A 57347-nucleotide genomic window follows, 5' to 3' on the forward strand; every position below is an offset into this window, starting at 1 on the left:
TCCACGGTGTAGATCCCCAAGCCCTCCTGCATTCGTCGCAGAAGAGAAATAGGTGGCCGGATTTTACTCCGCCCGCAGCCGGACTATTCCGCCGCTACCGTGGCCGACTTTTGCACCGCCGCTCTCACCCGGTTCGAGAGAAGCAGACACCAGAGCCAGACCGACGCCACCATAAAAGTGCCTTGCATCAACCAGTATTGCGCAGGACCCGAGAGAGCAAATTCGTAGCCGAACGGTAGATGCCACAGCCAGTAGATCGTGGTGTGCATCAGAAAGACAGCCTCGGCCGGCACCTTCGTCAGGGCATGCGCTTTTGGACGAACCAGCGCGGCAATGAGCGGTGCGGCGAGGGCTCCGACCAGAATGTGATGGATCGTCCTTGCGGAAAACAGGGCCGTCGACAAGGCGCAGAGTGGTGAGACGAACGCGATCATCAATAGGATCGAAAGGAGCGGCGTTTGCCAGAGGTGCTGGCCTGAGCGGAGTCGATACAAGGTGACCATGAAGCAGGCCCCAGCTGCAATCAGAATGAAATCCAGATTCCATGAGACCAGCAGATTTTCTGCGTTGGGCGCGGGCCCGCAATATGGGTCTAGAACGCTGCTCACGACTACAGTTCCCTCTTACATCCCCTTGCCCAAAATCAGGACACGTAAACCCCGAACAACAACGCAGCGGGAGGGGAAGAGTTCCATGCGTCAACAGATATCGCGCGATGCGTGCGTGAATGGTCCAAAAAGCAGGGAACAAACTGCTGCTGTCTGCATTTGCAAAATCATCAATGCGTCAAGAGCGATGCTTTCGCTGGCCTGTCCTTTATCCGGCCAAGTGTGTGACGCTTTCATGCGACCGGCAATCTGGTGGCAGTCATATCAACTGTCTCGCGCCACCATTTCCGCGTGATCTGGAGCAGCCGCGCGATCAATCCCTACCCCACAACGAGGTGAACCGTTGGACAAGGACAAGGTCAAATACTCCCCATATACCAGCCCCACGGGTGGCTGGGGCTCCGTCAATTCACTGGTGAAGAACTCTATCGGCCAGCGCGCGATTGGGACGGTCCCGGGTTTGATGAAGGACCATAACAAGGCCGGCGGGTATATGTGCACCAGTTGTGCATGGGCAAAACCTGGAAAACCGCATCTCGCGGAATTCTGCGAGAACGGCGCAAAGGCCACGTTTTGGGATCTGACCGCCAAGCGCACGACACCGGAGTTCTTCAAGCAGCATACCCTCACGGAACTTCTCGGTTGGGCAGATTACGACCTCGAAAACGAGGGGAGACTGACGCATCCGATGCGCTATGATGCGGCCAGCGACACCTATGTCGAGGTAAGCTGGTCGGACGCCTTCGCCGATATCGGACGCAAGCTTAGAAGCTATGAACCCGAGACTGTCGTGTTCTACGCATCCGGACGCGCGTCGCTTGAAACCTCCTACATGTATCAGTTGCTGGCCCGCCTCTACGGAAACAACAATCTCCCCGACAGTTCCAACATGTGTCACGAAACAACATCGGTCGCGCTGCCGCAAAGCATCGGCACCCCGGTTGGAACCATCTTGCTGGAGGACTATCAGCACACCGACTGCATTCTCTCCTTCGGGCAGAACGTCGGCACGAACGCGCCGCGCCTGCTTCACAGTCTCCAGGAGGTCCGGGAGCGCGGGGCGCCTGTGATCGTCTTCAATCCATTGAAGGAACGTGGTTGGCAATCCTTTGTCAATCCGCAGCGTCCAGGACAGATGATCACCAACAAGGCCACGGATATTGCCACGCAATATCATCAGGTCAGCGCTGGCGGCGACATCGCGGTAATGATGGGCATGGCCAAATGTCTGTTCTTGTGGGACGACCAAGCCAAGGCCAATGGAGGCACTCGGGTTCTCGACGTTCCTTTCATTGAGGAGCACACCCATGGTTTCGAGGCTTTCGAAGCGCAGGTCCGCGCGGCTCAATGGGAAGAAATTCTTGCCATCTCCGGTCTGGAAAAGACGGCGATTGAGGCGGCCACGCAGACCTATGCACAGGCAAAAGCGGTGATTGCGATCTATGGAATGGGCCTCACGCAACATCGCCTGGGGGTTAGCAATGTCCAGATGCTCGTTAACCTGATGCTGATGCGGGGCAATATCGGCCGTCAGGGCGCAGGTATCTGTCCCGTCCGCGGACATTCCAATGTGCAGGGGCAACGAACCGTCGGGATCGCCGAGAAGACGGCGTTGGTGCCGCTCGACCGGCTTGCTGCGCAATACGGCTTCGAGCCGCCACGCAACGACGGGCTGAACACGGTGGAGGCGTGCGAGGCCATCATCCGCGGTGATGTCAAAGCCTTCGTTAGCCTGGGCGGCAACTTCGTCCGCGCCATTCCCGAACGTGAACTGATGGAGGAGAAATGGCGTGGCCTTGATCTCTCCGTTCAGATCGCCACCAAGCTGAACAGAAGCCACCTGATTGCGGCGAAGACGACCTATCTTTTGCCGACGCTGGTGCGATCGGAAATTGACGAGCAGGCATCCGGCCCCCAGATCGTCTCGATGGAGGATTCCACGACCTGCATCCACGCTTCACGCGGCAAGTACCAGCCGGCAAGCCCTGCTTTGCTTTCCGAGCCGCGCATCGTGGCGGAAATAGCGAAGACTGCACTCGATCACAATCCAAACGTTCCGTGGGAGGCATGGGTCGAAAACTATGCCCGGATCAGAGATGCGATCGAACAGACGTTTCCGGAGCAGTTTTCCGGCTACAACGCCCGGCTGGATACCCCGGGGGGCTTCCCTCGCCCTGTCCCGGCAAGGCACCGTCAGTGGGAAACGGACACCGGCAAGGCGAATTTCAAGCTCGTGAAATCGCTCTGCGCGAGTTTTGCAGCCGGAAGCGGCCCAGATGTCCTGCGTCTCATTACGTTGCGATCCAATGACCAGTTCAACACGACAGTTTACGGTTATGATGACCGTCTGCGCGGTATCCATAATTCCCGGATGATCGTGATGATGAATCCAGGCGATCGGGAGCGAGCCGGCATCAAGAAGAACGGCCTGGCGCGGATCACGACGGCTGTAGACGATGGGATTGTGCGAACCCTCAGCGGCCTCGAAGTCATCGACTATGACATACCGGCAGGCAGTTGTGCTGCCTATTTTCCAGAGTGCAACGGGCTGATACCTCTTTGGCAATACGCCGAGGACAGCAAGACGCCGGCCGCCAAATCCGTTCCCGTCCGGGTGGTTCCCGCATGAGTACATTCCTATCCCATGCAGACCTGCGGCCGATGTGTTCGACAAGATGACGACCAAGGCCACCCGGAGGCCCGGGATCGTTGCTGTCCTTGGAGTAGGGGCAGGAGTGTACATCTTTTGATCACAGGGAAAATGTCTGTGCTGACAAGACAGACAGTCGTCCTGCCGACGTCATGCAGTCACCCCGCTCGCCCAAGAAACCTGACACTATCAAGACGGCTATAGAGAATGCGTTGCGATCATGTGGAGTGACGCGCTGATGGTAGAAACATTCGGTCAGGCGCCATCATCACCGGGCGGCCCCGGAACAATCTCCTGTATTATTTGAAAGGTGGACATCCATGATGTGTGTCGGCAAGGTCCTGGAAGTGTGGCGCTATCCTGTCAGCTCGATCGGTGGCGAGTTAATGGAAAGCATTGAAACGTCGTCGAATGGCGTTGTTGGCGACCGTGAATTCGCGTTGTTCGATCTTGAAACCGGCTTGCCGGCCGCCCCTGAAAAAGCGCCTCGGTGGCGTCCGGCATTGTTTATGGCTTGTGACCGGATTGGAGGAGGTCTACCCAGGCTCGGATTTCCGGATGGGCGCTGGATGCAGCTTGACGACACCCGCCTGCGTGTCACGCTGGAGCAGTACTTCGGGTTTCAAGTCGGCGTCGGCGTATACGCGCAATCGGCGCTCGGTGATGAAAACAGGTTTCCGGTCGTCAGAAAGCGTTACGCTCCAAGCCCTCTTCATGTTCTGACGACCGCCTCGCTAGAGAAATTGTCCCAGTTAAGCAGTGTCAGCGACATCGATCGAAGACGTTTTCGCCCGTCGATACTGATCGAGAGCGAGGAGCAAAACGTTTTCCTGGAAAACAGCTGGATCGGCCAGAAATTGCAGATCGGCGAGCTTCCGTGCAACGTGGTTGAAGGAACGAAACGCTGTGGCATGACACTGATCGCGCAGCCCGGGCTTGAAGAGGAGCCGGAGATTCTTCGAAACATTTTAAGGCACAACAGCAGAAACCTTGGCGTTTACTGCGATGTAAAACGGGCGGGCACGGTTAGCGTCGGTGATCCGGTTTATGCGGACATCTGAAACCGACCAGCATGTGCCTGTTCAATGTTGCTCAGTATTGCCGCGGAAACGACGTTGCCAATATCATGAGCGCTGGTAATCCCTTGCACGAACGGCAGCTTGTGCAGCAGGAACGAGATGGCTGCGCAGTAGAGGTGATTGCACAGGTTGTCCTCGAACTTCGGCCGAAAGGCATGATCAAGATCGATGCCGCCGGTTCGCACGGTACTTTCCGCGATTTCGGCACTTATCACCGGCTGGGCCTGCGGCGTCGTCGCCTTGCGCACGACGCCTTGCTCGATCAGCGTCGGAAATGGAATATCGACGGCAGACATCGCATGCTGGCCTGTCGCGTCGATAAATGCTTCGTATTCGACTGTCTTGCCGTGATGCATCAACACGACGCCGCTCTCTACGCCGTCTGTGCTTACTGTATAGTTCGCGCCCAATGCGATGATGTCCAAAATTCCGGCGCGGTGCAGTGCCAATAGTCTGGCGATCGAAGCGTGGGGAACAGTGGCGTAATCGTCCACAAAAACAGTCTTGAAATGCTTGTGAAACCGATCGAGGTCGGTGTCGTCGAGTTGCGGAATGGCACGGGCAATAACCTCGTGCATTCTCAGGATCGCATAGCGCCATTGCACCGTGTACCGGTTTTTTTTGTTCTGCTCGGCTTCGGCCAGATTTTGGGCTGCCCAGACGAAGGGATCTGTGTGTTCGCGGGCTGCGAAATACGCGGGGGCGACCGTCTCCACTGTCAGCATCGAAAGTCCAATTTTGGCCGCATAGGCCGGATCCGCGGCAATCATTTCCTGTTTGAACAGGTCGAAGATATCGTCGAGAAGGTTGTGTCGGCCGGTTGCCAGGAGGGCGTCGATGGCTTCGTTCGTACAAAACAACGGCTCAATGTAAGGGATTTCGCAATAGAAATCCGCCTCTGGTAGAAGCCCCTTGCGCGACATCATTGTCACATGAAAATTCTCGTTGTCCGCACTGGCTTGAAATTGCAATTGTCCGGCTGGGTCGAGATAAAATGCGCCATGTGCCGTTGCTACTGTGATCAGCGCGTCGATGCCGCTCAGCGATGTCCCGAGAATTCCGACACGGCAGTTGCCGATCTGCTTGAGTGCCTGCGCTGGCCACGGCGACACGAAGTAGCCGGGCTTGACTTCGATGTTTTCAGGCCAGTCATGCCCGGTTGCCATGACGACATGGTCGAAGGCGAATTCGGTGCGCAACCCATCCAGCTGCTGAACAGTCACCCGGACATCGTCAGTCTGCAAAGCTATATCCACGACGCGCTCGCGCGCCCGGACATCAACAACGTGGCCTTTTTGCTGCCCACTGGCAACAAGCCGAAGAAATTGCGCCTGCAGAAACTCGCCAAGAACAACCCGCGGGTAGAATTCCCGCTCATTGATCGCGTCGCGATTGATGAGCAGCCGTTGAAGGTCGGCATCCGTTTGCCGACGAAGCCATTGAACAAGGCTTTCGCAAATGACGGGCAGCTCGATGCTCGCGATGTTGGAGAGCATTGCGCGATCGTTGATGTCGGGGTGGTACGGTGTACCCTTGCCCGGGTCGCTCTCGGCCTCAAAAACGGTGATCGATATCGGGACAGCTGAGCCAACGAGACCTTTCAGAGTATAGATGCCTGTCGGACCTGATCCGATAATTGCAATTCTGATCATACTGAAAACAATTCCTCACGCCGGGACATTCAACGCTACTCGAGGTACATGGAGCGATACGGAACCCTTCTGGGGCTCATTTGTTCCACGGCACGATCACAGCCCACGTGTTCATCGATGCCCGGCACATTGGCGGGACGATAGCGATGCCATTTTGCAACATAGCTATCGTATTTCTAGGATTTGAAGGGAATTGGTGCACGGACCAGATATCAACGTAATGCGTCTAAGTGGTCGGGATCGAAAATAACTTGATTGATCCCGCATGCCCCACAAACATAACGCTTGCCGCCGCCATCACATAGGCGAGATGAAGTTAAAAGTGACAAACTGAACGGAGTATGAGGCGGGCCTTCGCCGCCGTGACAGGTTGGCCCTTTGGATGGCGCCATAAGCGCTGGCGCGATGGGAAGCGCGATAAAAAAACCCATGGATTTCGGCTCGCTCGTGGATGGCAAAAGTCTGCAGAACCGATAAGTTGCCGCCGCACTCGCAGAGCTATTGGCGTTGAAAGGACTGACATGCATGGTACTGGTTCGTCACACCAATATTGCTAAAGTACCCCGCTTTCTGAACGAAAAAGTTCAGCGCCAGGCCATTACGAGAAGCCTTTGAACGGTGCGTCTTCAAGGAAGTACCCTCAAAAAGCTGAGCAGCCACACCACAACAGATCCAAGTGATTCATATGCATAGAAAAAGCTCCGCCACCGGAACAAAGACAGCGCTCGGGCTCGAGCCGACCGTTCTGATAGGACTCGCATTCGCGCTCGTGTTTTTCGTTCTCAGCACGACGGTCGCCGCTTACACCACCCAGCAACTTCGGGCGAGCAATGCGAGCGTCGTTCAGACACATAGGGTCATCGTTGCGATCGATCTTCTATTAATTGACGCCCAAGACGCCGAGACGGGGCAGCGGGGTTATCTGCTCACGGGCGAAGACGACTACCTTGAGCCCTATCACCGGGCATTTTCCCAAGTGCAGAACCGAATGACATCAGTTGAGCGGTTGATTGGTGACGACATCTCGCAACAGGCTCGTTTTGAGGAACTGCGGGGCTACGTCGAATCCAAGTTCCGTGAGATGGATCAGACATTGCGGGTTTACCGCGAGGAAGGACAAAGCGCAGCGCTGGCTCTGGTCGCTTCGGATCGCGGCAAATCCGACATGGATGGCATCCGAAAGCTCGTTTCCGAACTCCGCGATGATGAAACCGCAGAGCGGTCCCAGCGCGTGGCGGAGATGAACACGGCGTATTCGATCGCGTTCGGGACCAGCCTCGCGTCAGGCGTTCTCAGTATTGTTCTGACGTTTGTCATCGGGGCGCTGATGAGAAAGGCTACGCTCGCGCGACGTCGCGAGCAGTGGCTCAAAGATGCGCAGGTCGGTTTGGCGGCTTCCGTTTCTGGAGAACAGTCCATCCAGGAACTGGGCCAGAATATTCTGGGCTTCCTCACAAACTATCTCGGGGCGGTTGCCGGAGCACTCTACACCGAAAGCGCGGGCCGATATGTCCGTTCCTCGGTCCATGGAGTCCCCTCCGACGTTACCCTTCCAGAGGGTTTCGGCGAAAACGACAGTTTGTTCGGCCACGTTTTGCGGGATCATCGACCGATTGCGGTCGGCGAGGTTCCGGACGGATACATCAGTTTCGGCTCCAGTCTAGGGCAGAACAAGCCACGTCACCTCGCCTTGGCGCCAGCCATCGTCGAAGGCGAAGTCAAGGGGCTGTTCGAGCTCGGATTCCTGTCGCCCGTCAGCGACGAGGCGCTTGTCCTTCTGGAGCAGGTCTCCGATACGATCGCAGTTGCCATACGGTCGGCCGAGTTCCGCACGCGCCTTCAGATGCTCCTTGAAGAAACGCAACGTCAGTCCGAAGAGCTGCAGGTCCAGGGTGAAGAGCTGAGGGTATCCAACGAGGAACTGGAGGAGCAAAGCCGCGCGCTGAAGGAATCCCAGGCCCGCCTGGAGCAGCAGCAAGCCGAGCTCGAACAGACCAATTCCCAGCTTGAAGAACAGGCGCAGGAGCTGGAACGGCAGCGGGACGATCTCGAACAAGCAAACGAGGCAACGCAGATCAAAGCGCAGGAAGTGGAGCAGGCAAGCCGTTATAAGTCTGATTTCCTTGCAAACATGTCGCATGAGCTGCGCACGCCGCTTAATTCATCCCTCATTCTTGCCAAACTGCTTGCGGACAACGCAGATGAGAACCTGACACCGGAGCAGGTGAAATTCGCCCAGACGATCGAGTCTTCGGGCAATGATCTTCTGAACCTGATCAACGACATCCTCGATTTGTCCAAAATCGAAGCCGGTCATGTTGAGATTCGCCCCGAGCCGGTGTCTGTCGAACGCATGCTTGGTTCGCTCCGTCATCTCTTCGAACCACTCGCCTTCAACAAGAGCCTGGAGCTCTCTCTTTCGGCAACGGCCGACACGCCGGCCGTCATACAGACTGATCCGCAAAGGCTGGAGCAGGTGTTGAAGAACCTGCTCGCCAACGCGATCAAGTTTACCGAAAAGGGACGTGTCACGCTGACGATCGGTCCTTATGGAGACAGCCAAATTGCACTCTCGGTGAAGGATACCGGGATCGGCATCGCCGAAGATCAGCAGAAGCAGATTTTCGAAGCTTTTCACCAGGCCGATAGCACGATCAGTCGCCGGTTTGGTGGCACTGGTCTTGGGCTTTCGATTTCCCGAGAGTTGGTGAGACTCTTAGGGGGAACGCTCCGGCTTGAGGGGAGTTCGGGTGCGGGAAGCACTTTCACGGTCGTCATTCCTCAGGTTTTCAGCGCCTCGCTTCTCCAGGCTCCGTCTCTCGATGCAAAGGCGCAGCATACGCCGCCTTCAGTGCTCCTCGGTCGCCCCCCGCAACAGGCCCGGCCGTCCGTGCCGATGTCCACTACGGGTATCGTGGAGGACGATCGTTTCCTTATCGACGAACACGCGCGCAAACTTCTCATCGTTGAGGATGACCCGTCCTTCGCCATGATCCTGCGAGATGTGGCACGCCAGTTGAATTTCCGCGCTCTGGTCGCTGGAACTGCGCAGGAAGCGCTTGAACTGGCATCCCAGTTCATTCCGCATGCCATAGTGTTGGACGTCGGGCTGCCGGACCAATCCGGTCTTTCGGTGCTTGATCGCCTGAAGCGCGATGTGCGCACCCGTCATATTCCGATTCATATCCTTTCTGCGGAGGATTATTCTGACCGTGCGCTATCATTGGGAGCCGTTGGCTATGCCCTCAAGCCCGTACAGCGGGACCAGTTGATCAGCATGCTTGAATCGCTGCGGGCAAAGGTTGCGCAGCGCGTTCGACGCGTACTGATCGTCGAGGACAACGCGGTGCAGCGCGAAGCCGTGTCCCGTCTCATTGCTTCGCATGACGTTGAGACAGTCGGCGCCGGGACAGCCAGCGAATGCATTGCCCTGCTGAAGCAACAGACTTTTGACTGCATGGTGCTCGATCTCTCCCTGCCGGACGCATCCGGTTTTGCACTGCTTGAAACCATCAGCCAAGATGGTCCGCATTCCTTTCCACCTGTCATTGTCTACACCGGCCGCGTTCTGTCGAGCGAAGAAGAACAGAAGCTCCGCCGCTACTCAAAGTCGATCATCATCAAGGGTGCAAAGTCTCCGGAACGGCTGTTGGACGAAGTGACTCTGTTCCTACATCAGGTCGTGTCGGAATTGCCCGTCGAGCAGCAACAGATGATCCGCAAGGCGCGAAATCGCGATGCACTCCTGGAAGGACGCCGTATTCTCGTCGTTGAAGACGACGTCCGCAATGTCTATGCGCTGACCAACATCCTCGAGCCGCGCGGAGCGATCGTCGAAATTGCTAGGAACGGGGAGGAGGCACTGGAAAAACTTGAGCAGTCGCTCAGCCGGCCCGAAGGGCGCATCGATCTCGTACTGATGGATGTCATGATGCCGGTGATGGATGGCCTGACCGCCACGCGCCACATCCGGAACAATTCCACCTGGGCGAAGCTACCTATTATTACACTGACGGCAAAGGCCATGCCGGATGATCAGAAGCGGTGTATAGAGGCTGGCGCCAACGACTATATGGCAAAGCCGCTCGATGTTGAGAAACTCCTGTCTCTGGTTCGCGTGTGGATGCCGCAATGACGGAGACATTTGAGAAGATCGAGGATATCGAGATCCGCCTCCTGCTAGAGGCATTGTATCACCGCTACCACTATGATTTCCGCAACTATGCCATGTCGTCCATCCGCAGACGATTGCGCCAGGCGCGCGAGCAACTCGGTTTCTCAACGATTTCGGCCATGCAGGAGGGTGTGCTGCATGACACCGACATGTTGCCCCAGATGTTGCGCTACCTGACAATTCAGGTCAGTGAGATGTTCCGCGATCCATCCTATTTCCTGGCGATCCGAGAGAAGGTGGTGCCGCATCTGCGGACCTATCCCTCCCTGAAGATTTGGATCGCCGGGTGCAGTGCAGGCGAGGAGCTCTATTCTTTCGTCATTCTCTTCCGGGAGGAAGGACTGGAGGAGCGGACTCTGTTCTATGCCACGGACATCAACCCTGATGCTCTCGCCCACGCAGAGACCGGCATTTATGATATCGAACGGATTCGTCTCTTTACGGAAAACCACCGGCAGGCCGGGGGAAAGACCTCCTTGTCCGATTATTATACCAGCGGCTATAATCGCTGCGTTTTAGACAAAAGCCTTCGGCGCAATGTGGTCTTTTCCGACCACAGCCTCGTCACCGACCAAGTGTTCGGTGAAATGCAGTTTGTGTCTTGCCGGAACGTCATGATCTATTTCGACCGACCATTACAGAACCGGGCAGTTGGACTGTTTCGTGATTCCCTTCCGCACAATGCCTTTCTCGGTCTTGGCGCAAAGGAAACGTTACGTTTTTCCACGCATGTGGACAGCTTCCGGGAATTCGTGCGGGAGGAGAAGATCTACCAGAGGAACGGGGAATGAGGGGCACGCCGAAGGGGGCCGTGATCATCGGTGCATCTGCCGGGGCGCTTGAGGCATTGTCTTCGATCCTGCCCGCCCTGCCCGCTGGCTATCCGCTGCCAATCTTCGTCATCGTGCACCTGCCGCCGAACAAACGCAGCGTACTTGCCGAGATCTTCAACATCAAATGCCGTTTGCGGGCGATAGAGGCTGAAGACAAGGAACCGGTCGAGCCGGGTGTTATATATTTCGCTCCGCCCAACTATCATTTGTTGCTGGAGGGCCGTTCCAACATTGCCCTCTCGGGAGAAGAGGCGGTGTTGTTTTCTCGACCGTCCATCGATGTCGCCTTTGAAAGTGCGTCAGAGGCCTGGGGCGATCGTCTGACGGGGATCGTTTTGACCGGCGCCAATCACGATGGCGCACGGGGTCTTCAGGCAATCGGACGTTCCGGGGGCACTATGATCGTGCAGGATCCTGCAAGCGCCTACGCCCAAGCAATGCCGGAAGCCGCAATGCTGGCAAGCCCAAACGCCCATGTTTTTACGCTGCCCGAGATTTCATCCTATTTGTTGAGCAACTTCCAATGACAATGCCGGTTAAATTTCTTCTTGTTGATGATCTATCGGAGAACCTGCTGTCTCTCGAGGCGCTGCTTCGTCGCGCTGATCTGACACTTCTTAAGGCAAGGTCGGGCGATGAAGCACTGGAGTTGTTGTTGGACCATGACATTGCTCTGGCTCTGATTGACGTGCAGATGCCGGGCCTAAACGGTTTTGAACTTGCCGAACTGATGCGCGGAAACGAAAGGACCCGGCGGATCCCGATCATTTTCGTTACCGCCGGAAGCCATAGTGCCGAGCGCCGCTTTCAAGGTTACGAGGCAGGTGCTGTCGACTTCATCCAGAAGCCGATCGAACCGCATGTTCTGCGCAGCAAGGCGGAAGTGTTCGTTGAAATATATCGCCAGCGCCAGATGCTCGCCGAGCAGAGGGACGTTTTGCAGGCGCAGGCCCAGGCGCTGCAATTGGCCGACCGGCGGAAAAATGAATTTCTGGCTGTGCTCGTCCACGAATTGCGCAACCCCCTCGCCGCGCTGCATGGCGGGCTGAAACTTCTCTTTCGGGGGCCAGAACCCGAGAAGGCAGAGCAAATCAATGGGCTGATGCAAGAACAGATGTCGCACATCATCCGACTTGTCGATGACCTTCTTGACGTATCGCGCATTACGCAGGGCAAAATCAATCTTTCAAAAACTTTGTTTGATTTGAAGGATTCCGTATCTGCAGCTGTGGAAATGACAAAGTCGGCCATCGACGAAAAAAACCATGCTGTTGTATTGACTGTGCCGGAGATGTCCTGCGACATTCTCGCGGATCGAGTCCGCATAACCCAGTGCGTTTCAAATCTGCTGAACAACGCTGCCAAGTACACGCCAAGCGGTGGCCGTATTGAAGTCTCTGTCGAGGTTCTCGAGAACAGCTACCGCGTGGCGGTTTCGGACAATGGCCTTGGACTGACACCTGAAGGATCACAAGCGATCTTCCAAATGTTCGGCCAGATCGAAGAGCATCGCGATCACGCCCGCGGCGGTCTTGGAATCGGTCTTGCCTTGGTCAAACAATTCATAGAGCTACACGACGGCGATGTGACCGTCTGGAGTGATGGGCCCGGTAAAGGAAGCGTCTTTGCCCTGCAGATACCCAAAGCATGACGGTGAGCGATTGGGCTTGCCGACCAGGTCCGACTTGCCGTTCCAGGATATCTCAGCACTGATTGAAACATGAAGCCCGCTCCGTCGTCTGCATCCGCAGTGCAAACCGGAGGTCCTAACAACCGGACCAGCTAACTTCGCCACCGAAAAATAGTGGGCAACGGAGCGTCGCTTGCTTGGTGTGTATCACTATGATCTTTTGCCAACTTCCGGCTTCGCTAAAAATTTCCACGAAGAGAGAGCGGTCGGTAGCTTCACGCCCTATGGAACAAGCTGGCTACAGAGGAGTTTAAGCGCCTGAGATCGCGTTGATCCTCAATGATTTTGACCCGGCTATGAGGCCCCATGTACAATCATTCCGCATTCCAGTGGCTCGCGCGCGCAGGCTATGCGGCACGTGGCATCGTCTATGTTCTGGTAGCCGGTCTTGCGCTTCTGTCCTCTTTTGGCGGCAGTAAACCTGATTCCAAATCAGCCCTACAAGTTGTGCTTCAGCAACCGCTCGGCCGAATTTGGCTCGGCGTCATTGCGATCGGCCTTCTCGGCTTCATCGCATGGCGTCTCGCGCAAACGTTCGCAAATGCCGATGGTCATCCCAGCACGCTGAAAGGTTTTGGCATCCGGTTCGGTATGCTGATAAGCGCCGTCGTCCATTGCAGTTTGGCATTATACGCTGCGAATTTGGCGCTGGGCGTGGGGAGCCAAGACGGTACATCTAGTGGAGAAGCTGAACTCAGCGCCTCGCTGATCGCACAACCATTTGGTCGCTACCTTCTCGCAAGCGTCGGCTTTGCGGTGGTAGGTGCGGGTATCGCTCAGATCATAAAGGGCGCCTCGCATGGATACCGTAAATATCTGGATATCCCATCGACGGCCGGGACTGCAATCAATTTTATCTGCGTATACGGCCTGACCGCTCGCGGCCTTGTCTTTGCCATCAGTGGAGTATTCTTCCTCTACGCTTCATATGCTGTCAATCCTGATCAGGCGGGTGGACTATCTGATGCTATGGCCTGGGTGCGTCAACTGCCGTTCGGCGCTTTACTTTATTCAGCAGTGGCAATCGGTCTACTGGCATTCGGTCTCTACGGGTTTGTCGAAGCCGCCTACAGACGTATCAATCCGCCGCCGATCACAGCGGCGCGCCATGCTGTTGGGCTTTAACCCGCACCTGTTGAGTGAACGGCGAATGAAGGGGGTCTGTGTCCACAAGGGAGACTTTGGACACAATAACGTTGGATGTTTTGAAGGCCACGGGGGCTTCGGGCTGTGAAGGTTCTTCCCAACGGGAAGCGGCGTTCGAACCCGTCCAGAAAGGCATTGGTGCAGGGATCAAGTATAGGTTGAATCATCCTGCATGCCTCCCGCTATCACGCCTCCTGCCGCCATCACATCGGGAAAATGAAGTTCCAAGTGACGAACTGGGCGGAATATGAGGCCGGCCTTCGCCGCTGTGGCAGTTTAACCCTTTGGATAACGCCGGAAGCGCTTAGCGGTTGGGTTGCCCCACGGCGCAACACGCGCGGTGGCGAGCCTCTCTGTTCGGGTCTAGCGATCGAAACTACATTAATGCCGCGCATGGTGTTTGGGCTGAGTTTGCGCCAGAGCGTAGGGCTTCTGAGTTCTGTGCTTGACATGATGGGATTGGATTTGCCTGTGCCCGATCATACCAAGCTGAGCCGGAGGGCCAGAACCTGGAAGCCATCGGCCAGAAGCACCGACAGGCAGCATGTGACTGGGCAACGGAGCTGCCGGCGATCGACCCTGCCTGGGGCAAGCCTGAGATTTGGCAGGCGATCGCCTGTGCACGAGGGCCATGGAGCGATTTCTGTCTTCTCTCCGCCTTTGACCTGCCCCGTGACCCCGGCGGTGATCCTGCAGAAGAACGGGCTCATCAATACGCTGCTCATCAACATCGGCCTGATCGGACAGCCGCTGGAGCTGATCTACAATCGGACGGGCGTGCTGATTGCACTCACCCACATTCTCCTACCCTATGCAGTCCTGCCGATCCTCGGGGCGATGCGCAACGTTCCCAGAAACCAGACGCTAGCGGCGAACTCGCTCGGCGCCGGACCGCTCAAAACCTTCTTCTCCGTCTATCTGCCTCAGATTCTGCCCGGCATTTCCGCCGGTGGACTTCTCGTCTTCATTCTCTCGCTCGGCTATTACATCACTCCGCTGCTTCTCGGCGGCGAGGGCGATCAGTTGCTGCCCTACTACATCGCGTTCTACACCACCCAGACCGTCAACTGGGGCCTTGCTGCCGCGCTTGGCTCGGTGCTGCTGACAGCGACATTCCCACTCTACGCGTCCTATATCCGCCTAGTCGGCGTCCCGCCCATCGGATTGGGATAGGAGCCCGTCATGACTGACAGCACATATTGGTGGAAACTGGCGGGGAGGACATTCGGCGTCGTCGTCCTGCTTTTCCTGATCGCACCGATCATTGTGATCATCCCGCTCTCCCTCAACACATCGAGCATTCTTGCCTATCCGCTGGAGGGCTTCTCGCTCAAATGATACGCCAAGTTCTTCGCCGACACGCGCTGGTGGATCGCCATTAAAAACAGCTTGATTGTCTGGACCGCGACGGTCTGCCTCGCCACGCCACTCGGTACGTTGGCAGCGCTCGGGCTGTCCGTCACCACCTTTCGCGGCAAATCCTTCCTCGTCGCGAGTTTCATGTCGCCGATGGTCGTTCCCACTGTGATCACCGCCGTTGGTATCTATTTCCTGCTTTCGCGGCTTGGCCTTGCAAACAGCCTCGGCGGACCGGTGCTCGCCCCTACAGCTCTTGCCGTACCTTTTGTGGCAATCACCACCAACGCCTCGCTAAGCCAGCTTGACCGAGTCTTGTTGCGGGCATCCGCCAGTCTCGGCGCGGGTCGATTGACGACCTTCCGGCGCGCGACCATGCCGCTGATCATGCCGGGCATCGTTTCAGGCGCGATCTTCGCCTTCACGACATCATTCGACGAGGTGGTGGTGGCCATGATGCTCACCGGCCCCGAACAGCGCACTCTGCCGCGGTCATCCTTCTTCTGGTCTTCACCGCCCTCCAGCAACGCAGCAGCAGGCTGATCGACAACAACCAATAGATGATCCACCGCCTGACTGTTCATCTTGGCGATTTTTATTTATCCCGGAGGGCTTCCGGTGTTTTCCGGGTCCGTTTTCGTTCGGCCAAAACGAGCATGTCGAGGAAAGCCCTGACCTTTGCCGGCCGAAACCGGGCGGGTGGAAACACGGCATGGATGCCACCTTGCGGCAGCGTCCAGTCCGGAAAGAGCCGGGTGATCGTTCCAGCCCGGATGTCAGCGTCGACCATGTAGTCGGGGAAGACGGAAATACCGACGCCGGCCAGCATGCAGGCATAGCTGGCCGGCGTCTTGTCCGTGGTCATGATCGGTCTCGTTTCGACGGTCACCGTTTCCGTCTGGCCGCGAGAAAAGGTCCAGCGAAGCGGATTCTTCAAAGCTCCGTTCGCGATCCATGGAAGGTCTGCAGATGTCGCCGGAACAGTGCCGGCTGGAACGCGCGCGGCAACCGACGGCGTTGCGACGAGAACCTGCTCGAACGTGCCAAGCCGGCGGGCCCTTTGGCTGGAATCCGCCAGCCATCCGACACGGATGGACAGGTCGATCCGCTCAGCGATCAGATCGCTGACACTATCGTCAAAGATTACATCGACGCGCATTTGGGGATAGGCCAGCAGGTAGGCCGCGATCGTGGGGGCGACGACAGCCGCCCCGTAGTCGAGCGGAGCGGTCAACGTCAATGTTCCGGAAGGCTCCGCATTGCGCTGCGACATCTCTCCATAGGCGGTTTCCGCCTGTCGTAGAATGATGACGCAACGCTCGTAGAACAGATTTCCTTCCTCGGTTGCGTGCAGACGGCGGGTCGTGCGCATCAGAAGCGTCACGCCCAGTTCCTCCTCCAGCCGCGCAATCTGATGACTGACCACCGCCTTGGCGACACCCAGGCGATCCGCCGCCGCAGTGAACGAGCCGGCCTCGACGACGGCGGTGAAAAAGATCAGTCGGTTGAGATTAAGAAAGTCGCTCACATTTGTCTCATTCAATCATACAGTCGGTATGATTGAATGATATTTATTACGACTTCAAGACCTGACATACACAATGAATAGCAATTCAACCATCAGGAGACACGCCATGATCACGCGCCGCGAAACTTTCAAACTGGCCGCAGCCGCCAGCCTTGCGACAGCCCTGCCCCTAACGTTTGCGCATGCGAACGGCAGCAAGATCGCGTGGACGTTCTTTCAGGCCGATGAGGCCGGCTTTCGCCGCACACCGGTGCTGCTCAGCGGCGAAAAAGATGCCATCCTGATCGACGGCGGCTTCACCCTCTCCGATGGCAAAGCCGTCGCCGACGCCATCAAGGCGACGGGCAAGCGGCTGACGACGATCTATGTGAGCTGCAACGATCCCGACTACTATTTTGGCCTGCGTCCAATTGTCGATGCATTTCCGGAGGCGAAAGTCATTGCAAACCCGGCTACCGTCGAAGCGATCAAGGCCAATGTCGCGGCCAAGCTGGAGGTCTGGGGACCGCAGCTGAAGGAAAACGGTCCGCAGACTCTGGCCGACGTGGTGATGCCGCAAGCATCCGATGTGACATCGCTCGATCTGGAAGGCACCGCGATCGAGATCGCCGACGTCCCCACGATGCACGACCGCCGCTATCTCTGGGTTCCGTCACTGGAAGCCGCTTTCGGTGGCGTTCTCGTTTATTCCGGCATTCATGTCTGGGTTGCCGACGAAGCCACGCCTGAAAAGCGGGCCGCCTGGATTAAGGCTCTGGACGATCTGATCGCCCGCAATCCGAAGATCGTCGTTCCGGGCCATCAAATCGAGGGCGCGCCGCAGGGCATCGCGGCCGTCACGTTCACCCGCGATTATCTCGTCGCCTTCGACAAGGAGGCCGCCCGTGCAAAGGACAGCGCGGAACTGATCGCAGCCATGACGAAGCTCTACCCCAACCTCGCCGACGCCTCGTCGCTGGACCTCGGCGCAAAGGTCGCCAAGGGCGAGATGAAGTGGGGCTGAAGGCTTTCTGAGCGTCGAAATATCTTGAAGGGACATATGTCATGGCAAAAATTGCTCTTATCGGATCCTCCGGCAATGCCGGATCCCGCATTCTGAAAGAGCTGGTCGATCGGGGTCACCTGGTGACCGCGATCGCGCGTAATCCGGAAAAAATCGCGACCCTGTCTGGCGTCGTTGCCGTCAGGGGCGATGTGGCGGACAGGGATGCCCTCACAAATCTTTTGAAGGGGCACGATGCGGTCATCAGCTCAGTCCATTTCACTGACAGCGATCCGGATACTCTGATCGAAGCCGTTCGGACCTCGGGCGTGAAGCGCTATCTGGTCGTTGGCGGCGCCGGCAGCCTCGAGATCGCGCCTGGCGTCACACTGGTGAGCACACCGGACTTTCCCGCGATCTACAAGACGGAAGCAACGAAGGGCGGTGTTTTTCTCGGCAAGCTCCGGAGTGTGATCGATCTGGATTGGACCTTCCTGTCCCCATCCGCAATGTTTGTTCCAGGTAAGCGAACCGGAACGTTCAGGCTCGGGAAAGATGCTCTTCTGACAGCAGGCGATGGCAGCAGCACAATTTCATTTGAGGACTACGCCGTCGCGCTCGTCGATGAAATCGAACCCCCGAAACATGTGAAGCAACGCTTCACCGTCGGCTATTGAAAGAGGAAAGATCCACATGATCATCACTCGAAGAGGAACGATCGGCCTTGCCCTCGGCTCGGTCCTTCTCGCCAGCCCGATCGTACCTGTGCATCAGGCCTATGCGAAGGACGTGAAGGTGGAAACGCGCACGCTTGACGAACTGCACAAGGTTGCCCTGAAAGAGGGCGGCCGGCTGATCGTCTATGCCGGCGGCGATACGCCGGGCCAGCAGGACGGGATGAAAAAAGCGTTCGAAGAACGGTTCCCCGGAATGACCCTCGACATCGTCGTCGATTATTCCAAGTTTCACGGTGCCCGTATCGACAACCAGCTGGCGACAGGCACGCTAGTGCCCGATGTTGCACAATTGCAAACCCTGCAGGATTTCCCGCGCTGGAAGAAGGATGGCGTGCTCATGGACTACAAGCCGGCCGGGTGGGACGCGATCTACAAGGATTTCCGCGACAAGGACGGCGCCTATACCGGCATTTTCGTCGATGCCTTCAGCAACCTGGTTAACAGCAAGCTTTTGCCGAACGGCCAGTGGCCGACGGAAGCGAAAGATTACCTGCGCCCAGAATTCAAGGGAAAACTCGTCGTCACCTATCCCACGGACGACGACGCCGTGCTGTTCTGGTTCAAGCAGGTTGTCGACAAATACGGCTGGGGTTTTGTGGCTGACTTCGCCAAGCAGGAGCCGATGTACGTCCGTGGCACGCAGGCGCCGACCGATGACGTCGAAGCCGGCAAGGCGGTGGCGACCTTCAGCACTGACGGCGGCCTGATCCCGTTTGACGGAACAGTCGCACGCTTCGTGCTGCCGAAGGAGGACCCCTTCGTTGCCTGGGCGCAGCAGGCGGCGATCTTCAAGGATGCAAAACGTCCTGAAGCGGCCAAGCTGTATCTGAACTGGCTCCTCGACAAGAATACTCAGGCGAATATCTGGTACATGTGGTCCGTCCGCACCGATGTGCCGCCGCCCAAGGGCTACAAACCGATCTGGGAATACAAGAACGGCAATCCAACAGCCTTTGGAAAGTTCATGGCGGACCGGGCTGGCGTCGAACGCTTTCGGACACAGATCGGGTTGTATCTTGGTGAAGCCAAGGGCGAGCCTTCACCCGGCTATCCCGGGCTGCATCCCGAAAAAGCGCTGCCGCACTGATCGGCAGCCAAGTTCCACCGATGAGAGCCTGTCAGGTGGCACTGTAAACTTAACGGGCTCTGGTCAAGAGTCACTCCCGCGACTTTCGCTTATGCGGCCCGCAGGCGTGCCATCCCATCCCACACTTGCATGGCGACGTTTCTCAGTTCGCGGTGATGGTCGGATGGAATATCGTGGCGTGGTATGTGAAAGAGATTAGCGACCGAGTCATGAATGGAGACGAAACGCTGGAGATGTCGGGCTGACTTGAAGCCCTTCATGATCCGCTCTCGCCGTCGCGTCGGTTGATGGGAGACCATAATTCCACGCGCCGCCAACAGATCTTCAACCATTCGAAGACTGAGCGGAAACCGGAAGGATAGCCAGACAGCGTGGGCAGTCACTTCAGCCGGAAACCGGTGGCGGCGATAAGGGTGATCACGACCGGCTTGGGTCATGCCGGAAAATTGCACATTTTCCTCGACGCTTGGTTGAAGCTACAGTGCCCCATAGAGTGAAAATCGCACGGATCATCACATGCCCCTTTGATGATCGTGACGGCATCAAATCACATTTTCTATGAAAGCCAGTCGAATTCCACTTTGGTTGCTATTTTGACTTCGCCTGCTGCCAGCGCGGCCTGCGGAAGAGAAAACTGGCACTTCGCCGGGTCCGATCACGGCCCAGAACGGGCTGGCATCATGCTGATCCTTATTACCACGGCTCGTCTCAACGATTCGACCCGAAGGCCTGGCTGGCGGACGTGCTGGCTCGCATCGCCGATCTGCCCGTATCCCGCCTGCACGAATTGTTGCCTTGGGAATGGAAGAGGATCACGGCGGAGGCGATTGCCGTTGCTGCGTAAAGAATTGCCGGAAAACCTCTTCCGATCAGCGTAGACCCTCATCCTCTCGACCACCAGCGGCTTTTCGCACTGCACATTCTTCGGCAGGCTTGCATCAGCGAATGGAGGCTGCCGTGATCTATCCGAATTTCCGGTTCGCTTCGGCTTTATCCTCGAGGAATGTCTGTCGATTGCGACCGCCTGCATGGCGGATCTGGACAGACCCAAGGCGATCGCGGCGCCAGGTTTTTGGCGACGACGTCATCTGCCTGATCGGCGCGCGCTGATGCCGGAGCCGAACCTGGTTGAGGCCTGCCGCGTCGTCGCCGCCGTCAGCGAATTGGCTGAAGACTCGCGTTTTGCCGTCAGCCTTCGTCTGAGAAGGGGCTTCGACCGTCAGTGACGCATTGTCACAGGTCAAGCTCCCGGCGCAGCGTCTCCAGCCTGTCCATGGCCACAACACCGTCGGCAATGGTCGGCGCGGCGGTCTGCTCGCCCCGCAGTGCCGGAATCACGTCCTGCAGCAGGGAGTAGTAGCCCTTCGGATCCTCGTTGGCGGCCGCAGTGAAATTCGGCTTCCAAGTCAGGCTGTCGATCCCGTCGGCGAGCGTCGCACCGGGATCGTCGATCTTGAAGGGCGGATTGCGGTTCCATCTGATGTCGATGACATTGTCCACCTCGATTCGCTGGTGGTCGCCCATCAGTTCGATGCGCTCCACCGGAGCGCCGCGCGACTGGATCGTGCCCATTGCGATGGTGCCGATGGCACCGCATTCAAAGTCCAGGCTGATGTGGAAGAGAACCTTGCCGGGCTCCTTTTCCACCTTGCGGGCGGTAAGCTTCTTCACCGGCGATACCATGAAGGAGACGAGGTCCATGTAATGCACGCAGTGATGCAGGAAGAAGCCGGTATAGTCGACATTGCCGACGAAATAGCCCGGCGCGGTCATGTAATAGCCCGTGAGACCAAGGACCTGACCGAAACGGCCGGAATGCACTATATTGGCGGCGATCTTGTTGCCCGCCGAATAGCGCTTCATGAAGCCAACGAGCAGGGGCTTGGCAGCTTTTTCCGAGGCTGCCAAGAGTTCGCGGGCGCCAGCAGCACTGCCCGATGGCGGCTTTTCCATGAAGACGGGTAGGCCACGCGCCAGCGCCGCCTTGCCGAACACAAGGTGCTGGTCTGGGCCAACGGCCATGCCGATGGCGTCGAGGCCCGGCGTGGCAATCAGCTCGGCGGCATCGCTCGTCAGTATCGACACGCCGAACTGGCGGCCGGCGGAGGCCAGGCGCTTGCCGTCGATATCGCATAGTGCCACAATCTGGACGTCGTGGCGTACAACCTGGGGAAGAAGCATCTGGGTTGCGTGGATGCCGCAACCGATCCAGCCGATTTTTAATGTCATCTGCGATATTCCGTGAGCGTGATTTGGGACTTTACGAAAGCGGCACTCGCAGCCAGCCGTTCGCTTTCGTCCTCGTGCGGAGGGCGCCACTGGGCGAAGGGAACGCCGAAGCGGTCATCATTGCGGCGGAAGGGTTCGAGCGAAACCGCACCCTTGTAACCGACCTGGTGGAGGGCGCGGAATACCTTCACCCAGTCGGTGGCGCCTGTTCCGGGAAAGCCGCGATGGTTCTCGTTGGCCTGGAAATGCACGAGGCGGTCACCAGCCAGCAGGATCGCCTCGGCGATGTCGGCTTCCTCCATATGCATGTGGAAGGTATCCAGCATCATCTTCACGGCGGGATGGGATACAGCATCCAGCAGTTCCATCGCCTGTTGGGTCGTGCAAAGCACGTCGCTTTCGAACCGGTTCAGCGGCTCGACGGCCAGCGTGATGCCGATCTTCTCGGCATGATCGCCGGCATCGCGCAGGCCGGCGACGCAGCGCGCCTTGCGCGCCTGCCGCTCGCTGTCCTCGACCGGCTTTGGTGCCCGTCCGGCAAAGACCAGCGGATTTCCGGTCAGCGGGCCGCCGACGATGGTGGCGCCGAGCGCCACGGCTGTATCAGCGGCATATTTCAGATAGTCGATCCCGGCGCGGTGGGCTGCCTGGTTCTCCGAGGAGAGGTTTCGTTCCAGATTGACGCGGGCAGCGAGCACAACGCCGAGGTCGGCATCCTTCAGCGCGTTGCGGGTGTCAGAAAGGCTAAGTTCGCCGGGTTCAGGCACCAGCAGTTCGACGAAATCGTAACCGAGCTCGCGCATCCTTGCGAATAGCGGGAAATGCTCGGCCGTGAAGGGCCTCGCATATTGCATTGAAATCAACCCGACGGGGTTCATGGTCATTCCTCTTTCAAAAAACTCAGCCTTTGACGGCGCCTTGGGTGAGGCCACCGATCAGGCGACGCTGGACAATGAGAAACAGCAAGGTGGCAGGCATGGCGCCGACGACGGCGCCGGCCGACAGCAGGCCCCATTCGATCTGGTATTCGCCGATCAGCGTCTGGATCGCGACCGTGACCGGACGGACGTTTCGTCCGCCCAGCGTCAGCGCGTAGAGATATTCGTTCCATGCGGTGATGAAGATGTAGATGCCGGTCGAGATAATGCCCGGCATGGCGAGCGGCAGCACGACGCGACGCAGTGCCGTCAGCCGCGAGCAGCCGTCGATCATGGCGGCCTCGTCGAGGCTTTTTGGGATGGCGCCGATATAGCTGGTCAACATCCACACCGCGAAGGGAATGGCGACGGTGGCATTGGCCAGGATCAGACCGAAATGGGTGTCGAGAATGCCGGCCTTGCGCATGAGCATGAACAGCGGCAGGATCAAGAGCACGATCGGGAACATGTTGATCAGCAGGAACTGCAGCATGACCAGCTTGCGGCCGGGAAAGCGAAAGCGCGAGAAGGCATAGGCGGCCGTAACTGAGACCAGCAGGCCGATAACGACGGTGCCGACGGCAATGATCAGGCTGTCCAGCATGTTACCGAGGAAGCTCGTCTGCCGGAACAGCCTGACATAGTTGTCGAGGCTCCAGCCTGATGGCCCGAGCGACACGCCGGTGGCGTTCAGCGCCTCGGTCGGCGTCAGCGAGGTCAGGACGATCCAGGCAAACGGCCCCATGGCGAACAGCACGATGATGGCAACCGGCAGGTCGGTGATCAGGATGCGCCTGAGAGTGGAGGGATTGTTCATCTTTCCACCTCACGCATGGTGCGCATCAGATAGACGGCAACGACGACACCGAGCAACAGGGTGAAGGTGACGGCAATGGCGGTGCCATAACCGAAATCGAGGTTCTGACGGGCACGGACGAAGGCGTAGAGCGGCAGCGTATGGGTGGCATAACCGGGTCCGCCGCCGGTCATGACAAAGATCACGTCCATGGAGTTGGCAACCCATATGACGCGCAGAAGGCCGGCCGTACCGAGCACCGGGGCGATACCGGGCAGAGTGATATGGCGAAACTGCCGCCAGGCGCTGGCGCCATCTATTGAAGCGGCCTCATACTGGCTTCTGGGAATACCTTGCAGGCCGGCGAGGATCATGACCGCAAAGAATGGGAAGCCCTGCCAGGTGAGCGTCGCGATGATCGCATAGAGCGCGAGATCGGGGTCGGCGAGCCACGGCACGGCGGTCTGGATGATCGACAGATGCAGCAGGATGTCGTTGAGCACGCCTGTGTTGGGGTCGTAGATCCAACGCCACATCAGCGCGATAACGACCGACGGCAGCGCCCAGGGAATGATGATCAGAGCGCGCGCCAGTCCGCGCCAGGGGAACTCCCGGTTCAGCAGCAACGCAGTGATCAGGCCGAGACCCATCTGCAGCGGCACGGTGAGGCCGATCCACACAGCGGTATGGCCAAGCGCCGTCCAGAAGACGGGGTCGTTGAACAGCTTGATATAATTGCCGAAGCCGACGAAGCGCGAGGCATTGGGCTTCCACAGGATCAGGTCGAAGAAGCTGGTATAGATCGCCTGCGCCATGGGGAAGAAGACGATGAATAGGGTGACCAGGAAGGCCGGCGCCAGCAGCGCATAGGGCATAAGCCGGGTCGACAACGCGGGCGCGATGACGACGGAGGGCTGACGTGGGGTTACGACGGTCGACATGATCTTGATCCTTGCCTTGCGGCCGATGGGAAGACCGTCCGGTAGGGCCGGGCGGGTATGAAGCTAGGAAAAGGGACCCTCTCTGGTTCGGCAAAAAGATTCCTTCTCGGCGGGACCGAGGGGCAGCACTTCGCCAAGTGCCGGCCCCTCGCCACCACCGCGCTCCAGCCCTCCGGTGCCGGCCCCAACGGAGCATGAGATCGGCAACGGACGGCGGCGCGAACCCGGCTACTGCGCGAACAGGCCTTCCAGCTGTTCCATCATCTGCTTGGAGGTGATCTGGCCGGTCAGCGCCTGCTGCATGTTGATCTGCCATGCCGTGTTGACGAACTCCGATGTCGCGGTGTTCTGCGGCAGCACCTTGGCGAACGGTAAGGAGTTGACGGTGGCGTCGACGAATCGGCGCTCGTGCAGCTTCCAGTTCGCCGCGCCGCTTTGGGTCACGGTCATTTGGCCGGTCGCCTTGTTGAAGGCGACGTTGTTTTCGCCTTCCGCTAGGAAGGAGATCCATTTCCAGGCTGCGTCCTTGGCTTCGGATGCCGAGAAGACTGCCAGCGATTCATCGCCGTAGGAAGTCCAGTGACCGCCGCCGCATTCCGGCACCGGGACGGCCGAAACCTTGTCGCCGAGCGCCTTGACCATGTCGTTGGACGAGCCGATGTGGTGGATCGTCATCGCTGTCTTCCCACTCTTGAAGGCTCCGGTAATTTCCTGGAACCCGTCATTGGGGGCGGATGGCGGGATGACCTTGTCCTTCTGGAACAGGTCGATCAGCCACTGGTTGGCGGCGACAGCCTTATCACTGGTCAGGCCGCCGGGCTTCAGTTCGGCACCCTGAGACAGAACGAAGGCGCCCCACTGATCCCAGCCGCCCTTGCCGCCACGCAGGCCGAAACCATAAGTGTCGGGCGCCTTGGTCAGCTTGATCGCGGCGTCGCGGAATTCGTCGCAGGTAGCTGGGGGCTTCAAGCCCGCCTGCTCGAACAGATCGGCGCGGTAATAGAGATAGAGCGCAACATACTGGATTGGCAGGTAATAGTGCTGGCCGTCCTGCGCCTTGTTGAGTTCCAGAAGGTTGTCCAGCAGGTCGGCCTTGGCGGGCCAAGCATCAATACGCTCCCCGATCGGCTCGAGCGCGCCCATTTCAACGAGGCGCGGCTGGGCAAACAGCTTAACCATGGCTGCGTCAGGGGCATTGCCACCGACCAGCGAGGTATACAGCGTGTCGTAATAGCTGTTCCACGGCACGTTTTCCGCCTCGATGGTGATGCCCGGATTGGCGGTCTCGAACTTGGCGACGAGATCGGCCATCGGGTTTTCCGGATTGTCGAAGTGATACCAGAACCGCACGGTTTCGGCCTGTGCCGCACCTGCGGCCAGCATAGCGCCAATGGCGACGCCCATGGTCAGTTTCTTGAAGTAGCTCATGTTTTCCTCCTCCTTGAATTATCGGGGCTACGCTGCCGCAGCCATCCGTCTTGCCTCCCCGCCCGCGATTTTGAGCGCCTCCCGCGCCGTCTCGAGGTCGATGGAATTCTGTAGAAACCCGTGCGTGACCCCGGGATAGACGGTGGTGGTTTCGCTGCGTTCGAGCGCCTTCAGCCGGGCCTCTAGCCGCAGCGTGTCGGACAGAAGCGGGTCAACTCCGGCCGCCATCAGATGTAGCGGCGGTAGGCGCGAGAGCGCCTCATCCGATGCCTTGAGTGGCGAGGCGAGCACGGTCGCGGCCAGCGTGGTCTCGTTGCCGCCCCCTGAATAGGCGGCCCAATAGCGTTGCATCTTGGCCCGCGTCAGCCCGAATCCCTCGGCGAACTCGAGATAGGACGGCGTGTTGAAATCGCAGTCATAGGTGCCGTAGAACAGCAGCGCCCCGGCGAGATCGGGTTGGCCGGCCTGTTGCTCATGCAGCATGGCTGCGAGCGCCAGGTTGGCCCCGGCGGAATCGCCCGAAATTAATAGCGGCCCGCGCGTCACGCCCAGATGGTCCGTGGCGGAAAAGGCGTTGCGCATGGCCGCCACCACATCGTTCAGCCCCGCCGGAAAGGGATCTTCCGGTGCCAGCCGGTAGTCGGGCATCAGCACCGGCAGACCGCTACCGACCGCCAGCAGCCGGGCGCAGCGCTCATGGGTTGTTGTGCTGCAGAAGCAGAAGCCGCCGCCATGAACGAAGATCAGCGCGCCGGGCAGCGCATTGTCCGGCACCAGCACTTCCAGCTTGCGCCGCGCCGAACCGATGCTCTCATCGGCGTCGAGAGTGACCGTTTCGCGGCGGGCCAGCGCGGGCAGCTCCCGGTTCCACCTCAAATTGTTGCGCTCCACCATGGCGCGGCCCTCGGCGGACGGCATCAGCGTAGCGTCGGGCTGCGGCCCGTCCTCGGCCAGCACGCGGGCATTCAGCGTTACCATTTCGGCCGAGAAGTCACGGGGGAAGTTTCGGGGCTCTGAAGTCATTGCGTCGCATCCGGAAACACATCGGGACCGAGATCGACGATGGTGGCGATGTGATGGTTGAGCGCCGAGCAAGCGGCGACCACATCTCCATCGGCGATCGCGTCGATGATCGTGGCATGGCGGCAGGCGGTGGCCACGAGATCGCGCGGCGTGGACGAGCGCGAAATCTTGAAACGGTGATTGTGGATCAGGCAGCGATGCAGGATCGGATCCAGCGCCGGCAGCTCAGCATCGCGCAGGATGCGGCGATGGAAATCGCGGTCGTGGGACGCAAGCTCCAACTCGTCGCCGGCTTCCGCCGCCTCCAGCATGTCGGCCAGCAGGCCGCGCAGGTCCGAGACGAGCGAGGTGCTGCGCGCGCCCATCACCCGGATGATGCCGTTGCATTCGATCTGCTGGCGCACCCGGAACATCTCGACCGCCTCGGCCTCGGTGCATTGTGACACCTGGGTGCCGCGATGGCCGTTGCGCAGCACGAGGCCTTCTTCCTGCAGCTGCAGCAACGCCTCGCGCACCGTGCCCTGGCTGCAGCCGAAATGGGCGGCAAGCTCAAGCTCTGTCAGCGCAGCGCCGGCGGGCAGAAGACCCAGCATAATCTCGCGCTTCAGCCCATCGAAGGCCGCAGCCGATTTCGGCGGTTTTCGCTGTGCTGTCTTGCCTGGGACCATGCGACCGAGGCTGCGATCTGAAAAATACGACATCCCAATTCACCCGAATGAGTTGCTTGACGTCTCGTCATCATTATCGATAATGATATTGATAGATGACGTCAAGGCCTGAAACTGGCCATGGGAGGAGAGACGGCGGTGAGTGCAATATCGTTGAGGCAGGTTCGCAAGTCCTATGGCGCACTGCAGGTCATCCACGATGTCGATATCGAAATCGACAGCGGCGAATTCCTGGTTCTGGTCGGCCCCTCCGGCTGTGGGAAGTCGACGCTGCTGCGGATGATTGCAGGGCTGGAGGACATCTCGGGTGGCGAGCTTTCCATCGGCGGCAAGGTGGTGAACGCATTGCCGCCATCCGATCGCGACATCGCCATGGTGTTCCAGGATTACGCACTCTATCCGCATATGAGCGTGCGGGAAAACATGGCTTTCGGCCTGAAGATGCGTGGCACGGAGGAGAAAATCGTCGAATCCAGTGTGGCCAAGGCTGCCGATATCTTGAAGATCCAGTCCCTACTTGATCGCCTGCCGGCGCAATTGTCTGGCGGCCAGCGCCAGCGCGTGGCCATGGGGCGCGCCATTGTGCGCGAACCCTCGGCCTTTCTGTTCGACGAACCGCTCTCGAACCTTGATGCGGCGTTGCGCATCGAGATGCGTCTGGAAATCGCTAAACTGCACAAGCGCATGAAGGCGACCACGGTCTATGTTACCCACGACCAGGTGGAGGCCATGACCCTGGCCGACCGAATTGTTGTCATGAACCGCGGAGTGATCGAGCAGATCGGTGCGCCACTAGATCTCTATCACAAGCCCGAAAGCCTGTTCGTCGCCCGCTTCATCGGCAGCCCGACGATGAATACGGTCGACGCCACTCTCAGCCATCGCGACGATGGCGGCATGACGCTTAGCGTCCTGGGGCGCGCCCCAGTGCTGCCGCATCTTCCCTTCGCAGGGCCAGTCACGCTCGGTCTACGCGCGCACGACCTTGTGCCATGCGAACCGCTGGAGGCGTGGTTCAGCGGCGAAATCGTGGTCACCGAGCGGCTCGGCAGCCAGACCTTCGGCTATGTCGAGGTTGGCGGCGACCAGATGTTCTCGGTCGAATTCGATCGCGATGCCGTTATCGCCAGCGGCACCCAGATAAACCTGCGCTGCGATCCGCAGGCGGTTCATGTCTTCGACCGCGAGACCGGGCGGCGGCTCAACTGAGCCTGATAGTATCATCGCTCAAGCGCGACCAATTCTGAAAAATTTATCGAACAGGAATGTCTTTCGGAATTGCCTGTCCATCATCGACATCGCTGGCAGTTTTTTGGCGAATCCTCCAGTACGCCTAGCCAAGTCAGCGGGCGAAACAGATTGTGTGCGGAAACAGTCCCACCGGGAGTGCCCAGTCAATAAAGTTGCCAAGCGTCACCCAATCGCCCAACCGGTTCGAAACGATGCCGAGCAGATGCCGCAGATCCCAGAACAGGGCCGCAGCTTCGGGGTAAAAACTGTCCAGCATCGGAGCGGCCAGCATCCATTCTGCGAGAACGGCCTGAAGCTCCCCATGATTGCCGAGGATCGACCGGCTACGCTTCGTAAGCAGGGCCCTGCCCTTGCAATGGCGGATGACACGGAGGTCCTCCAGCGCCCAATGCAGGATGGAGATCGGAGAAAAATCCGGCTCGTTGAGAACCTTGTTCACCGAATAGAGAATTTCCCGTTCAAACCCTGGGCACTGGAACTCGTGCGCGGCCCATTCGACACATTTCCTGTGAATAGCACCCAGCGACTGCATTAGCAGAATGCCGTCGTTTTGCTCGACATAGGTGAGAAGCTCATGCCGTTGATGGCAAGTGGGCTTCCTATCACGTCGTGCTGCGACAGAGCCGGGACAAAAATACAAAGGGCAAGACACAGGAGCGAGAATGCCCAGATTACTCAGCCCCGTCATATGCCCCGACACGATTTGATTTCGAAGCACTGGCCCCCGCCCATCATACCCAGGAGCCTTGAAGGGATGTGAACCGGCGTCCCGGCAGTAGATGCCTGCGGAGAGACGTCATCCTGGGTTATCGATGGCTACGGTGAGCGAACGTTGGAAACTAACCCGTCCAGTCTTCCACCCGCAAGCCGGGAACGCGATCAAATTCCCTTCGATTATTCGTAACCATAATCAGCCCACGCGAGCGAGCATGTCCTGCAATGAGTTGATCATATGGACCGATTGGCGTTCCACTACGTGCCAGTTCAGCCCGCAATTGACCCGTATGGCTTGCTGCCGGCTCATCGTACGGTAACACTTCAAGGCGCGCCGCGAAGCCCTCCACAACGCGAAGGTTCTTTTCAGGACTGGCTGACTTTTCCGCTCCGTAAATCAGTTCCATCAAACTCACCGAGCTGATGCACAATTGATCATGGAAACGATTGAACGCCTCACGCACCTGCTGTGGTCGGTTTTTGATCGTAAAAATGCAAATGTTGGTGTCCAGCATGAACTTCAGCATTAAAATGCCTCGCGCTCCTGGGAGGCCGGCTGATCACGCTCACTCATGAAGTCGGATGTGGCCGCCGCTCCTTCGAACCAACTGTCCCAGACCTCGCCAGCAGGTGCGATAATGCGAGTGCGTCCGACGACGACAATATCGACGCGCTTTACATCATCGGGTAAAGCGACTGCCTTTGGAAGACGGATAGCTTGGCTTCGATTGCTCTGGAATACTGCACCCTGCTCCACCCTACTTCCCTCCGGATTGCATCAATGACCCTATGATGTACATAAAGCCCTGAATGGGATATGTCAATGGGATATACATTAGGCCGCGCCGCGAATTTGCGATACGCGACATATCCCGGTGCCTTCGCACTGATGGGAGACGAACCGCCGCTACGGAGAAAATCCATATATTCCAAATTTTAAGCCGGTTTTTGGCATAAGCATGTTTATGGAATTGCCTTTAAGGGACACGATGTCACTTCGGTGCATTGGTCAGGATGCGCTTGCCAGACTGATCGACTGGATGCTGGTCATTAGTCCCTTGCTGTGATTTCCTGCACTGCGAAGGGCGAGCCTGCCTGGCCGCCAATGGCTTTGTTCAAGACGATTCTGCTATCGATCTGGTACGACTTGTCCAACGTCGAGCTCGCCGAGGCGCTGGACGACAGAGCATCATTCTGACGGTTTTGCAGGTTCTCGGTATCTGAGGCAACGCCGGACCAAACGGCTTTCGTGCGGCGTTGGTGCACGGATCCGAAGCATCGCGGATCTCGGTCTTTGATGACGCGGGCTATGCTACGTTTGACGAGCGGCGAACGGATTTCGGGGTTGCGGATGCAAGCATGCGGTTGAGGACAGCACAGCCGATGGCGACTTCCGTCTGCTGAGCTTGAAATGACCGAGCCCGCAGACGGCGCCCGATGATGGACTTGTATCGTCCGATGGCAGTCTCGACCAACGCGCGCCTTCCGCAGCCGGTGGGGGCTTGCCACTTCATCCGGCCGTCTTTGATTATTACAGCGACATGCTCATCCCTTTGCCCGGGCGGTTGTTCGCCGTTAGGTTCGACCGCGTTGGCGCGCGGCGGAATGACGATGGCAGCATCGGCGCTGTGGCCGATGATCGCGTCGTAGGTGGGCTTTCCATCATAGGCGCCATCGGCGGTGAACCGCCCGATTGGACCGTCGATCTGATCGAGAAGTAGGCCCACCTGCGAGGCATCACCCGTGTCCTGCTCGGTCATTGTGTGGGCGATGATCTCGCCGCTATCGGCATCCAGCGCCAGATGCAACTTGCGCCAACCGCGACGAGATTTGGCGCCATGTTTCTCCTCCAGCCACTGGCCCGCGCCATAGATTTGAAGGCCAGTGCTGTCGACAAGAACATGCACCGGCCCGTCCGGTGGTCCTTGCCGATCAGGCCGTCTGTTGGGCGATCGACACGTCCGCGCCCGTCGACTGAGCGTGGTATGATCAGGGACGGCGAGCGCCAGCCCCATCATTTGCAGCAGCGATGCCAGAAATCCTTCGGCCTGGCGCAGTCGTAGACCGAATACCAGGCCCAGCGTCAAGGCGGACTCAATCGCGAGATCGGAATAGCGCGGCTGACCGCCGCGGTTCTTGCGTCGTGGGGCAGCCCAACCAACAAGCGCTTCCGGCGTCAGCCACAGGGTCAGACTGCAGCGACGACGAAGGCCCGTCTCATATTCCGACCAGTTCGTCACCTTGACTTTCATCTTGCCTATTCGGTGGCGGCGGGAAGAATTATGTTTGAAAGGCATCGCTGCGGCACCGGCTACTGAGTTTGCAGCCCGCCTACACCTTGATAGCTAAATGATCCGTGCACCAACGCTAAGCTGGTGGGGATCTCAGCCGAATAAGCAAAAATCGTTGAAATTGTTATTCGTGCACCAACGCTCTCCGCTGTGTGACCTCTAAAGATCACAACTCTGGCACACTGCGATGCCGTCTGGGGAGGGCGGCAACCACCCCATCTTGTTCCGACCCGAGGTATGCTCAAGACCGCTAGGGACCCGTCCGACGAAAATCATAGCGGGTGACGCTCAGACAATTGGCAATGCCCGCCATTTCAAGCACCTTGCTCGCCCCTGAACCGCCCTTGCTCTTGAGCCGCAACCGGATGACACCGCGGATGGATTTCAGCGACACCAGTGTCGCCTGAAAATCGACTGAGATTTTCGCCGCGGCAGAAGCTGCAGGCAAATTTGCCACTTCGCCTTTGAACGAGCGCGGCGTGACCTTTGACCAGCGCACTGCCTGCTCACTGGACTGATCGCGCATCTTGTCTGGATTGAATGAACCACCCCAGGCCATCTGACGCGGAATGATAATGCCCTTGAGAATCGGGGTGAGCAACGCGTCCAATCCGGGCGGGCAGCCCTGACTGGAGATCGGCGTGGCTGTCCCGACCCAGCTACCGTCGAGCGGAACCACAACCTTGTCGGGAAGCAGGCGCAGGGGACATTCGTCATTGCCCCCCGCCAGAATATTGATGTCCCGAAGCGGCAGGCGTGACCACATCACCTGGCCGTTATACTCGACAAGCTTGACCTCACCCTCTCCCGGCGGCGGCGGGTCAATGCCCAGAACGACGGTGGCCTCATCGACGGTGATCGAGGACAACGCGCACACGCATCCCTTTTCGCCACAGGTGGCGAGCACAAGTTTTTCCTCCGCCAGCACAGGCATGGCAAGGAGACACAAAATCAATGCAAGGAGTGCGCGCATGGTCTACTCCGTAATGGTCTGTGGCACGAGCAGCGCCCTGATATCGGATGCCTCCAGCCCGCCAGGGTCGATCGCGGTCCCGTTGAAGCGGTTCAGCGTTTCCGCTGAGGCGACGACAGGCTTTTGAGCTTCCGCACCCGCCGCCGTGCCGCCGCCTAGCAACGCGCCCATCATGTCGAGCGCCTGCTGCTTGCCCGGATCTGTGCCCGCCATCTTCTTCATCATCTCGCCGACCATCTCCCCGACGGAGCCTGCCCGCAGCGGGCTATCCGCTGTGGGCGCGAGTTCCGCCTTGCGCTCGGGCTTGGTGAAGGCAAGCGTCGCCCGAATGATTTCGAAAGCCGAGAGTGTTTCGGTGCTCTGGCTCTCAAAACGGCACAGCTTGCCCATCGAGACGTCGACACAGGGGCCATTCGAAGCGACCCACTGACGGGGATTGAGGACGATTGTGGGGATTTCGTCTCCATTCGCCGGACCGAAGAACGTTACCGAGGGAAGCTCCGATTGCGCCCCGCCCGCTGTCTCGTAGAACAGCGGGAAATCGGTATGCCAACCGGTAGGAAGCAGGAAAGACAGGCCGGTTTCGACATCCTGATGGGCGCATGGAACGGCCTGTTCGCAGAGATAGCCAGTATCCTCGCCCATGCCTTCACTTTCGAATGGTTCTTTTTGTTCAGGCTGAGGTTCGTCTTTCAGGCCAATGATGAACTCGTTCTTGGCGCCGGCATAGACGGTCACCGTGCCGGCAAAAATCATGCCCTCGGCAGTGCCTTCCACATCATAGACCCCTGGCTCGAACCGTGCCGACACAGGGCCTGTGCTGGTCTCGTTCATCGCCCAGGCTTCAGGAGATACCGGCTGACCGGGCTGAGGCACTGCTGACCACTGAACTTGTTTACCTGCAAATTCGGGCGGAACATCGAAGGTGACGTCAGCCATCACCACAGCTTCATCCACGGAGGCTTCGTTGACGATGGTGATTGGCCGCACCGCCAGTTCCCGCTCGTTTGCAAAGCGATAAGCCAGCTCGTAGGCGCCTGGCTCGGACGGTGTGGGCAATGTCACAGGGTTATTGCCGCGCACATTTGCGTAGCTGATATAGCTCGTGTCACCCGGCACCCGCAGCAGGATGTAATCACCATTGGAGCCCGGACCTGACCAGCCAACCTGAACGTCGCTGTCAGCTTCCGTCTCGTCGGGGGCGGAAAGGCTGGCGGAAAGCGGAGGAATGCTGGTCCCTTCCACCACCACGGTGATCGACCGGGTGGCAATCGTTTCGCGGTCATTCAGGATGTAGGCAAGCTCGTAGCTTCCCGGCTCGTCCGGCATCCGGAGTGTGACGGGGTTGTTGTCCTTGACATAATCATAGGAGGAGTAGCTGTCTTCGCCGGGACGGCGGATGCGGATATTGTCATAGGCTGCGTCGGGCCCGACCCATTTGACAGGCACCAGCTGGCCGACGAGTGCCTGCTCCGGTGCGGAAAGCGAAACCGGCGCTTCAATCACTATGATAGGCCTGCGGGCGACAATATCTTGATCGCTGCTGACATAACGCAGCTCGTAGGATCCAGTCTGGCCCGGCATCTGGATTGTGGCGGGGTTGCCGGAAGAGGCATAAACAAAAGCCGCATGATCGCTGTCACCGACGGTTCCGATTTCGATCGTGTCCAGTGCCTTGGCCTCAGTCACGGACCAGCCTACCTGAATTTCCGAGCCCATCGGCGCTTCGTCCGGCGCCGTCAGGCCAGCCTGTGGCAGTGCTGCGGGTTCCAGTTCCGGTTTTGCCGCGACTTCGTTGACCGTCGCGTTCAGGGCGTCAGTCAAATCCTTGGCGTTGCTGGCCTGAATGTAACGTCCACCAGTGTTTTCGGCGAGACAGGCAACCTGTGCGCCTTCTTCCCTGGTCAGGCCGAAGCCGACGACATGGGCGGTGAACTTCAGCCCGCCAGCTTCCAGTTCCCTTCCAAGCGCACAGGGGTCGGCTTCGCAGGTTTCAAGCCCGTCAGTGACCAGCACGACGGTCGCCTCTTCCTCCGTGTAGCGCAGGGAAATGGCGGCGCGGCGAACTGCTTCGGTGAGCGGCGTCTTGCCGAGAAAGCGCATTTTGTTGACCGCATCAAGAATGCCGGCGGATGTCCCTTTTGCAGCCGGGACCATCAGTTCGATGTCTTCGCAGCTGCCCTTGCGCCGATGGCCATAGGCCATAAGCCCCAGTTCGCGGTCCGGAGAAATCGTTCCCAGAACCGTCGCAACCGTCTCCTGGGCAATCTCCAGTTTGGCGCGCCCGTCGATCTGTCCCCACATCGAGCCGGAGCCATCCATGACGATGATCGTGCGGCCTTCGGCCATGGCAGTCGAGGCAGAGGTGAGAAGGACGAGGCCTCCCAATGCAGATTTCACGAATGTCGATTTCATGCCTGTGCTCCTTCAGTGCCAAATCCGGTCTTAGGGGGTGTTTTGACACTTACCCATTTCGCAGCCCGGCGGCCAATCTCCTGAAACTTGGTCGAGGCACCATCAATCCGGTCTTCCCAGGCGGGGTTCGGCTGCTGCCCGTCGGTGATCTTGAAGAAAGCCTGCAGCAGGCAGGCGATGGCAAACGGCTCGATGACGGCTGCCTTGACCGCCCAGGCAAACAGCAGCGCAAATACGACACCGCCCGCCGACCAGGCGCCGGGGATCAGGTAGACGATGGCCGCGGCTGGCGCGAGCATCACCAGGAACACCAGGAAGGAAAGGCCGTAGACAATCAGCGTCAGCCAGGCTGCATTGATCAGCATCGGCTTGGCGTTCTGACCATAGAGCACCAGGGCCTCTCGGGCGCTGGCATAGGGATTGTCCGAGCGTGTGCGGATGGCATGCGCCAGGATCACTTCGTCGACCAGCCCGACAGCGAGCTTCAGATAGGCGCGCAGCACGGACATCAATCGGTCGAGGCCCGGTATCGGCAGGATCGAGAACAAGCCTTCGAGCAGGCCGGTGACGGCGCCAATGACGCCCTTGATCAGCTGATCCAGACCAAACAGTACCGATGTCTGTCCGAATCGCTCAGTCACCACGCTCCTGGCGTAGGCAATCTGGCCCATGTCATCAGGCAGCGCGCGCCCGTCGATCAGCTCGACCATGACAGCGATATGCCCGGCCTTGACCGTGTAGAGAATGTACTCGCGCAGGAAATAGAGAACGCCTGCCGTCAGGGCAAAGCCGATGCCGCCGCCCCAGAAGGTGGAGCTGAACTGAAAATCCTCGTCTCCAAATCCGCCAATACCGTAGCCGATGCCTGATCCTGCGCCAGTCACCACAACATAGGCAGCTGCGATGGCGAAGTAGACGACCGCACGAAACAGAAGAAATGGCGCGGTTCTGGCCATCAGGCCGATGCCGCGCGCTATGCTGAAATCCCACATTCGAAAACATCCTCGTCCGAAGGACAATCTCGCGCCGGCTCGTGAAGACCGCGCTCATTGGCGCCACACTAAGAAGGTTCGCGTGATTGTTCTTGGGGTGGAGGGAGCTCGATATGGGGGTGGACGGCACAATGCGTCGGCACCAGTCCGCGTTCGCAGGTGTCGTGCTCTATTCTTGGGCGACGCTCTTGTCGGCCTGGATGCTTTGCACTCTCGTCTCCGATGGGGTCATTCCATAGAGCTGCCGGTAGCTGGCGTTGAACCAGGAGAGGTCGCCAAAACCAGTCGCCATTGCAATATCGCTGATTGTTCTGTGGCCGTAGCGGAGATCACCAAGCATGCGGTGGGCGAGCGTCATGCGTCGCTGCCTGACATAGTCCCTGAATGTCGTCCGGTCCGCCGCAAACAGCGCGCGGGCATAGCGGGGGCTGATCCGGTGACGCGCGGCGACTGCGTTCAGGCTCAACTCCGGATTTGTCAGCTGTTCTTCGATGTCCGCTTTCAATCGGGTCAGCCAGGCTGCCTGCACACCGCGACCCTGATGGGTTTCCTCGACACGCCTGCCATTGGTGAAGGCCATGCGTGCCAGATCATGCAGGTGCTGCGTGCAGAACCTGACCTCTTCCGGGCTCATGCTGGAATAGCATTCGTGCAGGTTTTTCGCGTAGCCGATCAACATGCGCCAGTGCGGCGTCATCTCGATGCTCCGGCGCAACTGCGCGTCCGCAGAGCTTATGGCGTCCGCGAGGGCATGGCGCGGTATGGAAATATAGAAGATGTGGGCGCTATCCTTGGTGAACTGCGCGGCGCCGGGGATTTCGTTGGGGTCGACATAGATCGAGCCGACACCGCAATCCACGTCGAAACCGCCTTGCTGGGTAATGGAGAACCCCTCCTGAAAAGGCACGTGGATGAGGATATTGTCGGTCTCGTTTGCGGCGAGCGCCGAGGTGCGCAGCGCTGTGCATTGGGAATGGGTTGTCGAGGCAAGTACGGCATCGGTCAGCACCGCAATATCGGTGGTGGATTGGAAGCCGAGGGGATCCGTCGGGCATATTTCCAGCTTGCAGATCGACGCAGCAGCGTCCTGAAAGGCCAGAATACGGTGCTTGGGGTCAAAATCACTCGCGGATAACGAGATAATTGGCATCAACTGATCTCCTGCTTCACGCTTCACATGAGCCTCGGGAATTACGAGACCACATCGATCGAGGTCTTTCAACGGTATTGGCAAGTTGTTTGACCCCGGCGTTTCGTCTATCGAGGCGACATGAATTTACCGAGCACTTTCCCTCGTTTGAAGGGGTTTCGTTTTCCACGTGAAATTGTTGCCTACGCGGTGTGGGCCAATCATCGGTTTGCCCTAAGCACCGCCGATGGAGAGGATCTTCTGGCCGAGCGCGGCGTCATTGTCAGTCGGGAAACGGTTCGTCTTTGGATCAACCGCTTTGGTCGACATTTTGCCGAGTGGCATCGTAAACTTAACGGATGAAAGGCCAGCGAAAGACGCTATCCGCAGATCGCTCTTATGCTCGGGCGATTTTCGCCCACAGGCTCATCGCCTCCGCGCGTAGTTCGCGATGATGGCGGGAGGAAATTTCTTGGTGCGGGATGTGAAATAGGTTGGCGATCGGGTCATGGATGGAGACGAAGCATTGTAGATGTCGCCGTGATTTGAAGCGCTTCATGATCCGCTCTCGCCGCCGGACTGGCTGGTGAGAATTGTCCGCCCGATTATTCAAAGCCTTATGGGAGCGATGCTCGACACCCGGCATGATCTCTCGCTTGGCTGCGCCGTAGGATCGCAGCTTGTCTGTGATCATCACACGCGGCGACCGTCCCTGCCCCTTCAAGAGCTTGCGCATGAGGCGCTTTGCAGCCTTTGCATTTCGGCGGCTTTGCACGAGAACGTCCAACACGAAACCGTCCTGGTCAACGGCGCGCCACAGCCAATGCTTCTTGTCGCGGATTGAAACAACGGCTTCATCGAGATGCCACTTGTCCCCAAATCGAACGGATGATCGACGACGGATCTCGTTGGCAAAGGTGCGGCCGAATTTCTCCGTCCACAGCCGGACGGTCTGATGCGAGACAATGATCCCACGCGCAGCCAGCAAGTCCTCGACCATTCGCAGGCTCAGAGGGAAACGGAAATAAAGCCACACGGCGCGGGTGATGACGTCAGCGGGAAAGCGATGTCGATGATAGATTCGATCACGGTCTGTCATGGCCCGTCATTCGCACATCAAATTCCACATTCCGTTAAGTTGACAATGCCGATACTATACGTGCTGCGGTATCGCTTCAGCATGAACATTCATTACAAACCCAGCGACGACGCCCATTTAAGGTCCAAGCTTGCGGCGCGCCTGCGGCCGATTATTTCCCCAGACAGCACACCCAGCCGGCATGCGAATGGCAATCGGCTGTTTCCTATTGCTTCATAGATTGGAAGCGGATCAGGGCAATTTAACTCCCGCGCCCTATTGTCGGCATAATGTTGAAGCGCCGCAAGGAAGTATGTCTCGGCGATACGGCGCACGGGCGCGCGTGGTTCGCCCGATGGAGCCGCCTCTGACTGTTTGCCTCAGCTTTTATAGTCCCGCTGTTGAAACGGTATTTCCTCGATCCGCTGCATGATCATCGCAATCAGATGCTGCTCAGCCCTGTTGACCCGGGTGCTCGGATTGGTGACCACATAGATGTCGATTGCCGGCGGGGTGTCATAGGGCGGAAGGCGCCAGAGAAGGCCCGCGTCGACGTCCTTTCTGGCCACATGGACTGGAAGCGGGCCGATGCCAAGGCCCGCCAGGATCATGCGGCGGACTTCCTCTAGGCTGGACGAGACGCCGACCACCCGGTCCTCCAGCTCGGCCTCTGCCCGCACCAGCGCAACCGGCCGCAAGGCGTCGGTGAGCCGATCCGTGCGGAAGGATACCGATGTTTCCCCGCGCAAATCAGACATATCAAGGCCCTCGCGGCCAAAAAGATGGTGCTCCGGACCGCAGAAAAAGCCGAAATATTCACGGAAAAGCCGCGCATAGTCGAGCCTCGGCTGTTTCTCGTGCACGAGACAGATGCCAATGCTGGCCTGACGCTGTCGCACAGCGCGCACGACGTCCTGGCTGGTCAGGACATCGATGCCGAGCGTCGCGCCCGGATAGCTGCGGTGAAAGGTTGAGAGGACCTCGTCGAGGACGGGCGATACCACATGGCTCGCCATCGCTAGAGTGACATGGCCCGAGACCTCCTCGCCCATGTCACGGATGAGGATGCTCAGCCGGGAAATACTGCCGAAAATCTCGAGCGCTTCCTCGTAGAGCAGTTGGCCAGCCGGCGTGACATCAAACTTTCCAGGCGCGCGCGTAATCAGCCGCTTTGAAAGGCGCTGCTCCAGGCGACGAAGCGCGTTTGAAACGGTCGGTTGCTTGAGACCGAGGCTGTTGGCCGCCGCCGTGATCCCCTTTTCCTCGACGATCACCAAGAAGGTGCGGATCAGGTTCCAGTCGAGGTCCCAGACCATGCGGCCTTCCTTGGTCGGGACGGCGCTGAGGCGGCTAGGCAAGGGCATTCTCCAAAACTATATCAACAATTCTCATTATCTATTTTGAGAATGTCACCTCTTCGGGCCAAACTCCAGACAATAAGAACAAATGGGAACAGTGACCGATCCTGCGCGGTCATGCAAAATCAGACGGATCAAAGGATGAGCGATCAGGCGTACACTGCACGCCCTTGGATATTGCTGTCTCCTGCATTGGGGGCGGTGACGTTCCTGCTGGCTGTACCGGTACTCTTCATCATTATCTATTCCTTCTGGCTGCGCTCAGCAGCCGGCGCGGAAATTCCCGGCTTCTTCCTTGACAACTGGAAGGAAGTCTTCAGCGATGCGTTCTATCGCGACATCCTGTTCAGCACGCTGCGCATCGCCGTAATCACGACGGTGTTTTGCGCGTTGCTGGGCTACGTGCCCGCCTATTTCGTCGCCATGTCGCAGACGCAGTTCAAGGCCCTGCTGTTGCTGCTCCTGATCCTGCCCTTCTGGATCAGCTACATCATCCGCACCATGTCCTGGATCAACATTCTCGGGGCCAGTGGTGCGCTGAACCGGACGCTGATCTATTTCGGCCTGATCGCTGAGCCCGTGCAATTCCTCTATAACGAAGGGGCCGTCATCCTTGGGCTCGTGCATTTTCTGCTGCCCTTTATGGTGCTCAACGTTTTTGTCAGCATCGACGGCATAGACCGCAACCTGCTCGACGCCTCCCGTTCTCTGGGCGCTTCCGGGTTCCAGTCTTTCCGCGAAGTCACCCTGCCCTTGTCGCTTCCGGGCCTAGCCGCCGGCGGATTGCTCTGCTTCGTGCTTTCGGCGGGCACCTATATCACGCCGCTCATTTTGGGCGGGCCGCGCGATGCGATGTTCGCCAATCTGGTGTTCGAGGCCATCATCACCCAACTCAACTGGCCGCTCGGCTCGGCGCTGTCGATCGTACTTCTGGTGGTGCTAGGCGCGATCGTCACGGTCTACAACCGACTGGCCGGTCTCGGCCAAATCGCGAAGTCGTTCGGATGAGGGCAAGCATCATGTCAGGCTGGTCCCTCATCAGGCTCTATACGATTGCCGTCTATCTCTTCCTGTTCCTGCCGGTCGCAGCCGTCGTGCTGCTGTCGTTCAATTCCAGCCAGTTCGGGTCCTTCCCGATGGAAGGCTTGAGCTTGCGCTGGTTTGTCCGGCTGTGGGAAAACGACGCGATCGTTCGTGCTTTCCGCGTTTCCATCCTTCTGGGAGCACTAACGGCGGTCATATCGACCGTTACCGGTATTCTGGCTGCAATCGCCCTGGTGCGCTACCGCTTCCCCGGCAAGGGCGCAGTGACGACGCTGCTGATCGCGCCGCTTCTGATCCCCGAAGTCGTTCTGGCCGTGGCGCTGCTGCTGTTCCTGCGCTGGCTGCATTTGCCCAAGAGTTTCGCGCTTCTGGTGCTGGGCCACGTGATCTTCACCCTGCCGTTTGTCGTGCTTGTGGTGCAGGCAAGACTGGTCGCGATCAAGCCGGAATATGAGGAGGCGGCGCTGAGCCTGGGCGCCAATCCGGTGCAGACGTTCTTTGCGGTGACACTTCCGCTGCTACTGCCCGCGGTGCTGGCCGGAATGCTATTCGCCTTCACCATGTCGTTCGACGACATCACCGGAACGATGTTCTGGAAGCCCGGCGGGGTAGAAACCGTGCCGACGCAGATCTTCGCCATGCTGCGCAATTCCATATCGCCCGAGATCAACGCGCTGGGCACCGTGATGATCGCCTTCACGATCCTCTTGCCACTCCTTGGCATGGCCATCGCCCGAAAAATGGCAGTCCACCGCAGATGATAATCGCATGGAGCCATGGTCCGCAGCTCATCTATCGAAGAGCGGACATATCTTGCAAACTGGAGCCTTGAATATGGATGATACCAACCGTTACGAACGACTTCTGGACCGCTACCGCGACGGCAGCGTCAACCGCCGCAGTTTCCTGAGCCTGATCGGCGCCTCGGCTGCCGCCTATGGTGTGATGGGGAGCCCCTTCACTAAGTTCGCACAGGCAGCGACACCGGACCAAATCCGCTTCGACGGCTGGGGTGGCGTCGTGTCGGAGGCTTTCCGCAAATTTGCTTTTGATCCCTACGCGGCAAAAACAGGCATCAAGGTGGTCGATGGCACATTCGGCGGTGCCGACGAATACATTGCCCGCATCCGCTCAGGCCAGCCTGGCGAGTTCAACCTGGCCCACCTGTCCGGTGTGTTCGATTACTCCCGCTATCACGAACTCGGCCTGACATCAGAGCTGAACGAAGCCAATATTCCCAACCTTTCCAACGTCATCCCGGCGCTGCAGGACGTTTTCCGCAAGATCACCGACGGCAAGCTTTCTGCGGTTCCCTACGACTACGGCACAACCAGCATTGCCTATAATCGTAAGTTCATCACCGATGAAGAGGTCAAGGAGAAGGGCGCTAAAATCCTTCTCGACCCGAAATACAAGGGCAAGATCGGCGGCTGGAGCGATTGGAAAACCCGCATCTGGTACGGCGCGCTGCAGACCGACCAGAACCCCAACGACATCAAGGACATTGAAGCCGTATGGGATGCGATCCGCACAAACCGCGATCTCGTTCTGAAATACTGGACGTCGGGTGCCGAACTGATGAGCCTTCTGACCGAGGATGAAATCTACGTCACCGAGGGCTGGTCGGGCCGCATCAAGGCGCTGCAGGACCAGGGCCATGACATCGGCTATTTCGACCCCAAGGGCGGACTTGGTTGGCAGGAATGCATCTTCGTCATCAAGGGCAGCCCAATGGAGGCCTGCGAGGAACTGGTTAACTTCATGCTGGAGCCGGAAGTCGCGATCGCGGTTGCCGAAGGCCAGCTCTATCCGCCGTCCCTCGACCCGCAGAAGGTCAAACTAACCGACAAGATCAAAAACCTTCCGGCCTTTGATCCGGCTGGAACGTTGTCCGGTCTCAACTTCTTCAATGCCGATTACTGGAACGGCAATGAGGCCGATTGGTCGAAGACCTATTCGCGCGTTGAACGCGGCTACTGATCAACGGTTTCGGAACGCCCGTCTCTCGGGCGTTCCGGAGCACAAAACATTCTATGGAGTGGGCGACATGACGGAAATTGCAGGCAAGGCCGTGGAACTCGGCGGCATTGTCAAGCGCTTCGGCGCAGTGACGGCAGTGCACCGGATGGACCTGTCGATCGAGGAGGGCAGCTTCGTCACCTTGCTTGGCCCATCCGGCTGCGGCAAGACAACGACCTTGCGCATGATTGCCGGACTGCTCGATCCCAGCGAAGGTGACATCACCATCAAGGGCAAAAGCGTCACGCGCACCCCGATCCACAAGCGCAATCTCGGCATCGTCTTTCAAAACTACGCCCTGTTTCCACACAAGACCATCTACGACAACGTCGCCTTCGGCCTGAAATACCGCAAGCAGAGCCAAAGCGAGATCGATGCGAAGGTCCGCCAGGCGCTGGATCTCGTGCAATTGCCCGACCTGTCCCATCGCTATCCCCGAGAATTGTCCGGCGGCCAGCAACAGCGCATCGCGCTGGCCCGCGCCATCGTTATCGAGCCGGACGTGTTGCTGCTCGACGAGCCGTTGTCGGCGCTCGACGCCAATCTCCGCGAAGACATGCGGGTGGAATTAAAGCGCATCCAGGCCCAGGTCGGCATCACCACCATCTTCGTCACCCACGACCAGTCCGAAGCGCTGGCCATGTCCGACAGGATCGTGGTCATGAGCAAAGGCCATATCGAGCAGATCGGCGCGCCGGAGGACGTCTATGTCAACCCGGCTTCAGCCTTCGTCGCGCGCTTCCTCGGCAATTCCAATCTGGTCGCGGGCGACATCGTATCCCGCTCCGCCAGCGACGTGAACGTAACGATCGGCGGACTGGGCGGGCTGAAGGTTCCCCTGGGCCGCTCCCGCGACATGGCGGACGGCGAGCGCGCGATGGTGGTCGTGCGCGCCGAGCGGCTCTATCTCGATCAGTCCGAAGCGGAAACACCGGCGGATGCGGTATCACTCCCCGCTGAAATCACCGCCGTCGATTATCAGGGACAGGCCGCCCGCTATTTCGTGTCTGTCTGCGGCCATCAGATGCAGGCCATCAACCCGATCGAAACCCATCCTTACCGCCAGGGCGACAAGGTCCGCGCCGTCATTCGCGGTCGCGACTGCGCCCTCGTTCCTTTCGAGGCCAGTGCATGATGACCAGACAGCATCCGCCGTCCAATCTGTTCTACCAGAACCGCCAGCGGCGTCCGATGATTGGCGAGGCCCGTGGTATCTACATCTGGGATGCCGACGGCAAGCGCTATATCGACGGCTCGAGCGGCGCGATGGTCGCCAATCTCGGCCATGGCAACGAGCGGGTTCTGGCGGCCATGCGTGCGCAGATGGAAAAGGCGACGTTTGCCTACCGGCTGCATTTCGAGAACGAACCGGCCGAAAAACTCGCGCAAATGACGGCGGCGCGCATGCCGCCCGGCGTGAACAAGGTGTTCTTCGTGTCCGGCGGCTCGGAGGCCGTGGAAAGCGCAATCAAGCTGGCGCGTCAATATGCGATTGCCGTCGGCGAGAGCAGCCGCTGGAAGATCATATCCCGTTATCCGTCCTATCACGGGTCGACGCTCGGCGCTCTGGCGCTGACCGGAATGGACAATATGAGCGCGCCGTTTGCACAGATGCTGCGTGAAATGCCCAAGGTGCCGGCGCCAACCTGCTATCTCGATCATGATGATCTTTCGATGGACGAACGCGGGCTGCGTTACGCCGAAATGCTGCGCGCCGAAATCCTCGCCCAAGGCCCGGAAACGGTGTTGGCCTTCATCATGGAACCCGTCGGCGGCGCATCCACCGGCGCACTGGTGGCACCCGACAGCTATTACAAACGGGTGTCCGAAATCTGCCGCGAATTCGGCATCCTGCTGATCCTCGACGAGGTGATGACTGGCGCAGGGCGAACGGGGCGTTTTCTAGCAGCCGAACATTGGGGCCTGCAGCCCGACATCATCGCTCTGTCGAAAGGCTTTGCCGCCGGCTATGCACCGCTTGGCGCAATGGTCGCCCATGAACGGCTGGTCGAACCGGTTCTGGCGCACGGCGGCTTCATTCATGGCTACACCTATGCCGGCAACCCGCTGGCCTGCGCGGCGGGCGTCGCCGTACTCGACGAAATCGACCGGCTGGCGCTGAGCCAGAAAGCGCAGGACATGGGCGCGCTACTCAAGGCCGAACTGATAGGGCTCAAGGCACGCTACCCCTTTATCGGCGATGTCCGCGGAAAGGGGTTGCTGCTGGCCTTTGAATTGGTGTCGGATGTCGAGACCATGACGCCGCTGCCGAAGGCGATGGACACGCATATCCACCTTGTCGAGGAGGCCTTTTCGCGCGGATTGATCCTCTATTCCCGGCGCACGCGCGGCGGTGTCGAAGGCGACCACTTCATGGTCTGCCCGCCGCTCATCCTGACGGAAACGCAGATCGGCGAGATCATGGAAATCCTGACGGACAGTCTCGATGCCTTTGCCGATAAATTCGATCTCCCGCGTGGAAACCGATCCGCATGACAGGCAAGATCATTATCACCTGCGCGCTGACGGGATCGATCCACACGCCGACGATGAGCCCCCATTTGCCGGTTACGCCAGACGACATCACGACGCAGGCCCTGACCGCAGCCAGTGCCGGAGCCGCTATTCTGCACCTTCATGCGCGCGATCCCGAAACCGGCATGCCCAGCGCCCGCGCGGAACATTTCATGGGGTTTCTGCCCCGCATAAAGCAGGCGAGCGATGCCGTGATCAACATCTCCACCGGCGGATCCTCCCAAATGGCGCTGGAGGAGCGGCTGGCCCCTGCGTTGGCGGCGCAGCCGGAAATGTGCTCGCTCAATATGGGCTCGATGAATTTCGGCATCTTTCCGCTGGCCGACCGCTACGACGATTGGAAACACCCGTGGGAGGAACCCTTTTTGCGGGCAACCAAGGACGTGGTGTTCAAAAACACCTTCTCCGACATCGAGCATATCCTGACGACGCTTGGAAAGGGCTACGGCACGCGCTTTGAATTCGAATGCTACGATGCCGGCCACATCCAGACCGTGGCCTATTATCTGAAGCAGGGGCTGATCAAGCCGCCGATCTTCATCCAGTTCGTGCTGGGGATTCTCGGCGGCATCGATGCCAGTCCCGAAAGCCTGACCTTTCTGAAAGCGACCGCCGACCGGCTGCTGGGCGATACGTTCCGGTTCTCGGTGCTGGCAGCCGGCCGGCACCAGATGCGGCTTGCCACCATGGGTGCAGTCATGGGCGGACATGTGCGCGTCGGTCTGGAGGACAACCTCACGACTGGAGCCGGTCGCGCGCTTGCGCCCGACAATGCCCACCAGGTCTCCCGCATCCGCCGCATTATCGAAGAGATGGGCCTGGAAATCGCAACGCCGCAGGAGGCCCGCGAGATGCTCGCCCTCAAGGGAGGCGACCGCGTCGCGTTCTGATGCCCGGCAGCATCCCACGGCCCAGGCCGCAAAACCATAGGCAGATACGATCATGAAATTCGTCTTCAACGAAGAGCAACGTTACCACGATCCGAAACACTTCCTCTCCTCGGGCGCGCCGAAACCGAACCCGGAGGTCCCCGAACGGATCGAGCGCCTGATCGCCGGCGCTAGAACTGCTGGGCTTACGGCGGTCGCGCCCGCCGACAGCGGTCTTGCGCCGATTGCAGCAGTCCATTCGCCGGAATATCTGCAATTTCTTCAAAACATCCATGCGCGCTGGATGCGGATTGAAAACGCATCGGCCGAGGTCATTCCCAATATCCATCCCGACCGCCGCGACGTCGGCTATCCGGCATCGGCGGCAGGCCAGGCCGGTTATCACATGACCGACACGTCCTGCCCGATCTCAGCCGAGACATGGAACTCGGCCTATTGGAGCGCGCAGACCGCCGCGCACGCAGCGCAGATGCTGCTGTCGCGCGAGGAAGACGCCGTCTATGCGCTGTCTCGTCCCCCGGGCCATCATGCCTTTTCCGATCTTGCCGGCGGCTTCTGCTTTCTCAACAATTCGGCGATTGCGGCGCAGGTTCTCAGAAAGAGCCACGACCGTGTCGCCATCCTCGATGTCGACCTGCATCACGGCAACGGAACTCAAGGCATCTTCTATTCCCGGCCCGACGTGCTGACAGTGTCGATCCATGCCGATCCGATCCGGTTCTACCCGTTCTTCTGGGGCCATGCGGCCGAGCGCGGCGCGGCCGCGGGCCTTGGCTACAATCTCAACCTTCCCCTGCCCCGGCACGCCGAGGACGCGGCATTCCTCGCAGCCCTCGACAGTGCCCTCATCCGCATCCGCGCCTTTGCCCCGAGCGCACTGGTCATTGCCCTCGGACTTGATGCATTCGAAGGCGACCCCTTCGGCGGACTGTCGGTGTCCACAGGCGGATTCGCCAAAATCGGGGGAAGCTGCGCATCCCTTGGCCTGCCGACCGTGATCGTGCAGGAAGGCGGCTATCTCTGCGATGCCTTGGGCCAAAACCTGACAGCCTTTCTGGACGGGTTTCAGGATGAAAAGTTGGCGCGCTAACTGAAGACGCCACCGGGAGAGCAAATGCAGGCCGGAGTAAGGCATGGTAAAACTAACCAGTGGGCGATCGACCTGTGGGGGTGCCCAAGAGGGCTGCGTGCAAAAATCAGCGATACCGGCATTGATGAGATTTGAACCGACCACCCTCTATTTCAATCACGCGGGATACCGCATATTTTTTTGAACTTAAACGAGAAGCTGTATACTACTCCTGTACCTTCTTAAAAATATTGAGCATGGACGCGCTTGATCTCCTCGACCTTGGCAAGCGTGCCTGAAAGATGAAATCTCACCGCCTCCTGCGCACGCGCGACGTCGCAGCGCTTCATGCAATCGATAATCTCCCTATGAGCAGAAAGAATGGTCACTGCCTTCCCCGGGTCCATGAGGTTTAGCTTTCGAAGTCGGTCGATATGCCCCGAGCGCGATTGAATGAGCTGCCAGAGATCCGATACGCCGGCAGCTTCGAACATGGACTGATGGAACTGTCGATCCAACTGACCAAAGCGTTCCATGTCCCCATCAACCTCCAAAGCTGTTTGCTGCAAGTGCACAATACGCTCAGTGCGCACTACTGCCTCCTGTGAGGCTTTATTGGAAAGGGAGCGAACCACCTCCAATTCAAGCGACATCCGTAGGAATTGTGTCTCGCGGGCCTGCGCCAGATCGATACGCGTCACCTCTGTGCGGGATTGAGGGTAGACCACGACCAACCCCTCGTTTTCGAGCATCTGCAGCGCATCGCGCACCGGCGTCTGGCTGACCCGATAAAACGCAGCCAGATCTATACGGGACAATTGCATTCCAGGAACAAGCTCCAGAGCCACGATGCGACCGCGCAGCAAATCATAAAGCTGGTGCGACGTGGAGGTGCGCTTGATGCCTACGCCCCGGGACGAGGCTGTTACGAGAACGGAAGCGGCGTTTGGCGTCATCAGTGAATCCCTTTTTGCGATTCACTATAGCGCAGCCATTGACAGCTTGAAACTAATATATTAGTGCATATGAGATGGAGATGGAGGTCTCCGACTGTTTCAAAGGGAGGACATCATGATTTTTAAACAGGCATTGCTTGCCGGTTGCGCCGCGCTCACGATTGCATCGACCGCGCAGGCCGACACCTATTCTGTCCAGTCGTCGTTCAACGCTGGCGACTTTTCCATGCAGTATCTGACTGAGAACTGGCTCCCCAAGGTTAAGGAGGCGACAGGTGGACGTGTGGAAATCACGCTGACGCCGAATGCCTCCGTGGTCCCAGCCAAGGATACGATAGAAGCGGTGTCGGCCGGCGTGATTGATGGCGACTTCACATCGGTCAACTATTTTTCAGGTATCGAGCCGGCCTTCGCCATCATGGCAGACCTGATCTCAGGCTACGATACCCCGGCACAGATGCTGTGCTTCTGCAAGGACGGCCAGGGGGAAGTCATGCAACAGAAGATTCTCGACAGCGTCACGGGCGGCGAGGTCAAGCTCATTGCCTGTGGTCCGTACAGCCGGGAATCTTTGCCGGCCCGAACACCAATCCGGACATTCGAAGACCTTCAGGGCAAGAAGATCCGTGCACCGGAAGGCTTGGCATCTGCCGTTTTTGCCGCGGCCGGAGCCAGCCCGGTTTCGATCCCTTTCTCCGAAGTCTATGGCGCTCTGGAGAAGGGTATCGTCGATGCAGCCGACGCTTCCGCTTACGTCAACAATGTAGCGACTGGTCTGCATGACGTCGCGCCTTACCCGCTCTATCCCGGCATTCACTCCATGCCGCTGATGCAGTTCACCATGACCACTCAGAAGTGGGAAGCGCTATCGGTTGAAGACCAGAAGGCGCTTCGCGACTGGTGGTATGCGGCCATGGAAGATCTGACCATTGTCGTCGATCAGCAGGATCAGGAAAAAGCCAAGGCTGATGCTGCCGGCGGTAAGATCGAGGTTGTGAACTGGGCGCAGGAAGACCGCGATCAGTTGCGCGAGATCGCTCGCGCGGAATGGATCAAGTTCGCTGAGAAGAGCGATCTGGCCAGGGAGGCTCTTGATGCCAATCTTGCCTACATGAAAACCATCGGCCTTCTCAAGAACTAAACCATTGCCCGGCCGTCAGGCGGCCGGGCCTTTCCGAACTCCTGCGACCGGAGGGGTCATGCGAGACCTTCTTTCGCGCTATGCGACGGCGATGGACCGCTTCAGCGTCTTCGTCGGGCATGGCTGCTCAATTCTTTTCTTTGCCTGCATTATCGCTTCTGCGCTCGAAGTGGTGATGCGCTACGGCTTTGACAGCCCGACCAGTTGGTCCACCGAACTGTCCATGACGCTTTGCGCCACCGCATGGGTGCTGGCTGTCGGATATGTGACGGAGCGCAATCGGCACATTTCCATCACGATGCTCGAAATCATCGTGGGCGCAAAAGTCTGGCACATATTCCGGCTCGTGCAGCTCTCCGCTGCGGTGGTCGCGGTCGGCCTGCTCGCACTCGCAACGTCCGGGCCTGCCATGAAAGTGCTTGCAAGAACGGAATACTCCGGCACCGCGATGAATTCGCTGCAGCCAAGCTACCTCAAGGTCCTGCTGTTTGTCGGCTGCCTCTTCTACCTGTTTCAGCTTGCGGCCAACATCATTCGCTGGTTCCAGGGAACCGAGAAGGAGACGGCCGGTGGGCATTGAATATATCACACTTCTGATCGTCGGCTCGCTCCTGGCCCTGATGGCCCTCGGCATACCGCTTGGCATAACGACACTGCTGGTCTCGCTCGGGACGGCTATCCTGTATTTTGGCGAACGCGCCGGTTTCTTCATTGTCTCGGCCAATGTCACCGAGGTGCTTCATAAATATGAACTGATTTCTGTGCCGTTCTTCGTCTTCATGGCAAACATCCTTGAGCGGTCGGGAATCGCCCATTCCCTGTTTGAGTCCATGGCCATCATGGGCGGACGCTTCCGTGGTTCCGTCGGTGTGCAAACCTGCGTCGTCGCTGTCGTATTGGCTGCCATGTCCGGTATTATGGGCGGTGAAATCGTTATGCTGGGGCTCATTGCTCTGCCCCAGATGCTGCGGCTCGGTTATGACAAGAAGCTCGCAATCGGCATCATCTGCGCAGCGGGCGCTCTGGCAACACTCATTCCGCCATCCGTCGTACTGATCGTCTACGGCCTCGCCGCCCAGGTTTCTATTACCGGATTGTTCGCCGCATCGATCGGCCCCGGCCTGCTGCTTGCGTCTCTCTACATCATCTACATTCTGGTGCGCGTGCGCCTGAACCCCGCACTTGCGCCGATCTATGATATTCCCGAGACCGGACTGCCTTTCGTAAAGCGGCTGCCCTTTCTCAAAGGTGTCATCCTGCCCGGCATCCTGATCGGCGCTGTGCTCGGCGTGATCTATTCAGGCGTTGCCACGGTGACGGAAGCCGCTGCCATCGGTGCGGTTGGCGCCGTCATAATCGCTCTCGCGCGCCAGGAACTTACCTGGATCAAGATGCGCGACGCTATGCGCCAGACTGTACTGACGGTCGGGTCGATTATCTGGCTTGTGCTGGGTGCCGTTGCCCTCATCGGCATCTACAACCGGATCGGCGGCGGGGAGTTTCTTCGTGGCATCCTGACTTCGCTCGATATCCCGCCAATCGCGGTCATTGTGGTGATGATGCTTATCGTCATGGTGCTTGGCACGTTCCTGGAATGGATCGCAATCCTCTTCATCACCGTGCCCATTTTCGCGCCGGTCGTTGTCGACCTGGGATTCGACCCGATCTGGTTCGGCGTTCTCTTCGCCATGAACATCCAGATCTATTACCTGTCGCCCCCCTTCGGCCCGGCCTGCTTCTTCCTGAAGTCGGTAGCACCCAAGGAGGTAAGTCTGCAGGATATCTTCGCCGCGGTCCTCCCGTTCATCGCCCTGCAGTTTGTGGGACTGATGCTGGTGCTGTTCTTCCCGCAGATCGCGCTCTTCATTCCGTCACTCATGAACTGAGGAGTTGCCATGACCGAAGAAAACGACGTCAACCGCGACCTGATGAGGGGCGACGAAGACATAGCGCCGGGGGAATTCTCCGCCGACGAGGCCGCCGAACGGGATTTCGGCAACTGGCCTGAAATCATCGGGGTCATCGCAACGACCCTGCTGATCTGGTTCACCTTCACATTCACGGGATAACGCCATGAAGCCCCGCAAGACCTACGAAGAATTGCGTTCCGCACGCTGGATGGTTCCCGACGATCAGCGATCGTTCGGGCACCGCTCACGCACCATGCAGATGGGATATGACCCCGCCGACTGGGAAGGCCGGCCGATCATCGCGATCATCAACACCTGGTCCGATGCCCAGCCCTGCCACATGCATTTCAAAGACCGCGTCGAGTGGGTGAAACGCGGTGTGCTGCAAGCTGGTGGTTTTCCGATGGAACTTCCGGCACTGTCACTATCGGAAAACTTCGTCAAGCCGACGACCATGCTCTACCGCAACATGCTTGCGATGGAGACGGAGGAACTCTTGCGCTCGCACCCCGTTGACGGCGCAGTGCTGATGGGAGGCTGTGACAAGACCACCCCCGGTCTTGTCATGGGCGCAGTCAGCATGGGCATTCCGTTCGTCTTCCTGCCAGCCGGTCCAATGCTGCGCGGAAACTATGCCGGCAAATATCTGGGTTCCGGCACCGATGGCTTCAAATACTGGGATGAACGTCGCGCCGGGACGATCTCGAAAGAAGAATGGCAAGGCATCGAGGGCGGCATCGCCCGCTCCTATGGCCATTGCATGACCATGGGCACGGCATCCACCATGACGGCGATCGCGGAGGCCATGGGTTTGACGCTGCCGGGCGCTTCGTCCATTCCGGCGGCCGACGCCAATCACCAACGTATGTCGACCCAGTGTGGCCGCCGCATCGTCGATATGGTCTGGGAAGACCTGACACCGGACCAGATCCTGACACCCGCCGCGATCGAAAATGCCGTGACGGTCGCCATGGCCACGGGCTGTTCGACCAATGCCATCATCCACCTGATCGCCATGGCGCGGCGAGCCGGCGTGCCGCTCGAACTCGATGACCTGGATCGCATCGGCCGCACCACACCCGTCATTGCCAACATCCGTCCGTCCGGCTCTTCATACCTGATGGAGGACTTCTACTACGCCGGCGGACTCCGAGCGCTGATGAAGCAGCTTGGCGACAAACTGGACGCTTCCGCCATCACCGTCGACGGCAAGCCGCTGACTGATGGACTGCAGGACGTGAAAATCTGGAACGAGGATGTTATCAGGCCGCTTTCCAATCCCGTCTATCATGAAGGGTCACTCGCGGTGCTCAAGGGCAATCTCTGCCCTGATGGAGCCGTGATCAAGCCTGCAGCTTGCGATCCGAAGTTTCACCACCATGTCGGACCGGCATTGGTCGCAGACAGCTACGCGCAACTCAAGACGATCATCGACGATCCTGATTATCCGCTGACGCCGGACACCGTTCTGGTCTTGCGCAATGCCGGCCCGCAGGGTGGTCCCGGAATGCCGGAATGGGGCATGATCCCCATGCCAAAGGCGCTGCTTAAACTGGGTCTGCGGGACATGGTGCGGATCTCAGATGCGCGCATGTCGGGCACGTCGTTCGGCGCCTGCGTGTTGCATGTCGCGCCAGAAGCCTATGTTGGAGGTCCGCTGGCAATGCTGAAGACCGGCGACATGGTCGAGCTCGACATCCCGAACCGCAAGCTCGACATGCTGGTCGAGAAGACGGAACTTGCCGCCCGAAGGGCCGACTGGACACCGCCTGAGCCTCGTTATGGCCGCGGCTACGGAGTGATGTTCACCAAACACATCGAGCAGGCCGATAAGGGCTGTGACTTCGACTTCCTCAAGACCGATTTTGGCCGTCCGGTGGACGAGCCGGCTATCAATTGAACACCTGAAGAACCGAGGCAAACCATGACAGATTACGTTCTTTCCGCAGAGACCCGTGCCAAGCTGATGAAGGTCTCTACCGCCTCCGTGGCAACGGCGCTCTACAAGCGTGGCTTGCGCAACCAGTTCATCCAGAATGTTCGGCCCGTCGCCTGGAAGGGAACCAACATGGTCGGCCAGGCCTTCACTCTGCGCTATATTCCTGCCCGCGAGGACCGCAATCCGATAACGGTCTTCCGCAATGCCGACCATCCGCAGCGCGTCGCCATCGAGACCTGCCCTGAAGGACAGGTGCTCGTCATGGACAGCCGCAAGGATGCACGCGCGGCATCGGCAGGTTCCATCCTCGTTACCCGGCTTGCGGTCCGGGGAGGCGCCGGCATTGTGTCGGACGGTGGCTTCCGGGACTGCGAAGGTATCGGCAAGCTCGACATGCCGGCCTATTGCCAGAACCCGTCCGCGCCGACCAACCTGACGCTGCACGAGGCGCTCGACATCAACGTGCCGATCGCCTGCGGCGATGTCGCCGTGTTCCCGGGCGACGTGATGCTGGGAGATGCAGATGGCGTCATGGTAATACCCGCGCATCTCGCAGACGAAATCGCAGACGAATGCAAGGGTATGGAGAGTTTTGAGGAGTTTGTGCTTGACCAGGTTCTGGGTGGCGCAGCTGTCATTGGGCTTTATCCCCCCACTACCGACAAGGCTCAGGCCGACTATGCAGCGTGGTGTGAGAGAGCAGCGAAACGTTGATGTACGGCTGTTATCTCGCTTGATCATCTGTGATGCTGAAATGAGCGGCTGCGTGAGCCGCACTGATCCACTTGAACCATCAGACGGTGGGAGATGGCTATAATGCAAGAGAAAACAAGGTGAAAACGATACGGTCACAGAGCTTTTGCGTCCGCCACCGCTGTCGCTCCTCGCCTTGATGGGAAACAATCCCACCCCCCCCAAAAAACTCATAGCGCGCGCGCTCACGCCAACGTGTAGGCAGTCTTCACGGAAGGTACCGGTACAGCGTAAAAAATGCCATGCCTGACAATCGTCGATGCGACGCGGATGCTCGGCCGCATCGACGGGATATACTGTGCTGTACAAGGCCTATGTCGAAAGAGAGGGTTTCCGGATTTCACGCCTGCCAAGGTTGGCGATAAGGTCGCCGAAGCGGTCGCCTTGAACCGCAACATGGCCACGCAACAGCGCGCGGGCGGCGTCCGCATCCCCCGAAACGATGGCTGCAACGATATCTCCGTGCTCCCGCAGGGAGACCTTCATCCGATTGCGAACACGCAATTGAAGACGCCGATACGGGCGGAGACGCTTGTGCAACACCATGCACTGTTCTTCCAGGAACGTGCTATGGCTCGCCGCATAGATCGCGCTGTGGAACAGTTCGTTGTCGTAGTAGTAGCGGTCCGTGTCCTCGCTTGCCTCCGCTGCCTCGCACTTCTCGTGGGCAGACAGGAGTGCAAGACGGTCTTCTTCCGTATGCCGCCGTGCGGCTAGCGCGCCTGCCATTCCCTCCAATTCAGCCATGACTTCGAACATTTCATAGATCCGGTCCGGCGCCGGATCGACAACGACGGCTCCACGGCGCGGGCGGGTTTCAATGAGGCCGATTGCGCTCAACTGCATCAGTGCTTCCCGGATCGGGGTCCGCGACACGCCGAAACGGGTCGCCAGTTGCAACTCGTCCAGCCGCTCCCCCGGTGCGAACTCACCCGTGACGATGCCGTTTTCGATCTCGTCGCGTAGTTTGTGAAAGGTATTCGCGCTCATTCCAACCCCATTTCGCCACTGATTATGCAATCAAGACATTCTTGTATACATAATAGTTGACTTAGTGCGCAACATTGCTGCATCTTTATACCAAGCCGACGGGAGGGTCGGAATACCAAGGAGGAAAAAATGATACGTTTCGCACACATGGTTAAGCTGGCTGCCTTTGCAGCCTTGGGCGGACTCATTGCCTCGACGGCAGGCGCCCAGACGGTGTTGAAGGCTTCGCACCAGTTCCCCGGCGGCAAGGGCGACATTCGCGACGAGATGGTCCAGATGATTGCCCGCGATGTCGCGGCCGCCAATGTCGACCTGGAAATCCAGGTTTTCCCAGGCTCATCACTCTACAAGCCGAACGACCAGTGGAACGCGGTGACGCGTGGTCTTCTCGACATGACATCCTTTCCGCTCGATTATGCGTCCGGCCGCCACCCGATTTTCTCGGCGACGTTGATGCCGGGTCTGGTCGGCAGTTTCGACCGCGCCACGCGCCTCAACGACTCCGAATTCATGATGGAGATCAAGAAGGTGATCGACGATGCCGGGGCAATCGTGATCTCAGACGCTTGGCTTTCGGGCGCATTTGCGTCGAAAAAAAGCTGCATCACATCTCCGGATACGATCAAGGGGCAGGTCATCCGCGCAGCCGGTCCGGCCTTCGAGGAAATGCTGGTCGCGGCCGGTGCCTCGATCTCCTCAATGCCATCGTCGGAAATCTACACCGGCATGCAGACAGGCGTCCTCGACGCAGCCAATACGTCTTCGGCAAGCTTTGTCTCCTACCGTCTGTTCGAGCATGCCAAATGCCTGACGGCTCCGGGAGAAAACGCACTCTGGTTCATGTATGAGCCGGTTCTTTTTTCCAAGAAAGTTTTCGATGGCCTGACGCCAGAACAGCAGAAAGCGATCATGGCGGCTGGCGAAAAGGCCGAAGCCTATTTCAACGAGGAGGTCCGCAAGGGCGACCAGTTGATGGTCGATGCCTACAAAAAGGCGGGTGTCGAGGTGGTGGAGATGTCAAAGGCGGATTATGATGCCTGGCTCGCAGTGGCCAAGGACTCGTCCTACAAGAACTTCGCCGCGAATGTGCCCGACGGCGACAAATTGATCGAGAAAGCCCTGGCCGTGGAATAGGCTTGAAGTGACGACAGCGCACCTTTGTGCGCCGTTCACTTCTTCTCTCCCAACCAAGGATGTCCGAAATGGTCCAGGCCTATATTCGGGTTGTCGGCAACCTCTCTCGCGCACTCGCGGTTCTGTCGACAACCATGACTATCGCGGCGATGCTCGTCGTTTGCCAGATGATCCTGATGCGCTACGTCTTCCGCCTGCCAACAATCTGGCAGACTGACTTTGTCGTTTTTTCAGCAACGGCCGCCATGTTTTTGGGCGCGCCCTATGTGCTGCTCAAGGGCGGACATGTTGGCGTCGATGTTATCGAACTGCTGCTTGCAGACCGGGCCCGCGCCCGCCTGCGCTTGCTTGGCAGCTTTCTCGGACTTGTGTTCTGCGCGCTTATGTTTGTCGCGACATGGATTCAGTTCCATGAAGCCTGGCTCGGTAACTGGAAACATTCGAGCGTCTGGGCGCCGCCGCTTTGGATCCCGCTGCTGAGCCTGCCGCTCGGCTTCGGCGTGCTCTGCCTCCAATATGTGGCGCAGATTCTTCTCCTGCTGTCCGGCCCACAGTTGGAAACCGGAAGCCATGCCCCTTCGACGCCGGAGCTTCCCACCGGACTTCTCAAGGACGACAACCGTATGATGAAGGGATCGACCCGATGAGCCCGACTGTCTCCGGCCTCTTGATCATCGCGGCCCTGTTCATATTGCTTGGCACGGGCATGCCGATTGCCTTCGCGCTCGGCCTCGCCGCTTTTGCCGCTTTGTACCTGCAGAGCGGCGTGGATATTTTCTACATCCTCGGCGATACTATGTTTTCAGGCATTGCCAACCTCGCCTATGTCTCCATTCCTATGTTCGTGCTGATGGGCTCGGCAGTCGCCTCGTCCCCGGCCGGCGCAGACCTCTACACCTCGCTCGACCGGTGGCTGAACCGCGTGCCCGGCGGCCTCGTCCTCTCGAATATCGGGGCATGCGCCATCTTTTCGGGCATGACCGGCTCGTCGCCTGCGACCTGCGCGGCGATCGGCAAGATGGGCATTCCGGAAATGTTGCGGCGGGGCTATCCGACGTCCGTCGCCACGGGCTCGATCGCGGCCGGAGGAACGCTTGGCATCTTGATCCCGCCGTCGGTGACACTCATCGTGTACGGCATTGCGACCGAGACCTCGATCGGCCGGCTGTTCATGGCGGGCGTCATACCTGGCCTCATGCTGACAGTCATGTTCATGACCTGGGCGATTATCGACTGCAAGCG

At 58.8% G+C, this 57347-nt stretch carries 54 protein-coding genes and 4 pseudogenes (1 of these 58 running past the window's edge); 35 read left to right on the plus strand and 23 right to left on the minus strand.

The annotated features are described in order from the left end of the window. Nucleotides 1-83: 83 nt before the first annotated feature. Nucleotides 84-608, minus strand: coding sequence for a cytochrome c oxidase assembly protein (locus AX760_RS06515; RefSeq protein WP_071832190.1), 525 nt, complete (start codon nucleotides 606-608; stop codon nucleotides 84-86). 343 nt (nucleotides 609-951) lie between these two features. Here AX760_RS06515 and AX760_RS06520 point away from each other — a divergent pair, with 343 nt between their 5' ends. Together AX760_RS06520 and AX760_RS06525 are read left to right on the plus strand one after the other, a co-directional pair. Then, the gene (locus AX760_RS06520; protein ID WP_071832191.1) at nucleotides 952-3237 is read left to right on the plus strand and encodes an FdhF/YdeP family oxidoreductase; all 2286 of its coding nucleotides are present in this window, start codon (nucleotides 952-954) and stop codon (nucleotides 3235-3237) included. A gap of 341 nt (nucleotides 3238-3578) precedes the next feature. Further along, nucleotides 3579-4319, plus strand: coding sequence for an MOSC domain-containing protein (locus tag AX760_RS06525; RefSeq protein ID WP_071832192.1), 741 nt, complete (start codon nucleotides 3579-3581; stop codon nucleotides 4317-4319). Here AX760_RS06525 and AX760_RS06530 read toward each other — a convergent pair. Beyond that, the gene (locus tag AX760_RS06530; protein WP_071832193.1) at nucleotides 4304-5989 is read right to left on the minus strand and encodes an FAD/NAD(P)-binding protein; all 1686 of its coding nucleotides are present in this window, start codon (nucleotides 5987-5989) and stop codon (nucleotides 4304-4306) included. The two genes, AX760_RS06525 and AX760_RS06530, sit on opposite strands and share 16 nt — an antisense overlap. A gap of 685 nt (nucleotides 5990-6674) precedes the next feature. Here AX760_RS06530 and AX760_RS06535 point away from each other — a divergent pair. The 9 genes and pseudogenes from AX760_RS06535 (at nucleotide 6675) to AX760_RS06570 (ending at nucleotide 15731) form a co-directional block, all read left to right on the plus strand. Then, nucleotides 6675-10124, plus strand: coding sequence for a response regulator (locus tag AX760_RS06535; protein WP_071832194.1), 3450 nt, complete (start codon nucleotides 6675-6677; stop codon nucleotides 10122-10124). After that, nucleotides 10121-10954, plus strand: coding sequence for a CheR family methyltransferase (locus tag AX760_RS06540; RefSeq protein WP_071832195.1), 834 nt, complete (start codon nucleotides 10121-10123; stop codon nucleotides 10952-10954). Before AX760_RS06535 ends, AX760_RS06540 begins: the two co-directional genes overlap by 4 nt. Before the next feature lie 20 nt (nucleotides 10955-10974). Continuing rightward, complete coding sequence (locus AX760_RS06545; RefSeq protein ID WP_245294953.1) at nucleotides 10975-11523, plus strand: chemotaxis protein CheB; 549 nt, start codon at nucleotides 10975-10977, stop codon at nucleotides 11521-11523. Further along, nucleotides 11520-12647: a hybrid sensor histidine kinase/response regulator gene (locus tag AX760_RS06550; protein ID WP_071832197.1), complete on the plus strand. Its 1128-nt coding sequence runs from the start codon at nucleotides 11520-11522 to the stop codon at nucleotides 12645-12647. Before AX760_RS06545 ends, AX760_RS06550 begins: the two co-directional genes overlap by 4 nt. 345 nt (nucleotides 12648-12992) lie before the next feature. Then, the gene (locus tag AX760_RS06555) at nucleotides 12993-13811 is read left to right on the plus strand and encodes a DUF1206 domain-containing protein (RefSeq protein ID WP_071832198.1); all 819 of its coding nucleotides are present in this window, start codon (nucleotides 12993-12995) and stop codon (nucleotides 13809-13811) included. Nucleotides 13812-14048: 237 nt separating this feature from the next. Continuing rightward, a pseudogene (locus tag AX760_RS06560) lies at nucleotides 14049-14381 on the plus strand (transposase); the annotation flags it as partial. A 123-nt stretch (nucleotides 14382-14504) separates the two neighbouring features. Next, nucleotides 14505-15005 carry an ABC transporter permease gene (locus AX760_RS26215; RefSeq protein WP_245294958.1) on the plus strand — a complete coding sequence of 167 codons (501 nt, stop codon included), beginning with the start codon at nucleotides 14505-14507 and terminating at the stop codon, nucleotides 15003-15005. A 9-nt stretch (nucleotides 15006-15014) separates the two neighbouring features. Then, nucleotides 15015-15170 carry a hypothetical protein gene (locus tag AX760_RS27630; protein WP_245294954.1) on the plus strand — a complete coding sequence of 52 codons (156 nt, stop codon included), beginning with the start codon at nucleotides 15015-15017 and terminating at the stop codon, nucleotides 15168-15170. A gap of 51 nt (nucleotides 15171-15221) precedes the next feature. Then, the gene (locus AX760_RS06570; RefSeq protein WP_245294955.1) at nucleotides 15222-15731 is read left to right on the plus strand and encodes an ABC transporter permease; all 510 of its coding nucleotides are present in this window, start codon (nucleotides 15222-15224) and stop codon (nucleotides 15729-15731) included. A gap of 52 nt (nucleotides 15732-15783) precedes the next feature. Here AX760_RS06570 and AX760_RS06575 read toward each other — a convergent pair whose 3' ends face one another. Then, nucleotides 15784-16716 carry a LysR family transcriptional regulator gene (locus AX760_RS06575; RefSeq protein WP_071832199.1) on the minus strand — a complete coding sequence of 311 codons (933 nt, stop codon included), beginning with the start codon at nucleotides 16714-16716 and terminating at the stop codon, nucleotides 15784-15786. Between the two features lie 106 nt (nucleotides 16717-16822). Here AX760_RS06575 and AX760_RS06580 point away from each other — a divergent pair, with 106 nt between their 5' ends. From AX760_RS06580 to AX760_RS06590, 3 genes are read left to right on the plus strand one after another with little or no spacing between them, the layout of a single operon-like run. Then, complete coding sequence (locus tag AX760_RS06580) at nucleotides 16823-17719, plus strand: MBL fold metallo-hydrolase (protein ID WP_071832200.1); 897 nt, start codon at nucleotides 16823-16825, stop codon at nucleotides 17717-17719. Between the two features lie 41 nt (nucleotides 17720-17760). Continuing rightward, entirely contained in the window at nucleotides 17761-18375 is a 615-nt protein-coding gene (locus AX760_RS06585) for an NAD(P)-dependent oxidoreductase (RefSeq protein WP_071832201.1), read from the plus strand. Between the two features lie 16 nt (nucleotides 18376-18391). Beyond that, entirely contained in the window at nucleotides 18392-19522 is a 1131-nt protein-coding gene (locus AX760_RS06590; protein WP_083531097.1) for an ABC transporter substrate-binding protein, read from the plus strand. A gap of 272 nt (nucleotides 19523-19794) precedes the next feature. On the opposite strand, the pseudogene AX760_RS28135 reads toward AX760_RS06590, so the two are convergent. Beyond that, nucleotides 19795-19959 (minus strand): annotated as a pseudogene (locus AX760_RS28135) (IS6 family transposase); the annotation flags it as partial. 180 nt (nucleotides 19960-20139) lie between these two features. On the opposite strand from AX760_RS28135, the pseudogene AX760_RS06600 reads away from it, so the two are divergent. Together AX760_RS06600 and AX760_RS26650 are read left to right on the plus strand one after the other, a co-directional pair. Continuing rightward, nucleotides 20140-20366: pseudogene (locus AX760_RS06600) on the plus strand (transposase domain-containing protein); the annotation flags it as partial. A gap of 184 nt (nucleotides 20367-20550) precedes the next feature. Beyond that, nucleotides 20551-20748: a hypothetical protein gene (locus tag AX760_RS26650; protein ID WP_139276046.1), complete on the plus strand. Its 198-nt coding sequence runs from the start codon at nucleotides 20551-20553 to the stop codon at nucleotides 20746-20748. A gap of 7 nt (nucleotides 20749-20755) precedes the next feature. On the opposite strand, the gene AX760_RS06610 is transcribed toward AX760_RS26650, so the two are convergent. The 7 genes from AX760_RS06610 to AX760_RS06640 all read right to left on the minus strand — a co-directional run bounded on the left by AX760_RS06610 (nucleotide 20756) and on the right by AX760_RS06640 (nucleotide 27557). Continuing rightward, nucleotides 20756-21751 (minus strand): Gfo/Idh/MocA family protein, encoded by a 996-nt coding sequence (locus AX760_RS06610; protein WP_071832204.1) that lies wholly within the window; start codon nucleotides 21749-21751, stop codon nucleotides 20756-20758. Then, nucleotides 21748-22629: a sugar phosphate isomerase/epimerase family protein gene (locus tag AX760_RS06615; protein ID WP_071832266.1), complete on the minus strand. Its 882-nt coding sequence runs from the start codon at nucleotides 22627-22629 to the stop codon at nucleotides 21748-21750. Before AX760_RS06615 ends, AX760_RS06610 begins: the two co-directional genes overlap by 4 nt. Nucleotides 22630-22651: 22 nt before the next feature. Then, complete coding sequence (locus AX760_RS06620; protein WP_071832205.1) at nucleotides 22652-23485, minus strand: carbohydrate ABC transporter permease; 834 nt, start codon at nucleotides 23483-23485, stop codon at nucleotides 22652-22654. Beyond that, the gene (locus AX760_RS06625) at nucleotides 23482-24405 is read right to left on the minus strand and encodes a carbohydrate ABC transporter permease (protein WP_071832206.1); all 924 of its coding nucleotides are present in this window, start codon (nucleotides 24403-24405) and stop codon (nucleotides 23482-23484) included. The genes AX760_RS06620 and AX760_RS06625 overlap by 4 nt, the downstream gene beginning before the upstream one ends. Before the next feature lie 228 nt (nucleotides 24406-24633). Continuing rightward, nucleotides 24634-25833: an ABC transporter substrate-binding protein gene (locus tag AX760_RS06630; protein ID WP_071832207.1), complete on the minus strand. Its 1200-nt coding sequence runs from the start codon at nucleotides 25831-25833 to the stop codon at nucleotides 24634-24636. Between the two features lie 27 nt (nucleotides 25834-25860). Then, on the minus strand, nucleotides 25861-26856 hold the full coding sequence (locus tag AX760_RS06635) for an alpha/beta hydrolase (protein ID WP_071832208.1): 996 nt from the start codon (nucleotides 26854-26856) through the stop codon (nucleotides 25861-25863). Then, a complete protein-coding gene (locus AX760_RS06640; protein WP_083531098.1) occupies nucleotides 26853-27557 on the minus strand; it encodes a GntR family transcriptional regulator in 705 nt (234 codons plus the stop codon). Before AX760_RS06640 ends, AX760_RS06635 begins: the two co-directional genes overlap by 4 nt. A gap of 105 nt (nucleotides 27558-27662) precedes the next feature. Here AX760_RS06640 and AX760_RS06645 point away from each other — a divergent pair, with 105 nt between their 5' ends. Continuing rightward, nucleotides 27663-28733: an ABC transporter ATP-binding protein gene (locus AX760_RS06645; RefSeq protein WP_071832268.1), complete on the plus strand. Its 1071-nt coding sequence runs from the start codon at nucleotides 27663-27665 to the stop codon at nucleotides 28731-28733. 133 nt (nucleotides 28734-28866) lie between these two features. On the opposite strand, the gene AX760_RS27395 is transcribed toward AX760_RS06645, so the two are convergent. The 3 genes from AX760_RS27395 to vapB form a co-directional block, all read right to left on the minus strand. Further along, entirely contained in the window at nucleotides 28867-29475 is a 609-nt protein-coding gene (locus AX760_RS27395; protein ID WP_139276048.1) for a hypothetical protein, read from the minus strand. A 139-nt stretch (nucleotides 29476-29614) separates the two neighbouring features. Next, nucleotides 29615-30016, minus strand: coding sequence for a type II toxin-antitoxin system tRNA(fMet)-specific endonuclease VapC (gene vapC / locus AX760_RS06655; RefSeq protein WP_071832210.1), 402 nt, complete (start codon nucleotides 30014-30016; stop codon nucleotides 29615-29617). Next, a complete protein-coding gene (gene vapB / locus AX760_RS06660; protein WP_071832211.1) occupies nucleotides 30016-30246 on the minus strand; it encodes a type II toxin-antitoxin system VapB family antitoxin in 231 nt (76 codons plus the stop codon). Before vapB ends, vapC begins: the two co-directional genes overlap by 1 nt. Nucleotides 30247-30594: 348 nt before the next feature. On the opposite strand from vapB, the gene AX760_RS06665 reads away from it, so the two are divergent. After that, nucleotides 30595-30687 (plus strand): hypothetical protein, encoded by a 93-nt coding sequence (locus AX760_RS06665; protein WP_071832212.1) that lies wholly within the window; start codon nucleotides 30595-30597, stop codon nucleotides 30685-30687. 109 nt (nucleotides 30688-30796) lie between these two features. Here AX760_RS06665 and AX760_RS06670 read toward each other — a convergent pair whose 3' ends face one another. From AX760_RS06670 to AX760_RS06690, 5 genes are all read right to left on the minus strand, one after another. Continuing rightward, nucleotides 30797-31786 carry an IS5 family transposase gene (locus AX760_RS06670; protein WP_071832213.1) on the minus strand — a complete coding sequence of 330 codons (990 nt, stop codon included), beginning with the start codon at nucleotides 31784-31786 and terminating at the stop codon, nucleotides 30797-30799. Nucleotides 31787-32030: 244 nt separating this feature from the next. Beyond that, complete coding sequence (locus tag AX760_RS06675) at nucleotides 32031-32753, minus strand: hypothetical protein (protein WP_071832214.1); 723 nt, start codon at nucleotides 32751-32753, stop codon at nucleotides 32031-32033. A 3-nt stretch (nucleotides 32754-32756) separates the two neighbouring features. After that, on the minus strand, nucleotides 32757-35168 hold the full coding sequence (locus AX760_RS28040) for a vWA domain-containing protein (RefSeq protein ID WP_071832215.1): 2412 nt from the start codon (nucleotides 35166-35168) through the stop codon (nucleotides 32757-32759). Next, complete coding sequence (locus tag AX760_RS06685) at nucleotides 35165-36160, minus strand: hypothetical protein (RefSeq protein ID WP_071832216.1); 996 nt, start codon at nucleotides 36158-36160, stop codon at nucleotides 35165-35167. Before AX760_RS06685 ends, AX760_RS28040 begins: the two co-directional genes overlap by 4 nt. Before the next feature lie 169 nt (nucleotides 36161-36329). Continuing rightward, a complete protein-coding gene (locus AX760_RS06690; protein ID WP_139276050.1) occupies nucleotides 36330-37382 on the minus strand; it encodes a helix-turn-helix transcriptional regulator in 1053 nt (350 codons plus the stop codon). 48 nt (nucleotides 37383-37430) lie between these two features. Between AX760_RS06690 and AX760_RS06695 the strand changes: the two are divergent. Beyond that, nucleotides 37431-37640: pseudogene (locus tag AX760_RS06695) on the plus strand (IS6 family transposase); the annotation flags it as partial. Nucleotides 37641-37686: 46 nt separating this feature from the next. Here AX760_RS06695 and AX760_RS06700 read toward each other — a convergent pair. Continuing rightward, nucleotides 37687-38388: an IS6 family transposase gene (locus AX760_RS06700; RefSeq protein WP_071832219.1), complete on the minus strand. Its 702-nt coding sequence runs from the start codon at nucleotides 38386-38388 to the stop codon at nucleotides 37687-37689. A gap of 359 nt (nucleotides 38389-38747) precedes the next feature. Continuing rightward, on the minus strand, nucleotides 38748-39725 hold the full coding sequence (locus AX760_RS06705) for a LysR family transcriptional regulator (RefSeq protein WP_342587486.1): 978 nt from the start codon (nucleotides 39723-39725) through the stop codon (nucleotides 38748-38750). Nucleotides 39726-39866: 141 nt separating this feature from the next. On the opposite strand from AX760_RS06705, the gene AX760_RS06710 reads away from it, so the two are divergent. From AX760_RS06710 to AX760_RS06740, 7 genes are all read left to right on the plus strand, one after another. Beyond that, complete coding sequence (locus AX760_RS06710; RefSeq protein ID WP_071832221.1) at nucleotides 39867-40733, plus strand: ABC transporter permease; 867 nt, start codon at nucleotides 39867-39869, stop codon at nucleotides 40731-40733. A gap of 11 nt (nucleotides 40734-40744) precedes the next feature. Then, complete coding sequence (locus tag AX760_RS06715; protein ID WP_071832269.1) at nucleotides 40745-41530, plus strand: ABC transporter permease; 786 nt, start codon at nucleotides 40745-40747, stop codon at nucleotides 41528-41530. A gap of 73 nt (nucleotides 41531-41603) precedes the next feature. After that, nucleotides 41604-42749, plus strand: a complete 1146-nt coding sequence (locus tag AX760_RS06720) for an ABC transporter substrate-binding protein (protein WP_071832222.1) — start codon at nucleotides 41604-41606, stop codon at nucleotides 42747-42749. A gap of 67 nt (nucleotides 42750-42816) precedes the next feature. Beyond that, a complete protein-coding gene (locus AX760_RS06725) occupies nucleotides 42817-43923 on the plus strand; it encodes an ABC transporter ATP-binding protein (protein WP_071832223.1) in 1107 nt (368 codons plus the stop codon). After that, nucleotides 43923-45284: an aminotransferase family protein gene (locus tag AX760_RS06730; protein WP_071832270.1), complete on the plus strand. Its 1362-nt coding sequence runs from the start codon at nucleotides 43923-43925 to the stop codon at nucleotides 45282-45284. Before AX760_RS06725 ends, AX760_RS06730 begins: the two co-directional genes overlap by 1 nt. After that, complete coding sequence (gene kce / locus AX760_RS06735; RefSeq protein ID WP_071832224.1) at nucleotides 45281-46213, plus strand: 3,5-dioxohexanoate:acetyl-CoA acetone transferase; 933 nt, start codon at nucleotides 45281-45283, stop codon at nucleotides 46211-46213. The genes AX760_RS06730 and kce overlap by 4 nt, the downstream gene beginning before the upstream one ends. Nucleotides 46214-46265: 52 nt before the next feature. After that, entirely contained in the window at nucleotides 46266-47303 is a 1038-nt protein-coding gene (locus AX760_RS06740; protein WP_071832225.1) for a histone deacetylase family protein, read from the plus strand. Nucleotides 47304-47524: 221 nt separating this feature from the next. Here the strand turns inward: AX760_RS06740 and AX760_RS06745 are convergent, their stop codons facing one another. Beyond that, nucleotides 47525-48238, minus strand: a complete 714-nt coding sequence (locus AX760_RS06745; protein ID WP_071832226.1) for a GntR family transcriptional regulator — start codon at nucleotides 48236-48238, stop codon at nucleotides 47525-47527. 115 nt (nucleotides 48239-48353) lie between these two features. Between AX760_RS06745 and dctP the strand changes: the two genes are divergently transcribed. The 6 genes from dctP (at nucleotide 48354) to AX760_RS06770 (ending at nucleotide 53942) form a co-directional block, all read left to right on the plus strand. Continuing rightward, complete coding sequence (dctP, locus tag AX760_RS06750) at nucleotides 48354-49379, plus strand: TRAP transporter substrate-binding protein DctP (protein WP_071832227.1); 1026 nt, start codon at nucleotides 48354-48356, stop codon at nucleotides 49377-49379. A 91-nt stretch (nucleotides 49380-49470) separates the two neighbouring features. Beyond that, nucleotides 49471-49959 (plus strand): TRAP transporter small permease subunit, encoded by a 489-nt coding sequence (locus AX760_RS06755; protein WP_210187278.1) that lies wholly within the window; start codon nucleotides 49471-49473, stop codon nucleotides 49957-49959. Next, on the plus strand, nucleotides 49949-51265 hold the full coding sequence (locus tag AX760_RS06760) for a TRAP transporter large permease (RefSeq protein WP_071832229.1): 1317 nt from the start codon (nucleotides 49949-49951) through the stop codon (nucleotides 51263-51265). The genes AX760_RS06755 and AX760_RS06760 overlap by 11 nt, the downstream gene beginning before the upstream one ends. Before the next feature lie 9 nt (nucleotides 51266-51274). Beyond that, entirely contained in the window at nucleotides 51275-51448 is a 174-nt protein-coding gene (locus AX760_RS27090) for a hypothetical protein (protein ID WP_175552027.1), read from the plus strand. A gap of 4 nt (nucleotides 51449-51452) precedes the next feature. Beyond that, nucleotides 51453-53189, plus strand: coding sequence for an L-arabinonate dehydratase (gene araD, locus AX760_RS06765; protein ID WP_071832230.1), 1737 nt, complete (start codon nucleotides 51453-51455; stop codon nucleotides 53187-53189). 24 nt (nucleotides 53190-53213) lie between these two features. Further along, entirely contained in the window at nucleotides 53214-53942 is a 729-nt protein-coding gene (locus AX760_RS06770; RefSeq protein WP_071832231.1) for a ribonuclease activity regulator RraA, read from the plus strand. Nucleotides 53943-54293: 351 nt separating this feature from the next. Here the strand turns inward: AX760_RS06770 and AX760_RS06775 are convergent, their stop codons facing one another. Then, nucleotides 54294-54971, minus strand: a complete 678-nt coding sequence (locus AX760_RS06775; RefSeq protein ID WP_071832232.1) for a GntR family transcriptional regulator — start codon at nucleotides 54969-54971, stop codon at nucleotides 54294-54296. Nucleotides 54972-55100: 129 nt separating this feature from the next. Between AX760_RS06775 and AX760_RS06780 the strand changes: the two genes are divergently transcribed. The 3 genes from AX760_RS06780 to AX760_RS06790 form a co-directional block, all read left to right on the plus strand. Then, on the plus strand, nucleotides 55101-56105 hold the full coding sequence (locus AX760_RS06780; RefSeq protein WP_071832233.1) for a TRAP transporter substrate-binding protein: 1005 nt from the start codon (nucleotides 55101-55103) through the stop codon (nucleotides 56103-56105). Between the two features lie 68 nt (nucleotides 56106-56173). Beyond that, nucleotides 56174-56752 carry a TRAP transporter small permease subunit gene (locus AX760_RS06785; protein ID WP_083531100.1) on the plus strand — a complete coding sequence of 193 codons (579 nt, stop codon included), beginning with the start codon at nucleotides 56174-56176 and terminating at the stop codon, nucleotides 56750-56752. After that, nucleotides 56749-57347 carry the 5' end (the start) of a TRAP transporter large permease gene (locus AX760_RS06790; protein ID WP_071832234.1) on the plus strand. Its footprint extends 718 nt past the window's final position, so the window shows 599 of its 1317 coding nt (coding positions 1-599); its start codon is at nucleotides 56749-56751; its stop codon lies off the right edge, out of view. The genes AX760_RS06785 and AX760_RS06790 overlap by 4 nt, the downstream gene beginning before the upstream one ends.

Source organism: Pararhizobium antarcticum, from assembly GCF_001885585.1.
Taxonomy (GTDB): Bacteria; Pseudomonadota; Alphaproteobacteria; order Rhizobiales; family Rhizobiaceae; genus Pararhizobium; species Pararhizobium antarcticum.

What these genes read in the sequence shown, in the direction of transcription:
- AX760_RS06525 (WP_071832192.1), top strand. Translation starts at nt 3,579, where the DNA reads ATGATGTGTGTCGGCAAGGTCCTGGAAGTGTGGCGCTATCCTGTCAGC.
- AX760_RS06530 (WP_071832193.1), bottom strand. Translation starts at nt 5,989, where the DNA reads ATGATCAGAATTGCAATTATCGGATCAGGTCCGACAGGCATCTATACT.
- AX760_RS06535 (WP_071832194.1), top strand. Translation starts at nt 6,675, where the DNA reads ATGCATAGAAAAAGCTCCGCCACCGGAACAAAGACAGCGCTCGGGCTC.
- AX760_RS06540 (WP_071832195.1), top strand. Translation starts at nt 10,121, where the DNA reads ATGACGGAGACATTTGAGAAGATCGAGGATATCGAGATCCGCCTCCTG.
- AX760_RS06550 (WP_071832197.1), top strand. Translation starts at nt 11,520, where the DNA reads ATGACAATGCCGGTTAAATTTCTTCTTGTTGATGATCTATCGGAGAAC.
- AX760_RS06555 (WP_071832198.1), top strand. Translation starts at nt 12,993, where the DNA reads ATGTACAATCATTCCGCATTCCAGTGGCTCGCGCGCGCAGGCTATGCG.
- AX760_RS27630 (WP_245294954.1), top strand. Translation starts at nt 15,015, where the DNA reads ATGACTGACAGCACATATTGGTGGAAACTGGCGGGGAGGACATTCGGC.
- AX760_RS06580 (WP_071832200.1), top strand. Translation starts at nt 16,823, where the DNA reads ATGATCACGCGCCGCGAAACTTTCAAACTGGCCGCAGCCGCCAGCCTT.
- AX760_RS06585 (WP_071832201.1), top strand. Translation starts at nt 17,761, where the DNA reads ATGGCAAAAATTGCTCTTATCGGATCCTCCGGCAATGCCGGATCCCGC.
- AX760_RS06590 (WP_083531097.1), top strand. Translation starts at nt 18,392, where the DNA reads ATGATCATCACTCGAAGAGGAACGATCGGCCTTGCCCTCGGCTCGGTC.
- AX760_RS26650 (WP_139276046.1), top strand. Translation starts at nt 20,551, where the DNA reads ATGGCGGATCTGGACAGACCCAAGGCGATCGCGGCGCCAGGTTTTTGG.
- AX760_RS06610 (WP_071832204.1), bottom strand. Translation starts at nt 21,751, where the DNA reads ATGACATTAAAAATCGGCTGGATCGGTTGCGGCATCCACGCAACCCAG.
- AX760_RS06615 (WP_071832266.1), bottom strand. Translation starts at nt 22,629, where the DNA reads ATGAACCCCGTCGGGTTGATTTCAATGCAATATGCGAGGCCCTTCACG.
- AX760_RS06620 (WP_071832205.1), bottom strand. Translation starts at nt 23,485, where the DNA reads ATGAACAATCCCTCCACTCTCAGGCGCATCCTGATCACCGACCTGCCG.
- AX760_RS06625 (WP_071832206.1), bottom strand. Translation starts at nt 24,405, where the DNA reads ATGTCGACCGTCGTAACCCCACGTCAGCCCTCCGTCGTCATCGCGCCC.
- AX760_RS06630 (WP_071832207.1), bottom strand. Translation starts at nt 25,833, where the DNA reads ATGAGCTACTTCAAGAAACTGACCATGGGCGTCGCCATTGGCGCTATG.
- AX760_RS06635 (WP_071832208.1), bottom strand. Translation starts at nt 26,856, where the DNA reads ATGACTTCAGAGCCCCGAAACTTCCCCCGTGACTTCTCGGCCGAAATG.
- AX760_RS06640 (WP_083531098.1), bottom strand. Translation starts at nt 27,557, where the DNA reads ATGTCGTATTTTTCAGATCGCAGCCTCGGTCGCATGGTCCCAGGCAAG.
- vapC (WP_071832210.1), bottom strand. Translation starts at nt 30,016, where the DNA reads ATGCTGAAGTTCATGCTGGACACCAACATTTGCATTTTTACGATCAAA.
- AX760_RS06665 (WP_071832212.1), top strand. Translation starts at nt 30,595, where the DNA reads ATGGCTTTGTTCAAGACGATTCTGCTATCGATCTGGTACGACTTGTCC.
- AX760_RS06670 (WP_071832213.1), bottom strand. Translation starts at nt 31,786, where the DNA reads ATGCCTTTCAAACATAATTCTTCCCGCCGCCACCGAATAGGCAAGATG.
- AX760_RS06675 (WP_071832214.1), bottom strand. Translation starts at nt 32,753, where the DNA reads ATGCGCGCACTCCTTGCATTGATTTTGTGTCTCCTTGCCATGCCTGTG.
- AX760_RS28040 (WP_071832215.1), bottom strand. Translation starts at nt 35,168, where the DNA reads ATGAAATCGACATTCGTGAAATCTGCATTGGGAGGCCTCGTCCTTCTC.
- AX760_RS06685 (WP_071832216.1), bottom strand. Translation starts at nt 36,160, where the DNA reads ATGTGGGATTTCAGCATAGCGCGCGGCATCGGCCTGATGGCCAGAACC.
- AX760_RS06700 (WP_071832219.1), bottom strand. Translation starts at nt 38,388, where the DNA reads ATGACAGACCGTGATCGAATCTATCATCGACATCGCTTTCCCGCTGAC.
- AX760_RS06710 (WP_071832221.1), top strand. Translation starts at nt 39,867, where the DNA reads ATGAGCGATCAGGCGTACACTGCACGCCCTTGGATATTGCTGTCTCCT.
- AX760_RS06715 (WP_071832269.1), top strand. Translation starts at nt 40,745, where the DNA reads ATGTCAGGCTGGTCCCTCATCAGGCTCTATACGATTGCCGTCTATCTC.
- AX760_RS06720 (WP_071832222.1), top strand. Translation starts at nt 41,604, where the DNA reads ATGGATGATACCAACCGTTACGAACGACTTCTGGACCGCTACCGCGAC.
- AX760_RS06725 (WP_071832223.1), top strand. Translation starts at nt 42,817, where the DNA reads ATGACGGAAATTGCAGGCAAGGCCGTGGAACTCGGCGGCATTGTCAAG.
- AX760_RS06730 (WP_071832270.1), top strand. Translation starts at nt 43,923, where the DNA reads ATGACCAGACAGCATCCGCCGTCCAATCTGTTCTACCAGAACCGCCAG.
- kce (WP_071832224.1), top strand. Translation starts at nt 45,281, where the DNA reads ATGACAGGCAAGATCATTATCACCTGCGCGCTGACGGGATCGATCCAC.
- AX760_RS06740 (WP_071832225.1), top strand. Translation starts at nt 46,266, where the DNA reads ATGAAATTCGTCTTCAACGAAGAGCAACGTTACCACGATCCGAAACAC.
- AX760_RS06745 (WP_071832226.1), bottom strand. Translation starts at nt 48,238, where the DNA reads ATGACGCCAAACGCCGCTTCCGTTCTCGTAACAGCCTCGTCCCGGGGC.
- dctP (WP_071832227.1), top strand. Translation starts at nt 48,354, where the DNA reads ATGATTTTTAAACAGGCATTGCTTGCCGGTTGCGCCGCGCTCACGATT.
- AX760_RS06755 (WP_210187278.1), top strand. Translation starts at nt 49,471, where the DNA reads ATGGACCGCTTCAGCGTCTTCGTCGGGCATGGCTGCTCAATTCTTTTC.
- AX760_RS27090 (WP_175552027.1), top strand. Translation starts at nt 51,275, where the DNA reads ATGACCGAAGAAAACGACGTCAACCGCGACCTGATGAGGGGCGACGAA.
- araD (WP_071832230.1), top strand. Translation starts at nt 51,453, where the DNA reads ATGAAGCCCCGCAAGACCTACGAAGAATTGCGTTCCGCACGCTGGATG.
- AX760_RS06770 (WP_071832231.1), top strand. Translation starts at nt 53,214, where the DNA reads ATGACAGATTACGTTCTTTCCGCAGAGACCCGTGCCAAGCTGATGAAG.
- AX760_RS06775 (WP_071832232.1), bottom strand. Translation starts at nt 54,971, where the DNA reads ATGAGCGCGAATACCTTTCACAAACTACGCGACGAGATCGAAAACGGC.
- AX760_RS06780 (WP_071832233.1), top strand. Translation starts at nt 55,101, where the DNA reads ATGATACGTTTCGCACACATGGTTAAGCTGGCTGCCTTTGCAGCCTTG.
- AX760_RS06785 (WP_083531100.1), top strand. Translation starts at nt 56,174, where the DNA reads ATGGTCCAGGCCTATATTCGGGTTGTCGGCAACCTCTCTCGCGCACTC.